Genomic DNA, 57,310 nt, shown 5'->3' with positions numbered 1-57,310 from the left:
ACAGGTCACGGGAAACATGTCCTGACCAGCCTGTTGCGGCACGCTCTTCAACCGTCATCTGACTGGCATTTGCGCTTGTAAAAGATAAAGCGAATTCTGTGCCAACTTTTTTGATGGTGCTTAAATCGCCTTGTGGTGCACCTTTTTGTCATAACGGCGCTGCACCACGATAGCTTTTCTGCACCTTATTGGTGCTTTATCCGCTCCGCGCAGCACTATTTTGGTGCATAAGACCAACTTAGTGCATTTTCTGCACCGGGAACAGCGCGAATTTGCGCCAATGCAATAAACTTTCAGTGAAAAGTGTGATCGTGTTCAGTCTTCCGCTTAATCCGTGTACAATAGCGCGCTATTTCTAATGCCTGAGGCAAAGCTGTGATCGAAAATTTGCGTAACATCGCCATCATCGCGCACGTTGACCATGGAAAGACCACCCTGGTTGACAAACTGCTGCAACAATCCGGTACCTTTGATGCCCGTACCGAAGCAACCGAGCGCGTGATGGACTCCAATGATTTGGAGAAAGAGCGTGGGATTACCATCCTCGCAAAAAACACCGCCATTAAGTGGAATGACTACCGTATCAACATCGTTGATACCCCGGGACACGCCGACTTCGGTGGTGAAGTTGAGCGCGTCATGTCCATGGTGGATTCGGTGCTGCTGGTTGTAGATGCGATGGATGGCCCTATGCCGCAAACCCGCTTCGTGACCAAAAAAGCGTTCGCGCATGGTCTGAAGCCGATTGTGGTTATCAACAAAGTAGACCGCCCTGGCGCGCGTCCGGATTGGGTTGTAGATCAGGTATTTGACCTGTTCGTTAACCTGGATGCCACCGACGAACAGCTCGACTTCCCTATCATTTTCGCCTCTGCGCTGAATGGTATCGCGGGTCTTGAGCACACCGACATGGCTGACGATATGACCCCGCTCTATCAGGCTATCGTTGACCACGTTTCACCGCCAAAGGTTGAAGTTGACGCGCCGTTGCAGATGCAGATCTCTCAGCTGGACTACAACAACTACCTGGGCGTGATCGGTATCGGCCGCATCAAACGCGGTAAAGTGAAGCCTAACCAGCAGGTTACTATTGTTGATAGCGAAGGCAAAACCCGTAACGGTAAAGTCGGTAAAGTCCTGACTCACCTGGGTCTTGAGCGTATCGACAGCGACCTGGCAGAAGCGGGCGATATTATCGCGATTACCGGTCTGGGCGAGCTGAACATCTCTGACACCATCTGTGATCCACAGAACGTGCAGGCGCTGCCAGCACTGAGCGTCGATGAGCCAACCGTTACCATGTTCTTTAACGTCAACACCTCACCGTTCTGCGGTAAAGAAGGTAAGTACGTGACTTCACGTCAGATCCTTGAGCGTCTGAATAAAGAACTGGTTCACAACGTGGCCCTGCGTGTTGAAGAAACCGAAGATGCTGATGCGTTCCGCGTATCAGGTCGTGGTGAACTGCACCTCTCTGTTCTGATCGAAAACATGCGTCGTGAAGGTTTCGAACTGGCGGTTTCCCGTCCGAAAGTTATCTTCCGCGAAATCGATGGCCGTAAGCAGGAGCCATTCGAGAACGTTACGCTGGATATTGAAGAGAACAACCAGGGTTCAGTCATGCAGGCCATGGGTGAGCGTAAGGGCGATCTGAAAAACATGGATCCAGATGGCAAAGGCCGCGTACGTCTCGACTACGTGATCCCAAGCCGTGGCCTGATCGGCTTCCGTAACGAATTCATGACCATGACTTCCGGTACCGGTCTGCTTTACTCCACCTTCAGCCACTACGACGACATTCGTCCGGGCGATGTGGGCCAGCGTCAGAACGGCGTACTGATCTCCAACGGTCAGGGTAAAGCGGTTGCGTTTGCACTGTTCAGCCTTCAGGACCGCGGTAAGCTGTTCCTGGGTCACGGTGCAGAAGTCTATGAAGGCCAGATCATCGGTATTCACAGCCGTTCTAACGACCTGACCGTTAACTGTCTGACCGGTAAAAAACTGACCAACATGCGTGCTTCAGGTACTGATGAAGCCACGACGCTGGTTCCGCCAATCAAGATGACCCTTGAGCAGGCGATCGAGTTTATCGATGATGATGAACTGGTTGAAGTAACACCACAGTCAGTGCGTATCCGTAAACGCCACCTGACTGAAAACGACCGTAAACGTGCTTCACGTGGTCCTAAAGACGCTTAATCGCGCCTTTAAATGAGAAAAAGCCCCGCCTGCGGGGCTTTTTTTTTGCCTGCAATTAGAGTCGCCCGCATCGGGCCAGCGGTTATCAGGGCAATAAGCTTCACTTTTTACCCTCTGGCTACCGTTTGCGCTTTTCTCGCCCGCGTTGTCTGTTCAGTCTGCACTTTTGCCGCTAGAGTGAATACTCCAAGAGGGAAGGAGGCGCACCATGCTGTATATCTTTGATTTAGGCAATGTGATTATCGATATCGACTTTAACCGCGTACTGGGCGTCTGGAGTGACCTGAGTCGTGTGCCGCTGGCCTCGCTGCAAAGCCAGTTCCAGATGGATGAGGCGTTTGAACAGCATGAACGTGGCGAGATCAGCGATGAAGCGTTCGCGCTGGCGCTGTGTGAAAAGCTGGAAATCGCCCTGAGCTATGAGCAGTTTACGGCGGGATGGCAGGCGGTATTTGTTGATGTGCGCCCGGAAACGCTGGCGCTGATGAACCGGTTACGGCTGGAAGGGCACCGTGTGGTGATCCTCTCCAATACCAACAAGCTGCATTGCGCCTTCTGGCCAACGCAGTACCCGGAGGTGCAGCAGGCGGCAGATAAGATCTATCTTTCGCAGGATCTCGGGATGCGTAAACCGGAAGCCCGTATCTATCAGCATGTGCTGGAAGCTGAAGGCGTCACGGCCGATCAGGCGGTGTTTTTTGACGATAATCCGCAGAATATCGAGGCGGCGCGTGCGCTCGGCATTAAAAGCGTGCTGGTCACGGATAACAAAACCGTACCTGACTGGTTTGCAGGTCAGCAGTAACTCATGATGTCACGTAACTTTCGTCCCGGCCTGCATGCGTTCTGGCTGTGGCTCAAACTGTTATGGAAACGCATCGATGAGGATGGCATGACGACCCAGGCCGGTAATCTGGCTTATGTCTCCCTGCTGGCGCTGGTGCCGCTGATTGCGGTGGTGTTTGCCCTGTTTGCGGCGTTTCCGGTGTTTTCAGATATTAGCGTGCAGTTAAAGCACTTTGTCTTTACCAACCTGATGCCCGCCGCCGGCAATACGCTGCAACGCTACCTTGAGCAGTTTGTCGCTAACGTCAACCGGATGACCGCGGTCGGCGCGGTCGGGCTGATCGTCACCGCCCTGCTGCTGATGCATTCGGTCGATACCGCGCTGAACACCATCTGGCGCAGCAACAAAAAGCGGCCGCTGGTCTACTCCTTCGCGGTTTACTGGATGATCCTGACGCTGGGACCGCTACTGGCGGGTGCCAGCCTGGCCATCAGCTCCTATCTGCTGTCGCTGCGCTGGATTAACGCCACCGGCGTCACCAGCCTGGTCGATCAGATGCTGCGCATCTTCCCGCTGCTGCTCTCCTGGTTTGCCTTCTGGCTGCTCTACAGTATTGTTCCCACCCAGCGGGTGCCGCCGCGCGATGCGCTGATTGGGGCGCTGGTGGCCGGGGCGCTGTTTGAGCTGGGTAAAAAGGGCTTTGCGCTCTATGTTACGATGTTCCCTTCTTATCAGTTGATCTACGGCGTACTGGCCGTGATCCCCATTCTGTTTCTCTGGGTCTACTGGACCTGGTGTATTGTGTTGTTAGGCGCTGAAATTACCGTCGCGTTAGACGACTATCGGCAGCTCAAGCAGCAGCACAGAGAAGAACAACGCGAGGAAACATGATTGCATTGATTCAGCGCGTGCAGCGCGCCAGCGTCAGCGTCGATCAGCAGGTAACCGGTGAAATCGGCGCTGGCTTACTGGTTTTACTGGGGGTGGAAAAGGGCGATGACGCACAACGTGCGGAACGCCTCGCAGAACGGGTGCTGGGGTATCGCATCTTTAGTGATGAGCAGGGCAAAATGAACCTGAGCGTCCGGCAGGCTGGCGGCAGCGTGCTGGTGGTTTCGCAGTTTACGCTGGCGGCGGACACCCAAAAGGGAATGCGCCCCTCATTTTCCGGTGGCGCAGAGCCCGCTGAGGCGGAACGGCTGTATGACTATTTCAGCGACTGCTGTCGGCGGCAGGGAATAACCACGGCCAATGGCCGTTTTGCGGCGGATATGCAGGTTTCGCTGGTGAATGATGGTCCTGTGACCTTCTGGTTGCAGGTGTGAGATCGCAAGCGGAGCGGCAGGGAACTGGCCACCCATCCGAGCGGGAGAAACATTTTATGTATCACCTTCGCGTGCCACAGACGGCGGAAGAGCTGGATATCTATTATCAGTTCCGCTGGGAGATGCTACGAAAACCGCTGCGTCAGCCGCAGGGTTCTGAACGAGACGCCTGGGATGCCTTAGCCCATCACCAGATGGTGGTGGATGAGCAGGGCAACCCGGTTGCGGTTGGACGCCTCTACATCAATGCCGATAACGAGGCGGCTATCCGCTTTATGGCCGTGCATCCCTCGGTGCAGGGCAAAGGGCTCGGCACGCTGATGGCGATGACGCTGGAGTCGGTGGCGCGTCAGGAAGGGGCGAAACGGGTCACCTGTAGCGCCCGCGAAGATGCTGTCGCCTTCTTCGCGAAACTCGGCTACGTCAACCAGGGTGAGATTACCGCGCCGCAGACCACGCCGGTGCGTCACTTTCTGATGATCAAACCGGTGGTGACGCTTGACGATATTCTGCATCGCGCTGACTGGTGCGGTCAGCTGCAACAGGCCTGGTATGATCACATCCCGCTCAGCGAAAAGATGGGGGTGCGGATTCTGCAATTTACCGGGCAGAAATTTATCACCACCATGCCGGAGGCGGGCAATCAGAACCCGCATCAGACGCTGTTTGCCGGCAGCCTGTTTTCGCTGGCGACCCTGACCGGCTGGGGCTTGATCTGGCTGCTGCTGCGTGAGCGTCATCTGGGCGGCACCATTATTCTGGCGGATGCACACATCCGCTACAGCCACCCGATCAGCGGACGGCCTGGCGCGATTGCCGACATCGGCTCGCTCAGTGGCGACCTCGATCGTCTGGCGCGTGGACGTAAAGCCAGGGTGCAGCTGGAAGTGGAGCTGTTTGGCGATGATGAGTGTGGCGCGGTGTTTGAGGGAGTCTATATCGTCCTGCCTGCCGATCCTGACGGGCCGCTGGAAGAGGGTGGCTCGGGGGCGCGCATCAATTAATCTCAGGGCCGTCACCACGGCCCTGATGCTCTTATCTTACCTCACCAGCCTGCATCCTCTGCTGGAGCTGCTGGCTGTCGGTGGTCACTGACAAACTGCCGTTCACCGTCGGACGCAGCGGCGCATCCGCCTTTAACGATCCCTTCAGTTGCAGCTGCATATTGCTGTCACCGGTTAACGGCAGTGCTGGCCAGCCCCAGTTCTGCAAGACATTGACCGGCACTGCCCGGCCGCTCAGTTGCAGCGTCAGCGGACGGGCGGGCTGTTGTCCCACCGTCGCGGTGCCCTCCAGCAGACCCTGGCCGCTGAACGCGCTCAGCTCCGTTACCTGAATCTGCTGCTCGTCAGCATTGAGTGTCATCGACGGGTGACGCAAATCGGTGCGGTTAAAGGTCGACTCCGCGGCGTTGAGGCTCAGCTTCCCGGACCAGATCCCCCATTGATGCTGACGTGCCAGCACCAGGTTTTCGCCACTGCCATCCAGTGAAGTCAGCTGGAAGGGAAAAGCCGGATTGATGTCGATAATCAGGTTACGGTTCGAGGTAAAACGAGTCACCGCCACGCTCTCCAGCCACGCCGGCAGTGTTGCCTGCCAGCGGTCACGCCAGTCCTGTGGCAGCGTATATTCCAGTCCGGCCACCGCCAGATTTTTCAGCGTCAGACGTTTATCGCTGCGTGACCAGTCACCATCTGCCCGGATTACGCCATTGGCCCAGCGTGAACTGAACTGCGTCAGCGCTACACCCTGTGAGGAGAAATCCAGGTTAACAATCGGGTCGTTAAGCTCAAAACCGCCGTTGATAAAATTGCTGGCATTGAGCGACAGCGAACCATCATTGCTCTGCCAGTCGTCGCCCTGCCAGTTAAGATTTCTCAGCGTCAGATCCAGGTCGGTCACGGCCCAGTCCGGGCCCTGCAAACGGGCATCGGTAATATCCAGGCGCGTCACGGCGATCGACGGCACCGCCTGTAAGCTATGCAGGAAATCTTTCAGGTTACTGGCGGTCTGCAAACGAATATCGTTCAGCCGCAGCTGATTAATTTTCCAGTTGCCCTGAGCATCGCGTTCGCCGTTGCCGGTCATGGAGCCTCGTGCCAGGTCCGCGCCAATATTGTCAAAGCGCATCCGGCCCTGGGAAACGCTTCCCTGGATCAGAACGTTTTCGCCCGGCACCTGATTCAGTGTCATGCTGCCAGCGCTCATCTGGAAACGGGCATCCTGCCCCAGCATATCCAGGGAAACCGGTTTCCACGGCACAATGCCGCCATTAACCTGCTGCGCAAACAGCGGCAGGGTGCTATTGGGGCTGTCGATACGCATGTTGTTGAGTTGCAGACGCTGCGCCTGAATCGGCAGCGCGCTGTCAGGCGTCAGATTGGCCAGATTGACTTCGCCATCGCGCAGCTCAACGCTGCTGAAATGCAGCGGATCGCTGAACTGCACCAGCGCCAGGCCGAGATCGACCCGCTTTGCCACCAGCACCGCGGGCTGCCCATCGTGACCAAAACTGAAATCATCCAGAATGATATGCGAGGGTGAAGAGAAGTTGTGTTCAATTTTACTCAGGGAGAGATGCCAGGCAGTTTTATCGCTTACCCAGCGGCTGAACCAGCCTGCACCCCACTGTGTCTGCAACAGCACATAGATCACCACCAGGATGAAAAGCAGCAGCAAAAGTAAGGTGAGGAAAAACTTTCCAATAAATTTCATAGCATCCTTCCCGAGAGTAATCCGGTGAGAGGTTGTTATGCCTGAATTACCGTTACAGCTCAACAGCCTGGATGTAAATCCGAATAATTAGCAGACAGGCCGAAGCCTGTCTTCAGAATTACTTCTCTGGCGGAAAAATCAGGTTAAGCACGATAGCGGTAATACCGCCCGCCGCAATGCCGGATGAGAGCAGGGTTTTCAGCCAGTCCGGCGCAAATTGCAGGATCAGCGGCTGCTGGGAAACGCCCAGCCCTGCCGCCAGCGACAGCGCAATAATCATGATGGCGCGGCGGTTGAGTGGCTCGCGTGAAACGATACGCACACCCGAAGCGGCGATGGTGCCAAACATCACGATGGTCGCTCCGCCGAGTACCGGCTCCGGGATTAGCTGCACCAGTCCACTCACGGCCGGCAGCAGCCCCAGCACGATCAGCATCAGCGCCACGACAAACCCGACGTAGCGGCTGGCGACGCCGGTTAACTGGATCACGCCATTATTCTGCCCGAAGCAGGAGTTCGGGAAGGTGTTGAACAGGGCGGAAACAAAGGAGTTCAGGCCGTTTGCCAGCACGCCACCTTTCAGGCGCTTCATATAGAGCGGTCCGCTGACCGGCTGCTCCGAGACATCCGAGGTGGCGGTAATATCGCCAATGGTCTCCAGCGAAGTCACCATAAACACCAGCATCAGCGGGATCAGCAGATTCCAGTCAAAGCCCAGTCCGTAATAGAGCGGCGTCGGCACCGCAATCAGCGGCTGGTCTGCGGCGGGGGTGGCCGCCGGCAGCATGTTCATCGCCCAGGCGAGCAGATAACCCACTGCCATCGCAATCACCAGCGAGGCGACACGTAGGTAGGGATTTTTCTGCCGGTTAAGCAGTACGATCACCAGCAGCACGGCACCCGCCAGCAGCAGGTTTTTCGGCGCACCAAAAGTATGGTCGTTAAGCGCGCTAAAGCCCCCGCCAATCGAGGTCAGCCCCACCTGAATCAGTGACAGGCCGATAATCATCACCACAATACCGGAAACCAGCGGCGTAATAATGCGGCGCGCCAGGTGCAGGACGCGGGACAGCACCATTTCAGTACAGGAAGCCACCATCAGCGTACCAAACAGGGCCGCCATCATGGTGGGTACATCCGCGCCGCCATTTTTCAGCGCCATGCCGCCCATGATTAACGGCGTGACGAAGTTGAAGCTGGTGCCCTGAATCGACAGCAGACCCGATCCGACCGGCCCCCAGGTTTTGATTTGCAACAGCGACGCCACGCCCGAGGCAAACAGCGACATGCTGATAATGTGTCGGGTATCCTGCGCCGGCAGTCCCAGCGCCTGACAAATCAGCAGCGCCGGGGTGATCACCGCGACAAACATCGCGAGCAGATGCTGACCGGCGGCAAACAGGGTCTGCGGCAAGGGAGGACGATCTTCAAGACGGTAAATCAGTTCGCTGTGGCTGACGGAGGGCTGGTCTGGCTGCGGAGTGGTGGACATCTTCTGCTCTTCCCGAAAAATAGTGTGGCGATTGTAATCATCCGCCGGCTAAAAGCAATCGTTTGCCCGGCGGAGATAAAAAAGGCCGATCAGACGTTGGTGTAACGGGTGTTCTCCGGCAGCCAGCGTTCGATCAGGGCGCTGGCCTGCTCGGGATAGTGCTGGTGGATATGCCGCGCCACGCGCTGTACTTCGGGCACCATCGCCTGATCCCGCAGCAGGTCGGCGACCTTGAATTCCGCGTTGCCGGTCTGGCGCGTACCCAGCAGTTCGCCCGGTCCGCGGATCTCCAGGTCAAACTGGGCAATCACAAAGCCGTCATTGCTGTCACGCAGCACCTGCAACCGCTTCTGCGCCGTCTTGCTCAGCGGCGCTTTATAGAGCAGGACGCAGTGCGACGCCACCGCCCCGCGTCCGACCCGGCCGCGCAGCTGATGCAGCTGCGCCAGCCCTAAACGTTCCGGGTTTTCAATAATCATCAGGCTGGCATTGGGCACATCGACGCCCACCTCAATCACCGTGGTCGCCACCAGCAGTTGCAGTTCGTTGGCTTTAAACGCCTGCATCACCGCCTGTTTCTCGGCGGGCTTCATCCGGCCATGCACCAGGCCAATGTTCAGGCCGGGCAGCGCTGTTTTCAGGGCTTCCCAGCTCGCCTCGGCCGCCTGCGCTTCCAGCAGATCGGACTCTTCAATCAGGGTACAGACCCAGTAGGCCTGACGCCCTTCGCGGCAGGCGTTTTCCACCCGCGCCATAATCTCATCACGACGGGTATCGGGGATCGCCACGGTGGTCACCGGAGTACGACCTGGCGGCAGCTCATCGATGGTCGAGGTATCCAGATCGGCATAGGCGGTCATCGCCAGGGTGCGCGGAATGGGCGTGGCCGTCATGATCAGCTGATGCGGATGGAAACCCTGCTCCTCGCCTTTCTCCCACAATGCCAGCCGCTGGTGCACGCCGAACCGGTGCTGCTCATCAATGATGACCAGCGCCAGGCCGTTAAACTGTACCTGCTCCTGAAACAGCGCATGGGTGCCGACAACCATCGCCACCTGACCACTGGCAATCGCCTCCTGCTGCGCCTGACGCGCTTTGCCTTTCTGTTTCCCGGCCAGCCAGCCCACTTCAATACCCAGCGGCGCAAACCACTGGCGGAAGTTCGTGGCGTGCTGTTCAGCCAGCAGTTCCGTCGGGGCCATCAGCGCCACCTGTTTGCCGTGGGCAATAACATTCAGCGCAGAGAGTGCGGCCACCAGCGTCTTGCCCGAACCCACATCGCCCTGCACCAGCCGCATCATCGGAAAATCATTCCCCAGATCTTTTTCAATCTCCGCGACCACCCGCTTTTGCGCATTGGTCGGTGAAAAGGGCAGCGCGGCCAGCAACTGGTCACTCAGATTGTGTCGCGGAGGCATCGGCAAGGCGTAATAGCGCTGCGCACCGGCACGCACCGCCAGCATGCTGAGGTTATGCGCCAGCAGCTCTTCCAGAATCAGGCGGCGCTGGGCCGGATGACGGCCACTCTCCAGCTCGCTGAGCCGGAGATCGGGTGGCGGACGGTGCAGCGTGCGCAGGGCGTCGGGCAGGCTGATTAAGCCGCCGCTCAGTTCCTGCGGCAGCAGTTCGGCAATCGGGCAACTCTCCAGCAGCGTCAGCGCCTGGTCGGTGAGATTACGCAGCGTGGCCTGACGAATGCCTTCGGTGGTGGGATAGACCGGCGTTAAGGTCTCTTCCAGCGTCACATTGCTCTGCTCGCCCTGAATGCGATATTCAGGATGGATAATCTCCGCGCCGCGCTGGCCGCGCTTGATCTCACCATAGGCGGTGACGCGACGGCCGGGCGACAGGTTGTTTTTCATGCCGGCATTGAAGTTAAAGAAGCGCATGGTCAGCACACCGCTGCCATCACCAATCTGGCACACCATCATCCGGCGGCGACCAAAGGTGATTTCCGAGTGCAGCACTTCGCCCTCTACCGTGGCCCAGATACCGGGCAGCAGATCATTAATGGCGTAGAGCTGGGTGCGATCTTCGTAGCGTAGCGGGAGGTGGAGCAGGAGATCCTGAATGGTGTGCAGGCCAATTTTAGCCAGCTTCGCCGCCTGGCTGGCACCGACGCCGGTCAGGGTACTGAGCGGGATGGCATCCAGCAGACGGCCTTTCATCTTTTCTTACCGGTCGATTGCATGGTGGCCCACCAGCTGGGGTCCGCCTCGACTTCACCCTGCGCGTTAATACGCGGGTAAGGTAAACCTTTCTGTTTCGCGACCCGCGCCAGCACCGGAAATCCGCCTTCGAACAGCAGACGCTGCTGCTCATCTTCATCCAGCAGGCTGTAATCGCGCAGGTAAAGACCGGCATTCTGTCGTTGCCGCTGGGCTTCATAGAGGATCAGCGCGCAGGCGACCGAGACATTCAGCGACTGCACCATGCCCACCATCGGGATCACAATCTGCCGGTCAGCCAGTGCCAGCGCTTCCTCGGTGATGCCGGTTTTTTCCTGGCCCATCAGAATGCAGGTCGGCAGGGTGTAATCGATCTCACGGAAATCGACCGCATCGGCGGAAAGATGAGTGGCCAGCACCTGCATCTTCTGCTGTTTCAGCTGCTTAACGGCGTCGCCGATAGTGGGATGGGTGACCACCTTCACCCAGCTGTTGCTGCCGGCGGAGGCGGAAGCCTGGGTGCGCATGCGCTGGCTCGGCCAGACCGCATGCACTTCATGGATGCCGACGGCGTCAGCGGTACGGATCACCGCCGAGACGTTATGCGGCTTATGCACCTGCTCCATGCAGACCGTCAGGTCGTGCTGGCGCAGCGCCAGCATCGCCTGAATCCGGGCAAAACGTTGATCGTTCATGCACTAATTACGGTTACGGTGAACTTTGATCACATCCGGCATCACGCGAATTTTGCGCATGATATTAGCCAGATGGACACGATCACGCGCGGTCAGGCGGATAAAGGCACTGTAGACGCGACCGTCGCGCTCTTCGGTGTTCAGGCTCTGAATGTTGGAACCGGCGGTGTTGATAGCGGCCGTCAGGTTCGCCAGTGCGCCCTGATGGTTAAACATATCGACCTTAATCTCCGCCACGAACTCCTGCTCCGTCACTTTATCCCATTCGACCGGCATGAATTTCTCCGGCTCTTTCTGGTAGCCACGGATGTTGCGGCAGGATTCGTGATGCACCACCAGCCCTTTACCTGGACTGACATGGGCAACAATCGGGTCGCCGGGAATCGGACGGCAGCATTTGGCGAAGGTAATCAGCACGCCATCTGCGCCCTTGATCGGCAGCTTACCGCGCTTGCTGTTACTGCTGATGGCGTTGCTGTCAGCCTGAAGCAGGTTTTTCGCCACCACCACGCTCATCGCGTTGCCCAGACCGATCTCCGCCAGCAGGTCGTCAAGCGAGGTCAGCTTCATCCGATCCAGCTCCTGCCTGATATTCGCAGGCGGGATCTCAGCCAGTTTACGGCTGCCACCCAGCGCGTGGCTGAGCAGGCGGCGACCCAGGTTTACCGAGTCTTCACGCTTGAGGTTCTTCAGCAGCTGACGAATTTTGGCGCGGGCTTTGGAGCTGACGACAAAATTAAGCCAGGCGGCGTTGGGACGGGCACCTGGCGCGGTGATGATCTCAATGGTCTGACCGCTGGAGAGGGTCTGCGACAGCGGATAGGGCTGACGGTCCACGCGCGCGCCTACGCAGGCATGACCAATGTCGGTGTGCACCGCATAGGCAAAGTCCACCGGCGTCGATCCGGTCGGCAGCTCAACGATACGGCCTTCAGGTGTAAAGACGTAGATCTCATCCGGGAAGAGATCGGACTTCACGCTTTCAATAAATTCAAACGAACTGCCCGCACTCTGTTGCAGCTCCAGCAGGCTTTGCAGCCAGCGCTGTGCGCGAATCTGTGCGGTGGTGCCACTTTCGCCCGCCTGTTTATACGCCCAGTGCGCAGCGACCCCCATTTCCGCCATCTGGTCCATATCTTCAGTACGGATCTGTACTTCAACCGGCACGCCGTGCGGACCGATCATTGAGGTATGGAGGGATTGATAGCCGTTGGCTTTGGGGATGGCGATGTAATCTTTGACGCGGCCCGGACGCGGCTTATACAGGCTGTGCATCTGGCCCAGCACGCGATAACAGGTATCCAGATCTTTCACGATGACGCGAAAGGCGTAAATATCCATGATCGAGTGAAAACGCTGCTCTTTCAGCGTCATTTTTCGGTAGATCGAGTAAAGATGCTTTTCGCGACCGCTGACGCGGCAGGGAATGCCCGCTTCCTGCAACCGGCCATCGATCTCAGAAAGAATCTTCTGGATCATCTCTTTACGATTACCGCGCGCCGCTTTCACCACCTCTTTAATCACCCGATACCGGTTCGGATAAAGGGCTTCAAAACCGAGCTCTTCCAGCTCCGTTTTCAGGTGATGTATACCCAGACGGTGCGCCAGCGGACTGTAAATCTCTAACGTTTCCAGCGCGATGCGGCGACGTTTGTCCGGGCGAAGCGCGCCGAGGGTGCGCATATTGTGGGTGCGGTCAGCCAGCTTGATGAGAATGACGCGGATGTCCTGCACCATTGCCATAATCATCTTGCGGAAGTTCTCTGCCTGCGCCTCTTTCTTGTCGCGGAATTTCAGCTTATCCAGCTTGGAAACGCCTTCGACCAGCTCCGCCACGCTCTTACCGAACAGCTGTTCCATATCCTGGTAAGTGGCGGGCGTATCTTCGATCACGTCATGCAGCAGCGCGGCCATGAGTGTCTCATGGTCGAGCTTCATTTCCGCCAGAATACAGGCCACGGCTACCGGATGGGTGATATAAGGTTCACCGCTGGAGCGTGTCTGTCCCTCGTGGGCATCACGTGCGACAAGATAGGCTTGCTGGAGGCGCTTGATCTGCTCCTCTGGCAAGTATTTTTCAATCAGTTGATTGAGGCTCTCAAACAGATACAAGGGTGACCTGCTGGTGGCTGTTAACGACGACCTTCAGCGATAGCGGTAACGGCCTGCAATTCAGCGGCTTCCTGCTCTTGCTGCTCCTGACGATCACGCACATCTAAAATCTGATTGGTGACCAGACCTTCTTCGATTTCGCGCAGGGCGATAACGGTAGGTTTATCGTTCTCTTCGGGAACCAGCGGATCTTTACCGCCTACCTGCATCTGACGTGCACGACGTGCAGCGACCAACACCAGGTCAAAACGATTACCAACTTTTTCTACTGCGTCCTGAACGGTTACGCGTGCCATAGGTGTGCTACTCCACAGATGAAGAAATGACTGGGCATCATACTGAAACTGTATTCAGACTGCCAACAGTTTGCTGATTAAAGCATCGTGACGCGCCTTCTGGCGCGCCATACGCAGACGTTCTGCACGAATAATGGTTTTCAGATCGGACAGCGCCAGATCAAAATCATCATTCACAATTAAATAGTCATACTCGGCATAGTGACTCATCTCGGCGACCGCCTGGGCCATGCGGCGGGTGATCACCTCTTCACTATCCTGACCCCGACCGCGCAGACGGCGATCAAGCTCCTCTTTCGACGGCGGCAGCACGAAGATGCTGCGCGCGCCGGGCATTCTGGCGCGGATTTGCTGCGCACCCTGCCAGTCGATGTCGAGAAACACATCCACGCCGGTCGCCAGCACCTGCTCAATAGCATGACGCGACGTGCCGTAGTAGTTGTCGAACACTCTGGCATGTTCGAGGAAGGCATCTTCCGCGATCATTTTCTCAAATTCATGTTTTTCAACAAAAAAGTAGTGTTCGCCGTGGGTTTCACCCGGCCGCATACCGCGCGTGGTATGCGAAACAGAGACCTGCGTATCGTACAACGGCTGGGTCTTTAACAGGGCCTGAATCAGGCTGGATTTACCTGCGCCGCTGGGAGCAGAAACAATATAGAGCGTGCCTTGAGCCATGATTTTCTTGAATTGATTAAATGCGGAGTCGATTTCCTGCCCAGTATACACAGCTTCCCGTCGCCACGCAGCGTTTGCGCAGCGGCAGCCGCCAACTTTTGCGTTACGCCACGCAAATGCCCGTCGTATAGCTGCAATAGCCGTCTGTTTGCCGCGCTATTCCTTCCAGATCTCAACATCTCCTCTGGCTGATGGCAAAGCGTCAGTATGGAATGCCAGAAAACCTCAGGAGAGAGACGATGAAAGGATTCGGCTGGCGACTGTTGATGATCGCTTTATGGCTCGCCACGGGGTCAGCCCGGAGCGCGATCTGTCCCGCCTGGACACCGGCAAGGGCCGCGACGGAAATCGATCATCTGCAACAGCAACTTCAGCACTGGGATGACGCCTATTATCGACAGGGGCAAAGCCTGGTGGCTGATGCAGATTATGACAGCCTGCTACAGCGTCTGAATCAGTGGCGACGCTGCTTCAGTTCCGCGCAACCCGCCTATAAACCGCAGCTGCCGGACCAGGGTGAACAGGTGCATCCCGTGGCTCACACCGGTGTAAAAAAGATGCGCGACAAGCTGGCCGTGGCTTACTGGATGCAGGGACGGCGTGATTTGTGGGTGCAGCCAAAAGTGGATGGGATTGCCGTTTCACTGATTTATCGCCACGGTCAGCTGGTTTCGCTACTGAGCCGCGGCGACGGGCTGCGGGGTGAAGAGTGGCTGGAGAAAGCCGCACATATTCCGGCTATTCCCCGCCATATCGCCACCGATCTCGACAGCGTCGTCTTGCAGGGCGAACTCTTTCTGACGATGACCGGTCATCGCCAGTCGGTGGATGGCGGCAGAAATGCGCGCGCGCAGGTGGCCGGTGCCATGATGAGCCGGCAGCCGACGCCACTGCTGAGTTCGCTTAATATTTTTATCTGGGCCTGGCCCGATGGACCGTCCACGATGCCGGAACGCCTCAGCCAGCTCAGCCGTTGGGGACTGGGGATTGCCGAAAAGTGGAGTCACCGCGTCAGAGATGAAGAGGAGGTCGCCAGCTGGCGGGAGCACTGGTTTAACGCTGCTCTGCCCTTTGTGACCGACGGCGTGGTTATTCATCAGACCTCACGCCCGGCGGGTAAAAACTGGCGACCGGGGGAAGGTGAATGGGCCGTGGCGTGGAAATATCAGCCACCGGCGGTCAGCACCGAGGTGCTATCCGTCGATTTTCCCATCGGCCGGACCGGCAAAGTGGCGGCAGTGCTTAACCTGCAACCGGTCCAGCTGGATGATAAAACGGTCAGGCGGGTCAATGTGGGATCGCTGCGTCGCTGGCGGGAGAGTGACATCATTGCCGGCGATCAGGTTACGCTGAGTCTGGCGGGTCAGGGCATTCCGCGGCTGGAAAGCGTCATCTGGCGCGTGGCGGAGCGCCACTATCCTGAGCCGCCTGATGCCTCACGTTATACGCCGCTCAGTTGTTACACCTTCAGCCCGGATTGCCAGAAGCAGCTGCTGGCAAAGTTACACTGGCTCAGCCAGAAATCGGTACTCAATATTGCTGGCGTGGAGCGCCGTACCTGGCTGCGTTTGCTGGAAACCGGCAGCATGACGCATCTGTTCGGCTGGCTGAGCCTGACACCTGAACAGATTGCAGCGGCTACCGGGCTCTCTGCGCAGCGGGCGGGTCAGCTCTGGCATCGCTTTAATCTCACCCGCCAGCAGCCACTGCGTCGCTGGGTCAGCGCCCTGGGGATATCGCTGCCGCGCAAGGCTTTACAGGCGCTGCCCGACCAACAGTGGGAGAGCTTAACGCAGCGCGATGTTAACGCCTGGCAAACTCTGCCAGGTATCGGAGCCACGCTGGCAAAGCGCCTTGTTGCCCAATTTCAGGATGCCAGACTTCAGTCGCTGATCGCTTTTTTGCAGCAGCAGGGCATTCCCGCTGCCTCAATGCTCGGGATGGGGATAGTTGAAGATCGGCAAACCAAGCCGGAAGCGCAGCGCCAGCAGTCGGGCAAAGAATCCGAACAGCAGGGTGATGATAATCACCGCCTCATGCGCCAGCGAGGTCTTAAGCAGCAGGATATAGATCCAGCCTGAGGCGAAAGCGATACCGGCATAAAGCTCTTTCTGAAACACCAGCGGGATGCGATTACAGAACATGTCACGCAGTACGCCGCCAAAGACGCCGGTGATCACCGCGCTAATCGCAGCAATAATCATGGCGTGACCTGAATCCAGCGCCACCTGCGCACCGATGATGGAGAACACCACCAGACCTAACGCATCCAGCACCAGAAACACTTTGCGCAGGTGCGTCATTAAAGGCGCAACGAAGGTAGTGACGACGGCCGCTGCCGCAACAATCATCACATATTCCGGGTGCTTCACCCAGCCCAGCGGGTAATGTCCCAGCAGAATATCGCGCACTGAGCCCCCGCCGATGGCGGTCACGGACGCGATAATAATGACGCCGAACAGATCCATCCTGCGCCGGCCAGCCGCCAGTGCGCCAGTCATGGCCTCGGCGGTAATACCGATGATGTAGAGAACAGTAAGTAACATAGCGGACTCCAGTGTAGACGGCGGCAAGGCTACGCCATTGCCTGTAAGCCAGCGAGGGAAATTTTCTGGCGGTCGGCGCTCAGGATTAGCGCTGTTTATACCAGCCAGCCACCGCATCCGTATAGCGAAGCCTCAGCGTAACGCGCCGGTGAAAGCTGGCGTGATAATTTAATAAGCGAGGCGCATCGCTGACTATTTTATTTAAGAGAACGGCGAGAAGCGGCGAATAGTTCGCGGGTCAGATAACAGGGAGAGGGACGGCGTGAAAATCAGCGAGGCGTTAATGAAGAGATGGGTATTAAGTTACGCGCAACAGGAAAAAGAAAAGGCGTGCTGGTTCACAGCACGCCAATGCATCGTTTCGGATGCCCAGAGCCCACCATACAGACTTATTATATTATCTGTTTCTTGCACGAATCTTTGAAAAGGTTTTCAGGCTGAAATGGTATTCCGGCTGGAACCATGAACGGCCATAGTAGCAGTAAATCAGCATACGGATGGACGCCATCGCCAGATAACCCCATATCGCACACAGTACTGAAGGCGTCAGCCAGACGGTAAATAAGGTGATACCAAGTCCGGCTAATACCGAAAAGGTTTCAGCAAAGGCAATACGGGTATACTGCTTTTCACGCTGTAATATTGCACGGTAATGCTGGCCCTGGGGAATAATAATAAACACCACGGAGACCATTTGCAGCATTAAAGCCAGTTCAGGCTGATCAAACATGCTGTTCAGCAGGTGGCTGCCCGCAAATAACAGCGCGAATACTGCTAAACCCATCAGCATGTTGCCCCAGTAAAGGGTCGACAGATCGTTGATGGAGAGGATGCAGCGGCGGATCAGCGTATTGGAAAAACCGCGGTCGGTCAGGGTATCGATAGCCAGTAAAGCAATGACGGCAATCGCCAGCAGGTTCAGTTCATTTGCCTGTAGGATTTGCGCCAGCAGCGAAAGCTGTAGCACCCCGATACCAATAATCTTAATTGAAGAGAGAAGGGACCACTTTGCGCTATTAAGACTGCTTTCACGTATTGCCATAATAAGCTCGTTAGAATCGACAGATTCTGTGAGAATTAAATCATTGTGTAACAACAGCAGCAGATAGCTGTTACACCGTTATTGAGTGCAATTTTCTGGCCTGAGTCCTGAATGCGTTCTCCAGTTCCGCCATGTTATTATGGGTTGAATAACATCATGCCCGGATAAAAAGTTATCCCTGGTAATCTTTTTTTTCGGGTTGTATGACGGTAGCCCCGGTAACGCTAAGTGCTCCGCCAGATCATCAATGATCCCGTTATTATTTTATATAATAAAGCCGGCATCCCTGCGGCAATCTCAACACTTTCTTTTCCGCGAAAAAAGGAAAGGTTGAGCGGTCCCTGACTTTTTTTACTGCTTTATCATTATGGGTATTGCTGTGTGTGGAATGATTTATACATTGTTTTATTTAATTTAACACCATAAGAAAAGTCTGATAACGCTACCGCAGAAATAAATGGTTTCACTTTATGCATGATAAATATTAAATCCCCAGACGAGCCATTCCTGATGATTGTTAAGGATTAATGTATGCGTCTGAGAGAAATCGTTCAGGCGGCCTGCAAAGTCGATGGAAATCAGCGCTTGTCGCCTGACGGTCGCCGGTATTGCCAGGAATTTTCCTGATAGCAATGCTTAAGCAGGATTGGTGGTAAAGAACCAAAGGCGACAGAAAAGCAGCTAAGCGCTTTATGCTTTTTCCTCTGATGTTTTTATGTTTTTTTTCATTAACGACCAGTGTTAACTACAGAGATAAACTGAAGCTAAGTGGTTGATTTACTGAGTCAGTAGCTGATTCAGTTTTTCCAGATCGTTGCTAACCCCTTCAATATCCTGCTTAAATTTATCCTCTGAAGTAAATGGCTGTCGGTAGACCGTGACCATCACCTCCGCCCCCTGCTCGTTGGCGATCACCCGCATCGGCACGTAGATCTCTTTACCCGAGCCGCTATCGACCCAGTGATCCATGACGCCAAATGGATTATGCGGCGTGAACCGAATCTTCACATTGCCTTGCGGCCCTTTTGCGCGCCAGCGATTGCCATCGGGCTCTAACGCGCTCTGCGTCAGTCCGGCAGCCCACTTTGGAAAAAATTCTGGCTTCCAGATGGTTTCATAAAGATCTAACCAGTGACGGGGAATCGTCAGACTCAGCGTGCGGGATGAGAGCATGTTACCTCCGGGAGGTGGGGTCAGAGAGGCATTAAAGCATGGCGAGGGATCGGGCAGAACAGTGCAATAACAGAAGTGTGGGGTTAACAGGGATTCGTACAAAAGGCAGGCAACCTTGCCTGCCACTGGTTCAGATGAATTTTCCGCGAGCATCAACCACATGCTCTTCGCTCTGGCCATCAGCGTGACGCAGAACAAAACTGTCCGACTGTGCCATCACCGCACAGCTGTGATTAGGAAAGAGACGCAACAGCGAGCCAACTGCCGGATGGTGATGCTGATAAAGCAGAAAACCGTGCTCTTCCGATAATTTCGTCACTTCATAAGTCTGACCTGCTTCATCGGCCGCCACGCCGAAACCACTGGCGTTGGTGCCATGCGGGCCCTTATCTGAACTCAGCATTTTTGAGCCGGCATCAATAATGACGTAATGGTCGTTTACCGCCACGACGCGGGTAATCACGCTCATGGCTAACTGATCCGGGCGGCTTAAACCAAGACGGCAGGCGGTCAGATCGAGCAGCGCATAGTTGCCAGGCCGGATTTCCGTGACAGAAGGCGCAATCTCCGCGGCGAGGGCGGTAGGCGTGGAACCGACCGAGAGCGGCACATCGGGAAAACCGGCCGCCTGAAGTTTTTTCTGTAGCTGCTGCATCAGTGCCGCTTCCTGGCGGGCGATCTCCGCAATTGCTGCGGCGTGACCCGCACCATAGGCGTGACCGGCATGTGACACCAGTCCGGCAAAACGCAGTCCGTTAGCCCGCAGCGCGTCGGCAATTTGCACTGCGTCATCGGTTTCGGGGTTAACGCCGATCCGATGCAGGCCAACATCCACTTTAATGGCAACCGCCAGTTCGCACGCCGGTTGCCGCTGGCTGGCTTCAGCGATCGCCGCTACGCCCTGTAACGTATCGGCAATCAGGGTGATTTTCGCCTGATGCAGTGCGGCGAGGCGCAGCAGTTCCGCCACGCTTTGCGGACGAATAACCGGATAGGCTAACAGCAGATCGCGGACACCGCCGGCGATAAAGCTGATGCCTTCGCTGGGTTTAGAAACCGTTACGCCCCGCGCCCCGGATTCGAGCTGGCGCTGCGCAATCCAGACGCTTTTGTGAGTTTTGATGTGGGGACGCAGCGCAACACCGGCGGCATTGGCTTTGAGCTGCATCTGTTGCAGATTCCGTTCCAGCCGTGCGGCGTCTACTTCAATATAGGGTGTCAGGCGATCATCAATTAGCGGGCGCTGCCACTGCTGTTTATCGTTGCTATCCATAAGAGAGTCCGGCATTGACCTGAAAGAAGGGTCCATCATTCCTTAAATAGCGTCCTGGTGCCAGCCTGCCAAACAAGGCACGTCACCGGAAAAAGCGGGAAAGGGGTGTAAGGCGGGATTTTGTCGGAAAAGGGAAATAAAAAAGCAGGCGCGTGGCCTGCTCTGTTGACTGTCTTAAACGTAAAGCGACGCTTCACCGGGTGGCCGGGTTTTAAAGCGACGATGCAGCCAGAGATACTGTTCAGGCGCGCGCAGTATCTGGTTTTCGATCACTTTGTTCATATAGGCCGCCGCGGCCGCTTCATCGGTATGAGGATAGTTTTCCAGCAGCGGTTCAATGATCAGGTGGTAGCCATTATTGCCCGGATTACGGATCAGCATAATCGGCACCATCGCTGGCTTGGCCAGACGCGACAGAACAAAGGTCCCGTTGGTGGTAGCGGCTTTTTCCACCGCAAACAGCGGCGCGAAGGTGCTGCCTTTGGGGCCGTAATCCTGGTCCGGTGCAAACCAGACCGATTCACCTTGTTTCAGTGCATGGACCATGCCGCGCAGGTCGCGACGATCAATCATCGCTTTATTTGAGCGCATCCGGCCCTTGGTCTGCACATATTCCATCGCCAGGTTATTGTGCGGACGGTACATCGCCATCATCGGCTGACAGAGACCACTGATGCGACCCCCCAGCTCCAGCGACATAAAATGTACGCCGATCAGCATTACGCCGCGCTTTTCGTTCTGGGCGGCATGCAGGTTCGCCATTCCCGACACTTTAAATAGCCGTTTTACCGCGCGATCGGACCAGAACCAGGCGATGCCGGTCTCAGCCAGCGCCATGCCTAACGAGGCGAAGTTACCGGCAATCATCTGCTCGGTTTTCTCTTCACTGATGCCAGGGAAGCAGAGTTCGATGTTACGACGGGTGATACGTTCACGACGCTGTAAAAAATGGCGGGAGATTTTGCCAGCACCGGCACCGAGACGCATAAGAACAGGGTAGGGAAGCTGGACCAGAAGCCAGAGTATGCCAAGGCCAAACCAGGTGAACCAATAACGCGGATGGAGCAGCGAGCTGCTGAATTTTCCGGTGTTTTTCATTAACAACCTTCTGAGATAAATGGATGTAACGCATAAAGAGCACTTCCATAAGTCTCCAGGCGGTACAGCTGTACTGATTTCGACCAGCACTTTATCAAAAAGTGCCTCCAAAGAAAGGTAAAGACAGGCGTCGACAGGATTGACCTGTTTCATCGACGCGCTATTCGTAGCCCTGAAAAAGGGGGGTTGACTGATAAAATACCAAAAATTCAGTATGTTAAGGAGATGAGTTACGAGGAGGGTAGCGTAACAAACGCGGTTTCAGGAACTTTCTGGAAATGATTATTTATCTATCTTTACATGACGCTAACACCCGCAGCCCGGCAAAAGGGTGAAGCGATTCAGTGAGAAGCTGACCGAAAGGCAGAGTGAATCAGATAGCAACAAGGCTTCAGCCTGACCTGAAGAATTTACGTAACCAGGCTCACATTTTTATCCAGCGGCGATTGAAGTATCCCAGGACTCTTTGGAGAATACGCCGAAATAACCCATTTTTATGATGGCGTGCTACTGCGAAAGCAGGCAAGACCAAAATAGGAATGCTCTCCCGGCAAGGGGAGCGTCTCTGTTTTGGTCTTTTTTTTTGCTCCAACACCAGGGAACACTATGAACTATAACCAAACAGCAGACAAAATCCTCCAGGCAGTGGGAGGTGCGGAGAATATCCGTATGCTCACCCATTGCGCGACACGGCTGCGCATGGAGTTCAGCGACCGCGCAAAAGTTAATGAGGTGCAGATTAGCGCCATCCCCGGCGTGATCAGCGTGGTGGAAAAGGGCGGGCAGTTCCAGATTGTTATCGGCAATGAGGTACAGCAGGTTTATCGCCTGCTTAAGAAGGCGTTGCCGGAGAAGAATAGCCCGGCTGACAGCAATCACAACGCGAAACCGACCAGTATCATCGCACGCATTATCAGCGTCATTTCGACCACTTTCACCCCGGTGATCCCGGCGATAACCGGCGCGGGGATGATTAAAGCGCTGTTGGCCATTCTCAGGCTAACGGGAGTGATTAGCGAAACCAGCTCCACCTATCAGCTGCTCAACATTATTGCTGACGCCGCCTTCTTCTTCCTGCCGGTGCTGCTGGCTTACGGGGCGTCGCTGAAGTTTGAATGCAACCCGATTCTGGCAATGACCCTTGCGGGGGTGCTGTTACATCCGGGCATCGGACAGATGCTGGCGACGGGCAAAGCGGTCGATTTTATCGGTATCAACGTCCTGCTTTCCGATTACGCCGGATCGGTGCTGCCTATTATTCTGACCGTGTGGCTGATGTCCTGGGTGGAGCGCTTTGCCGAAAAAGTGTCGCCCTCCATTATCAAGTTTTTCATCAAGCCGATGCTGATTCTGCTGATTACCGCGCCGCTGGCGCTGGTGATTGTCGGCCCGGCGGGCATTTTGCTTAACGATCTGGTGGCCGCAGGGGCAGGGGCTATCGACCGCCACGCCAGCTGGTTAATCCCGATGCTGATGGGCACCCTTCAGCCCTTCCTGATCATTACCGGCACTGCCTGGGCAATGACGCCGATCGCGACCGGCCAGCTGAGTAAAAGCGGTTACGAGATGATTAACGGGCCGGGGATGCTGGCGTCAAATGTGGCGATGGGTGCCGCGACGCTGTGTGTGGCGCTGAAAACCAAAAATAGCAACCTGCGCCAGCTGGCCTCTTCATCGGGCTTTACTGCGTTACTGGGGATTACCGAGCCTGCGCTGTATGGTGTGCTGCTTAAGTTCCGCCGCGTGCTGATTGCCGCCATGATCGGCGGCGGCTGCGCCGGAGTATACGCTGGGGTTAGCGGGCTGGTGCGCTACGCATTTGTTTCGCCAGGCCTGGCGGCGCTGCCAGCCTTTATCGGTGAAAACCCGATGAACATCGTTCATGCGCTGGTGACCTGTGTGATTTCTATCGTGGTGACCTTTGCTCTGACGTGGTTTATCGCTTTCGAAGACACTGCCGGAGATCAACAGGAGGTGAGCGAGGCGCCGCAGCCCGTGGTCAGCCCGAAAAGCGAGGGCGAGATAGCCGTGTTAAGCCCGCTGCGTGGCCAGGTAGTGGCGCTCGACAACGTAAATGATGACGTTTTTTCCGGCGGCCTGCTGGGCAAGGGCCTGGCAATCTATCCGCAGGAAGGAATACTTCTTGCGCCGTTTAGCGGTACGGTGATGATGTTTCTTCCCTCCTGCCACGCCGTTGGCCTCCAGAGCGACACGGGTCTTGAGCTGCTGATCCATATCGGTATCGACACCGTTAATCTTAACGGCCAGCACTTCAGCTCGGCGCTCAAGGTTGGCGATAAGGTTGAAGCCGGACAGGAGCTGATCCGCTTTGATATTTCCGCTATCGAGCAGGCCGGGTATGACCTGATTACCCCGGTGATCGTGATCAGCGGGGATGAGCAGCACTCTCTGCGTCTCACCGACGCCGCGCAGGTAGATTATGGCGAGCCGCTGATGGTGCAATCTTCTGAGGAGAAGCAGGCATGATCTATCAACAGCAGGCCCGATTCCCGGACGGTTTTCTGTGGGGCGCGTCCACCTCGGCCTATCAGGTTGAGGGCGCATGGGATGAAGATGGTAAAGGGCCCTCGGTGGTCGATATGCTCCGCCATCCGCCAGGAACGGCGGATTTCTGTGTCGCCAGCGACCACTATCATCGGGTGGAGGAGGATGTTGCGCTGATGGCGCAGATGGGGCTAAAGGCCTACCGCTTTTCGGTCGCCTGGTCGCGGGTGATCCCCGACGGTGACGGCCCGGTGAATCCGGGCGGGCTGGCCTTTTATCACCGCCTGATCGATACCCTCACGCACTACGGGATAACGCCAATCGTTACGCTATACCACTTCGACCTGCCGTGGGCGCTGGAGCTGAAAGGCGGCTGGCTGAACCGCCAAACCGGAGAGGCGTTTGTAAACTATGCCCGACTGCTGTTCAGCGAGTTTGCTGATAAAGTCCCGCTATGGCTGACGATTAACGAACAGAACACGATGATCCTGCATCCCGGCGCGATTGGGGTACCCGCAGATCGCGAACTACCGGACAAGAAGGCGCTGTACCAGCAGAATCACCATATGATGCTGGCCCAGGCGCAGATCTTTGCCCTGTGCCACCGCGAGTTTCCCGGACTGCGTATCGGCCCGGCAATAAATACCACCTCGATGTATGCCGAAAGCTGTAAACCGGAGGATGCGATTGCCGCGCATAACTGGGAAACGCTGCGCTGCTGGAGCTTTCTGGATGTTGCGGTGCACGGTCGCTATAACGCCCTGGCGTGGGCCTACATGCAGGATCGCGGTCTCGCGCCGGAATGTCAGCCAGAGGATGCTCTGATTTTGCAGCAGGGTCGACCGGACTTTATCGCCATTAACTACTACTCGACCGCCACCATTGCCGCCAGTCGGGGCGACGCAGGGGATGTTGCGCCCCGCGCTGGCGACCAGCAAATTATGCTGGGCGAAGAGGGCGTTTATCGCCCGGCAGATAACCCGTGGGTCGGCAAAACGCCCTACGGCTGGGTGGTCGACCCGGTGGGGCTGCGCCTGACGCTGCGTAAAGTGTGCGAACGCTACGGTCTGCCGATTCTGATTAGCGAAAACGGCATGGGCGCACCGGATAAGCTCGAGTCTGACGGGACGGTGAACGATGATTACCGTATCGCCTTCCTGCTGGCGCACATTGAGCAAATGCGGCTGGCGATTGCCGACGGCGTAACACTGATGGGCTACTGCCCGTGGGCGGCGATTGATGTGGTCAGCACGCATCAGGGATATGCCAAGCGCTACGGCTTTATTTATGTTGATCGCGGTGAGGATGACCTGAAGAGCCTGCAAAGGATCCGCAAACGTAGCTTCTGGTGGTACAGGGATCTCATCGCGCAAAACGGCAACCACGACGAGTCTCAGAGATGATTGTTCAGAAGGTGCTCAATAATAGTCTGGTGCTCTCCCGGGATGGCGATAACAGAGAGGTTATCGTCATGGGAAAAGGCATTGGCTTTAACAGCAGGCCAGGGGATGAGATTGACCCGGAAAAGATTGAGAAGCTGTTTGTGACCCAGGTGCCCGGTGAACGTCGCGGCTATCTCGACGCGCTCTCGGCCATTTCGGACGAGGTGATCGAAATGGCCGCAATGATTATTTCCCGCGCCAATATGCAGCTTGCCAGCAAGGTTCGCGAGCAGATTTTCTTTACTCTCGCTGACCACCTGACCTTTGCCATCGAACGCAGCCGCAAAGGGATCGCCATTCAAAACCGCCTGCTGCCGGAAGTCAGACGTTTTTATCCGCAGCAGTTCCGCGTCGCCAGCGAGATAGTGACAATTATTCGTCAGCAGTACGGGATTGAATTACCGGAAGAGGAAGCCGGGAATATCGCTTTTCATCTGGTGAATGGCCAGAGTGAGGGCGATGATGTGGCGCAGACAATGCAGTCGGTAAAAATGCTGAAGGATATTTTTAATCTGGTGCAGTACCACTTCAGGCAGCCGATAGACACCGAATCGATTAACTACTCGCGCTTTCTGGTTCATATGCAGTTTTTCCTCCAGCGTTTACAGGAGGGAGAACTGGACGGCGCACGGGACAGTTTTTTGCTGGCGCAGGTGATCAGAGAGTATCCCGATGCCTATCGCTGCGCGCTGCTGATCCGCGATTACGTCAGGGGCCAGCTTGACATCACCCTGGGCGGGAACGAGCTGCTGTGGCTGACCGTCCATCTGGTAAGAATTGCCGGCCTCGATGGGTAGGTCGCTCTGTCGGCCAGCGCCCTTAAGTGAACTGTGGTGACGTAGTCCAGCCAGAGTGTCTTCTGCTACTTTCTTTGTACTTAATTAGTGATGTATTTATTTACATCAATCCAGGGCTGATACCATCGTTTACATCAACAAGGAGGTGTTCTTATGCCCGCTATTGAGTTGATGAACCGACGCATCCAGATAGCAGACAATGCTTTCGCCACTATCCGCATTTACAGGTCGCTCCGGCAATACCGGGAAGTAACCATACCTAGCTTACATCGTGGAAGGTGTCTGCGTGATGCGTTATGACAATGAGCGCGGTAAAGGAGACCACAAACACATTGGCGATCGGGAATATCCGGTTGTGTTCACCAGCATTGAAAACCTGATAGCCAGTTTCCAGAACGATATTAGCCTGCTGAGGAGGTAGCACCATGCGAGTATGAACAGTCAGAGTTATGGCCGCTGACGATGCTTTCCGAGCGGCAATGCGCGATGCCTCACGCGCGATGAAGGGGGAGGTTATCGGCTCAGAGTGGGTACTTCCCAGCGTAGAGCAACTGGCAAAAACGATGCTTGCACCTAATCGCTGGCAAATCATCAAGGCGATGGAAGGCGCAGAAGCCGTGTCTATCCGGGAACTTTCGCGGATGGTCGGGCGTGATTTTCGCGGCGTTTATAACGATGTCCAGTCATTACTCAATGGCGGTGTGCTGTATAAGCAAGGCGATAAAATCGTGCTGCCCTATGACCGGATTCACATCGAGTTCAACTCAGACGATGCGGTGGCATAAGCGCTAAATCCGGTACGACGTGCCAGTTGCTGGCGTTTGAACGCTGATATTGATTCGCTGTTAACCCGCGTTACCGGACCATTATGCTATTTCTGATAACAAAAAAGCCCGACAAAAGCGGGCTTTAAAGCAGTTGGGCTACTGGATAAAACGTAATGCGCTACTACTCGATATTTTGAATCTAAACTAAATAAGCAATATAATTTATTGTTTTAATTGGTTTTAATCTTTACCTATGCAATTTTGGTACTTTTTTTGGCACATGCAAAAGTATGTGAACTCTTCTGCATGACTTTATTTAGATTGCAAGGTAATAATTATCTAAATTAGACTGGCTACTAATTAATGTATTTCATATCTGACGGAAAAATTTATGGCTAAAATACCATTTACTTTCAGAGAGTTGAAAAGGTCATGGTCGGAATCTACCCAAGTGTCGATTGCAGAACCAAGAAAAAACCCTCATAGGTTGCTGCTTTTTTATGCGGTGGAGTGCGGTTTGAAAGCAGTTTATCTGAAGCAGCAAAGTAAGGACATTATTGATTCGAGTATTGCTGGCGACTTTCTACATGATATCAACAAGATGTGCCTTACAATGAAAATGGGCCGGGAATATCAACTTCCATCAAATTTGAAACTTGGTTCTTACAGAATAAACAATCAGGCAATTCCAAGAGGGTGTGGTCCTGGAGAGCTTAATCAGGTATGGAGGTATGGCGGAACCCTTGAGGGTGAGTCAGACAATTTAGCTCTTGAAAAAACGCTTACAAAAATTAACGATTGGGTGACCAAGGAGTTGTCATGAAAAACAAATTATTAACATGGATTGATGTTGAAAGAGAAATTAAAAAATTTAACTTATCACACCCTGAACTTAAAGAGTATATCGTTAAAGTAGACTGTTACTCTGATGCTGTTGAAGTTCAGTATCGTGGTGATGTCGCAAATGTAAAACTTTGGATAGGAAATATATTTGGTGACAATTATAACAAAGAGAGGGATTTTATAAGCGTTGGGCCAAATGATGCCGAATACGAAGTATTGCTTATAGAGGGTGAAGATTCAGTAGCTAACGTAGATACTCTTTATCCTTTATGGAAAGAGCATGCTTATAATTCTAAGAGTACCGCTTACCCCACTCCCTGGAGTGGCGGGGCTAAAGTCGTAGCTTTTCATTCCTTTAAAGGTGGCGTTGGTCGAACAACCTCTTTAATGACTTATGTTTCTGCTGTAGTTAACGAGAATGAAAATACTAAAATCCTTCTAATTGATGCTGACCTCGAGGCTCCTGGAATAAGTTTTTGGTTGAATAATGAATTGTCTCCAACTGTATCGTTTCTCAAGTTTATTGAAGCATTACATTATAGGTTTGGTGCTTCAGAACAGGAAGTTATAAAATATTTTGGCGATGAGCTATTCAAAAAATCTATTGTTATTGATGGTGGAAAGAAAGAAGTATTTACACTTCCGTCAGCTTTGGATATAACAAATATTATGGATATGCCAGTAACGCCAGAGCATATATCAAAAAATCTCGAAAACCCTTGGATTCTTAGCGACTATATCAAAAAGTTAGCAGACTACCTTGAGGTGGATGTTGCTTTTGTTGATCTCCGTGCTGGGCTAAGTGAACTTTCAAGCCCTCTGATATTTGATCCAAGGATTGAGCATTTTTTTGTTACTACAATAGCTCCTCAGTCAATTCTAGGAATGAAGGAAATACTGTCAAAAGTTTATGCATCGCATAGCAATTTAAAGGATGAACTGCCCTTTAATACTAAGCCATCAATTGTGCTTAGTCTGTTAACAGACAACTTAAAAAAATTAAAAGATTACTCAAACGCTAATGAGATATTAAATTCTGCTTACCCTGGTAGTGAAAATGACGTAGTTAGTCCTGGCGTTGAATGGCTCGAATTTGAACATAATGAAAGCCTCATGAGTATAGGTTCTATAAAAGATGCTCTTGACAAACTAAAGCAGGCTAGTTTGTACTCATCGGCTAAAGAGTGGGCTGTCTCTATTCGATCAGATTCTGCTATTGGAAAAATTTCGAATGCTTCAGATACTCAGTCAAAACTATCTGATGCAGCCAAATTACATGAAACATGCAAAAAGTTTCAATTTGCTGAAGATATTGAAAGCAATGATCTTTTAATTACTGACCCATTAAGGAATTTGGCGAAGCATTATTATAATGAATTGCCAGTGGTTGTATCAATTGGTGCTAAGGGTGCTGGTAAAACATTTACTTATATTCAGTTATGTTTGTCAGAGGATTGGGATAGTTTTGTACGGGTTATTACTCCAAAAAATGCATCTCAAGTGAATGCAAAAATTTATCCACTACTGTCATCTTTGAATATAAACCAAAAGGTGATGGGGAAGTTAACAACCATTAGAGATGACATTGCTAAAAGCTACTTTTTCGATGGAGAGATAAAGCTGAGTTCTGCTTTTTTAAGTGTACGTTCTGCACTTGAAAAAGATACTGATTGGGAATCTTTTTGGATTAAACTCATTTTATCTCAGTTCGGTAAGGAAGAGTTGAGTCTCCAGCAATTCAATGATTTCCTTGTAGAAAATGATAAATCTATTGTGTTCGTCATTGATGGGATTGAGGATATCATTGATGATCCTGTAAAAGATGACAATCATAGGAATGCTTTAAAGGCTCTTCTTTATTTGCCAAATGTTTTAACTGAGTTGACTAATAGACGTATTGGGTTGGTTAGTTTTGTTCGAGCTGATTATGTTCAGGCAGTTATTAAGCAAAATCATTCCCAATATGTATCAAGATTTCAGCAGTTCCGTCTTGAGTGGACACCTGAGACATTCTTACGTTTGGCTTATTGGATTTGCGGTAAAGCGGGTATAATCGATGCTAATATAGAACATGCTGAAACGAAAAATCTTGATTCGCTTTTAAGTGAACTTGAGAAGTTATGGGGTAAAAAATTAGGGAGAGATACTTCAAAAGAGGCTCACAGTGCCAGATGGGTTTTTGCTGCCTTATGTGACTTGAATGGTAAGTTGCAAGCACGAGACTTAGTAAGATTTTTGAAATTTTCAGCAGAATTGATGTCGCGAGCCTCATCAATCAACATTAAACCTGAACTTTGGGTTGATCGTGTTTTAGCACCTGAGGCTATAAGACGCTCCTTAGAAGCCTGCTCAAAAGAGAAGGTTGATGAGGCCATTGCTGAAATACGCTCCTTAAGAGAGTGGGCTGAGATTCTTAGTGAAGTTAGACCTGAGAGTAAAAAAGTTCCTTTCAATCCTATTGATGTTGGACTGACCCTTGTTTTGATTAGTTCGCTGAGGGAGTTAGGTATCGTATATGAAGATACAGATCATAATTTAGTAGAGGAAAGATATTATTTGCCCGAAATTTATCGCTGGGGATTAAATTTCTCTTCAGCTCAAGGGGGTAGGCCAAGAGTACAAGCTCTTCTGAAAAGAAACCTAGGTGGTATGCCTTTTTAAGTTATGGGCGCGCTCGTAGCCCCGCCACGCCTGCCCGCTTTATGCAGCGGTTTTCATGCACCTGCATGATTAGCGCTGAGCCGCGCCGCTGCTGGCCTTACCTGCCGTTCCGGGATGCCTGGAACTCATGCGTTTTCATGCAGCATAGACATGCACTCACGCAGCGGACGTAAAAAAGCCCGGCGCGGGCCGGGCTTCGGTGAGTTTCTGAGTTTCGGCTCAGAAAAGTTTACGCTTGCGGCGGTCGGTTCTGGCTCCCCGGAAAGGATGCACACCGCTGACGCTCAGCACGTCATCACGGAACATCAGCGGCTGATTTACACCCGTCCGCTGCTTGATAAGGCTCATAACATATCTGCGGTACAGCGTGTCGGCATCGTTCGCGCCTTCGATAACGCCCGGTGCATGGGTTGAGCCATTCCGTTCAAACTGGCTGTACTTCATTCTGAGCAGGCTGCCCAGCTCGGCGCCGTGAATGATAAAGAAGTCATCAATAAGCGTATCAATGCGCTCATCCGTGATGCCCTTATGACAGAACACGTAAGCGTTAGCCTTGTGCCCGGTCACGTCTGCCAGTACGGGCAGCTGCTTTTCCTTTTCGGCAATCAGCCCGGCAAGGTCAGATACCGTTTCCTGCTGCTCCAGATACTCCGCGCGCAGCGTCTTCATCTCCGGCGTGACGTTGCCGCCATTCTGTCCCATTAGTTCACGGAAGCGTGCCCGGTTGTCCCGGCTTGTCTGCTCCATTTCAGCCTTACGCTGGCGCAGCTCGCTGAGATTCTGGCCATTTGGATGCACTCCACCGCCAGGCTTTGGCGATAAATTCTTGCCGATAGCTCTTTGGCCCATTCATGAGCTTTTGCTAAGGATAGATCCCCAAACCAACCAATCCACATCGCACGCGCTTTGCCTTTGTAGCTGTAGCGAAAACGCCATTTGGGTATTGAGAACTCTTTGCGGTAGCAAAGTTATAATCCGTTCCCGTCAGAGTGTCCTTCAAAGCGTTCCTGAGACTTGAATCAGGCTTTTATCTGTATGTCTGTTAGCCTTCCTATTCTGCCTGTTTGTGCCAAACCGATAACGGTCAAAAGGTTAATTGGTACATTAGTTGAAAAATTAAAAGCGGGAGGTTTTGCGAGAAATGATGATTCTTGATGAGATAATAAAACCCGTAATTTACGGGTTTTATTAGTAATGTGACATTATTCGAAAGTGGGTGAGAACTTACTCAATATTCTGAATCTGCTCGCGCATCTGCTCAATCAGTACTTTCAGCTCAATGGCAGATGTCGTGATTTCGGCGTTGATCGACTTTGACGCCAGCGTGTTCGACTCACGGTTGAACTCCTGCATCATAAAGTCCAGACGACGGCCAACCGCCTCTTTCTTTTTCAGGATGTTGTAAGTCTCTTTGACGTGCGCATCCAGGCGGTCCAGCTCTTCGGCGACGTCAACACGCTGCGCCATCATCACCAGTTCCTGCTCAAGGCGATTATTTTCCAGCTGCACTTCCGCATCTTCCAGTTTGGCGACCAGGCGCTCACGCTGCCATTTGATCACTTCCGGCATCTGCGCGCGCACTTTGCTCACTTCCTGCGAGACACCTTCCAGACGCTGCTCAATCATCGCTTTCAGCGCGGTGCCTTCGCTTTCGCGCGCCGCAATGAAATCATCCAGCGCACCGTCCAGTGCCTGTAACAGCTGGGTGTTGATCGCATCCAGATCCTGCTCTGCCGCCGACATCACGCCCGGCCAGCGCAGAATATCCAGCGGATTAATCGCGCCTTCGTCGCTCTGCATCTTCACCCAGTTGGCGGCCTGCACCAGCTGCTTCGCCAGGGTTTCGTTCAGCATCAGCTCGCCCTGAGCACTGGGATCGGCATCAAAACGCAGGTTGCACTCAATTTTACCGCGCGTCAGTCGCTGGCGAATGCGCTCGCGGATAACCGGCTCCAGCCCACGAAACTGTTCCGGCAGGCGGATGTAGGTTTCCAGATAACGCTGGTTCACGGAACGTAGCTCCCAGGCGGCGCTGCCCCATTCGCCTTTGGCTTCGCGGCGGGCATAAGCAGTCATACTGCGGATCATAAGCGGTACTCATTTTCGGAAAGATGGGGGAAGTATAGCGAGGCGCGCCACCGCATAACAGGCATAAGCGTCTCACAATGAGATAACGAACCATTTCCGCTTTGCGCGACAGCCACCTATGATGACCACTGACCCGTTATGTGAGGATTATCGATCTATGTCTCGCGTTATTGCTCTTTCTGTTGCGCTGGCCTTGCTGCTGGCCGGTTGCCAGGCGAGACACTCGCCGCCGACGAAACCGCATCCTGTTTGTGCCGGGGGTGAAATGATGATGCAGACCACGCTGTGGTTTGGACTGAGCAAGCCCCAGGGCGGCACGGTCAGTTCGCTGGACTGGATGAACTTCGTGGACAACGAAGTGACGCCGCGCTTTAAAGCCGGGCTGTCGGTCTATGACGCCAGAGGTCAATGGCTGGGCGAAAAAGGTCAGCTGGCCCGCGAAAACAGCAAAGCCTTAATGTTGATCCACGACATCGATCCGGCGACCAACGATAACATCGAGGCGTTACGCAACCTCTATAAAAAACGCTTTGGTCAGGAGTCGGTGATGCGGGTGGATGCGCCCGTCTGCGTCGGATTCTAGCAGGAGTGACGGCGGCAGAAGTGCCGCCGTCGAATCAGATAAAGAGTCCGGCAAAGGTCGCCGACAGCAGGCTCACCAGCGTGGAGCCATAGACCAGCTTCCAGCCAAACCGGGAAATCACATTTCCCTGTTTCTCATTCAGGCCTTTAATCGCTCCCGCCACGATGCCGATCGAGGCGAAGTTAGCGAAAGAGACCAGAAATACTGACAGAATGCCCAGCCCACGCGCGCTCATGCCCGCCGCGACTTTCTGAAGCTCAATCATCGCCACAAACTCATTCGCCACCAGCTTGGTCGCCATGATGCTGGCCGCCTGCAACGCATCCGCCTTAGGAATCCCAATCAGCCAGGCGAAGGGATAGAACAGATAGCCGAGCAGCTGCTGAAAGCTATAGCCAAAAATCGTGGCAAACAGCGCGTTCACCGCGGCAATCAGCGCGATAAAACCGATCAGCATCGCCAGAATGATCATCGCGACTTTAAAGCCCGCCAGAATATATTCGCCGAGCATCTCGAAGAAACTTTGCTCTTCATGCAATTTATCCAGCGCCACAGGCTGCTCATCCTGGCTGTTCATCGGATTGATAATCGACAGGATAATAAAGGTGCTGAACATGTTAAGCAGCAGCGCCGCCACCACATACTTTGCTTCAATCATCGACATGTAGGCGCCAACAATCGACAGCGAAACGGTCGACATCGCGGTCGCGGCCATGGTGTAAAGCCGGCGAGGCGCTATATCGCCCAGAATCCCTTTATAGGCGATAAAGTTTTCTGACTGACCGAGGATCAGCGTGCTGACCGCGTTAAACGACTCCAGCTTGCCCATGCCATTCACCTTCGACAGCAGCGTACCCACCACCCGAATCAGCAGCGGCAGGATGCGCCAGTGCTGTAAGATGCCGATCAGCGCCGAAATAAAGACAATCGGGCAGAGCACGCCAAGGAAAATAAACGCCAGTCCCTGTTTGCTCATGCCGCCAAACACGAACTCTGTACCCTGTGCGGCAAAGCCCAGCAGCGTCTCGAAGAAGCCGCCCACCGAGCCGACCAGCGCCAGACCACTGGCAGAGTGAAGGAAGAACCAGCCCAGCGCGGCTTCCACCACCATCAGCTGAACAATAAAACGCAGGCGAATCTGTTTGCGGTCATGACTGACCAGCAGCGCAAGGGTGAAAATCACCGCCAGCGCGAGCAGGAAATGAAGAATAGCGGCCATATCTCTTTTTTATCAGCAGGAAAGGAGCGCGCATTTAGCCACAGTCAGCCGCAAATTTCACCTGATGAGGTCGCGGCAGGGAGCAGAGACAGCGGGCACGTAAGTCCGTATAATGCGCAGCCAATCATTAGCAAGCCGGAGATTACCCATGCGTCCAGCAGGCCGTAGCGCACAGCAGGTGCGTCCAGTCACATTGACCCGCAATTACACCAAACACGCAGAGGGTTCCGTTCTGGTGGAATTCGGCGAAACCAAAGTGCTCTGCACTGCCTCGGTAGACGAAGGGGTTCCGCGTTTCCTTAAAGGCCAGGGCCAGGGGTGGATCACCGCCGAATATGGCATGCTGCCGCGTTCGACTCACAGCCGTATGGCGCGCGAAGCCGCAAAAGGCAAGCAGGGCGGCCGCACGCTGGAGATTCAGCGTCTGATCGCCCGCTCACTGCGCGCGGCGGTGGATCTGAAAGCGCTGGGCGAGTTCACCATCACCCTCGACTGCGACGTGATTCAGGCCGACGGCGGCACCCGCACCGCATCGATCACCGGAGCCTGTGTGGCGCTGGCCGATGCGCTGAACAAGCTGGTGGCCAGCGGTAAGCTGAAAGCCAACCCGATGAAAGGCATGGTGGCGGCGATTTCTGTCGGCATCGTCAATGGTGAGGCCCTGTGCGATCTGGAGTATGTTGAAGATTCCGCCGCAGAAACCGACATGAACGTGGTGATGCTGGAAGATGGCCGCATGATCGAGGTGCAGGGCACCGCTGAAGGCGAGCCATTCAGCCACGAAGAGTTGCTGACGCTGCTGGCGCTGGCACGCGGTGGCATTGAGGAATTAATTCAGGCGCAGAAAGCCGCACTGGAAAATTGATGTAACAGGCGACCACTGAGTCGCCTTTTCTTTATTTGAGGAGTGAGAAATGAAAGCCTGGCAGCGTCAGTTTATTGAATTCGCCCTGAACAAGCAGGTGCTGAAGTTCGGTGAGTTCACTTTAAAGTCCGGGCGTAAAAGCCCCTATTTCTTTAACGCCGGTCTGTTTAACAGCGGACGGGATTTAGCGCTGCTGGGACGCTTCTACGCGCAGGCGCTGGTGGATGGCGCTGTCGATTTCGATCTGCTGTTCGGCCCGGCCTACAAAGGTATTCCGATTGCCACCACCACGGCGGTGGCGCTGGCGGATCACCATGACCGCGATGTGCCTTACTGCTTTAACCGTAAAGAAGCGAAAGATCACGGCGAAGGTGGCCTGCTGGTCGGCAGCCCGCTACAGGGCAAAGTGATGCTGGTGGACGATGTGATCACCGCTGGCACCGCGATTCGTGAGTCGATGGATATTATCGGTGCCCACAACGCGACCCTGGCGGGCGTGCTGGTCTCGCTTGATCGTCAGGAGCGTGGACGTGGAGAGATGTCGGCGATTCAGGAAGTGGAACGTGATTACGGCTGCAAAGTGACCGCGATTATTACGCTGGCAGACCTGATTACCTGGCTGGAAGAGAAACCTGCAATGGCCGATCATCTGGCGCAGGTGCGTGCCTATCAGAGCGCCTACGGAATTTAACCCGCAGGCGGGCGCGATGCCCGCCTGACGGTTATACCAGCTGAGCCGCCATCAGCGGCCAGCGTGCCTCAAAGTCGGCGGTCGGGCTGAAACGAAACTCTGACCTGACATAGCGCGACAGTAAGCCCTCACAGAAGGCCAGCAGCTGGCTCGCCAGCAGCGCCTCATCCGCCTGGAAAGCGTCGCCCTCACGCATTTTCCGTTCGCGCATCACCTGACGCAGCTGCACTTCAATCCGCTCAAACAGCTGATTGATTCGCCCCTGCAAACGGTCCTGCTCAAACATCAACGCATGGCCGGTCAGAATACGGGTCAGTCCCGGATTACGCTCACCAAATCCCAGAATTAATTGCACGATCAGACGCAGACGCGTCATGGTCTCTTTTTCATCTTTGAGGATCAGATTGATGCGGGTAATCAGACTGTCTTCGATAAACTCAATCAGGCTATCGAACATCCGTGTCTTACTGGGAAAGTGGCGGTAGAGCGCCGCTTCAGATACGCCCACCGTGGCCGCCAGTTTGGCCGTGGTAATGCGCTGACTGCCATCACCCGACTCCAGCATTTGCGCCAGCGCCTGCAAAATCTCTTCGCGACGATTTCGCTTCGCGACTTTTTTTTCTGCCATGACCTTAAAAACCCCTGAAATTCACCTAAAACAGGCAACACCTACGCATCTGCCACAGGAGCGCGTCCTGAGGCGATGAGGAAAAATAACGGGCGTAAGTGAAAGTCGGTAATGCGGGTTACTGGCGACCTGAGTGGCCGAAGCCGCCTTCGCCGCGCAAGCTGGCGTCGAAGTCTTCCACCAGGTTGAATTCCGCCTGCACCACGGGTACGAAGACCAGCTGTGCCATGCGATCGCCAGGTTGCAGTGAGAAACTCTCCTGACCGCGATTCCAGACCGAGACCATCAGCTGACCCTGATAGTCGGAGTCAATCAGTCCGACCAGGTTGCCCAGCACGATGCCATGTTTATGACCCAGGCCTGAGCGTGGCAGGATCACTGCGGCGAGATCGGGATCGGCGATATGAATCGCAAGGCCGGTGGGAACCAGCGTGGTGGTGCCTGGTGCGATGTCGACAACATCGTCAATACAGGCGCGTAAATCTAACCCAGCGGAACCTGATGTGGCGTAGGTCGGCAGCGGAAACTCTTTGCCGACCCGCGCATCCAGGATTTTAACGTCTATTTTTTTCATCATAACGGCTGACAATCTCGTCTAATAATTGTTGGCCAAGGAGAGACTTATCGCTGAGCGGTAAGCGCTTTTCTCCATCCTGCCAAAAAAGGTGAAGAGCATTGGTGTCGCTATTGAAACCCTGTCCGGCTTTAGCGACGTCGTTAGCGCAGATCAGGTCCAGATTCTTGCGCACCCGTTTTTGCCGGGCGTATTCTTCCACATTCTGTGTTTCAGCGGCAAATCCAACCACGAATGGCCGGTGCTGCTGTAACGCGGCGACGCCAGCGACAATATCGGGATTCTTTATCAGTTGCAGCGTGAGTTCATCATCGCCGCTCTGTTTCTTGATTTTTTCGGCCGCAATTCCGGCTGCCCGGTAGTCTGCCACGGCTGCGCTTGCAATGAAAATATGTTGTTTGTCTATCTCGCCCATAACGGCCGCCTCCATCTCCAGCGCGCTAGTCACATCAATGCGCCTTACCCCCGCTGGCGCTGGCAGCGTGACAGGTCCGCTGACCAGCGTGACGCGCGCGCCGCGGCGGGCGGCGGCGGCGGCAATCGCAAAGCCCATTTTGCCTGAGCTGTGATTGGAGATGTAGCGCACCGGGTCGAGCGCCTCACGGGTCGGACCGGCGGTGATCATAATGTTGAGATGTTGCAGATCGTTGACGGGAGAGGCCCACTGCACCGCGTGGTCAACAATCGCCAGCGGGTCGAGCATCCGGCCAGGACCAACATCGCCACAGGCCTGGCTGCCGCTGTCCGGCCCCCAGATCAGGACGCCACGCTCCTCCAGCCTTTGCAGGTTCTGCTGGGTGACAGCGGCACGATACATCTGTTGATTCATGGCGGGCACGATCGCCACCGGCGAGGCGGTCGCTAAAACGGCGGTGGTCACCAGATCGTTCGCCATACCGGCGGTGACGCGGGCGATCAGGTCGGCCGTCGCCGGTGCCAGCACGATAAGATCGGCCCATTTCGCCAGTTCAATATGGCCCATCGCCGCTTCCGCCGCCGGGTCGAGCAGATCGTCAAACACCGGGTAGCCGGAGACCGCCTGTAGGCTGAGTGGCGTAATAAACGCTTTTGCGCCCTGCGTCATCATCACCCGCACATCGGCCCCGCGATCGCGCAGGCGACGCACCAGCTCAGGTGCTTTGTAAGCCGCAATACCGCCGCTGACCCCAAGAAGAATTTTTTTGCCGGCTAATCCCATCATGATGTTGGCCTCACTAAGCTCTCTGCCGCTCGCGGCGGCGAATGCACGGACTTTATCACAAAAGTGCTGACGCGCCTTTTCACTGACTGCGTTTGCGAGCCGCCTCGAAGGTTGCCGCACTGCCGATGGAGTAATCCTCCCGGATGGGGCACGCTGTGACACATCTCAGGGAGAGCGACGATGAAAATTAAGGGACCGCGGGAAAAACTTCAGAGGCTGGGAGCGCATTCGCTCAGTGATACCGAATTGCTGGCGCTGTTTCTCCGCACCGGCTCACCGGGCCAGAATGTGCTCGACCTGGCCGGGCAGATGTTGCAGGACTTTGGCTCGCTTTATCAGCTTATGACCGCCAGCAAAGCGGCATTCACGGATGTTAAGGGTGTGGGCGAGGCGAAGCTGGCGCAGCTCTATGCGGTCGCTGAACTGGCGAAGCGCTTTTTCGCCAGCAAACTGGCTCGCGAAAGCGTGATGGAAAACCCGCAGGTCACGCGCCAGTATCTGCAAAGTATGCTGGCGCATCAGGAGCGTGAGATCTTTATGGCGCTGTTTCTGGATAATCAGCACCGGGTACTGCGGGCACAGCAGATGTTCTCCGGCTCTATTAACAGCGTGGAGGTTCATCCCAGGGAGATCGTCCGGGAGGCGTTAAAGCTCAACGCCGCGGCGTTAATCCTCGCGCACAATCACCCTTCCGGCAGGTCGGAACCGAGCCGGGCGGACCGGGAAGTCACCTGCAAAGTCAGCGAAGCCTGCCAGCTACTCGACATCCGCCTGCTCGATCATCTGGTGATAGGTCATGGCGAATATGTCTCTTTTGCGGAGCGGGGATGGCTCTGACCCTGCGAAATTTCGCGCCAGGTGGCGGCTTTTTGCCCGATCATTCGGGATCTTTATCTGTTCGGGACTTGAGCACTTGGGCTGAGCGGCGTATACTACGCCACCTTTGAGAATCTCGGGTTTGGCGGTTAGGCCAGCTTAGCGGGTTCCATGGAACTCGCCTGGCGGGCTGCAAGCCTGACGAGGCGGCCAAAACCTAATTTTTAAAGCTCGAGCTGATTTGATTTTTGGAGAATAGACATGTCACGAGTCTGCCAGGTAACTGGAAAGCGTCCGGTGACCGGTAACAACCGTTCCCACGCAATGAACGCGACGAAACGCCGTTTCCTTCCGAACCTGCACTCACACCGTTTTTGGGTTGAGAGCGAGAAGCGCTTCGTTACTCTGCGTGTATCTGTAAAAGGTATGCGTATTATTGATAAAAAGGGCATTGATACGGTGTTAGCCGACATGCGTGCCCGTGGTGAGAAGTACTAAGGTACTAAGGAACTGAATCATGGCTAAAGGTATTCGTGAGAAGATCAAGCTGGTTTCCTCTGCTGGTACAGGTCACTTCTATACCACCACGAAGAACAAACGTACTAAACCAGAGAAGCTGGAACTGAAAAAGTTCGATCCGGTTGTACGTCAGCATGTGATCTACAAAGAAGCTAAAATTAAGTAATTTTAGTGTTCTGCTAAAAACCCGGCTCCGGCCGGGTTTTTTGTTTGTGTAATTCGCTGAGGAGAAGGGTATGCCAGAGTTGCCAGAGGTTGAAACCAGCCGCCGCGGTATCGAGCCGCATTTGGTCGGTGAAACCATTCTTCACGCCGTGGTGCGTAATGCGCGTTTGCGCTGGCCTGTTTCGCAGGAGATCCAGGCGCTGAGCGATCAGCCGGTGCTGAGCGTGCAGCGCCGGGCAAAATATCTGCTGCTGGAGCTGCCGCATGGCTGGATTATCATTCACCTCGGCATGTCCGGCAGCCTGCGCGTGCTGACAGAAGAGCTGCCCGCGGCGAAGCATGACCATGTTGATCTGGTGATGAGCAACGGCAAAGTGCTGCGCTATACCGATCCTCGCCGCTTTGGTGCCTGGCTCTGGAGCAGCGATCTGGCGGGCAGCAGCGTACTGGCCCATCTGGGACCCGAGCCGCTCAGCGACCAGTTTGACGGCGCCTATCTGTTTGAGAAATCCCGCGGCAAGCGGACGCTTATCAAGCAGTGGCTGATGGATAATAAAGTGGTGGTCGGCGTGGGTAACATTTACGCCAGTGAGTCACTGTTTACCGCCGGGATCGTTCCCGATCGTCCGGCCGGGGAGCTGTCGCAGGCCGAAGCAGAGCTGCTGGTCAACACCATCAAAGCGGTACTGCTGCGTTCGATTGAGCAGGGCGGCACCACGCTGCGTGACTTCTTACAGAGTGACGGTAAACCGGGCTATTTTGCCCAGCAGTTGCAGGTTTATGGTCGGGCGGGTGAACCCTGTCGCGCCTGCGGAACGCCGATAGCCAGCGGCAGGCATGGACAGCGCAGCACTTACTGGTGCCCGAACTGCCAGCACTAAGCTAATTTAGCCAGCAGCGCCTGATGCACCGGCGCGGGCAGAAAGGCGGTGACGTCGCCGCCGTGACGCGCCACCTCTTTGACCAGCGACGAAGAGATAAACGAAAAGCCCTCTGACGGCATCAGGAACACGCTCTCCAGCGTCGGCAGCAGGTGACGGTTCATCTGCGCCAGCTGCATCTCATATTCAAAGTCTGACACCGCGCGCAATCCCCGCACCAGCACATTCGCCTGCTGGTCGCGGGCGAAATTGGCCATCAGGTCACTGAATCCCACCACTTCAACGTTAGAGAGATGGGCAACCGTCTCGCCTGCCAGCGCCACCCGCTCATCCAGAGTGAACATCGGTTTTTTGCCGGGGCTGGCGGCCACCGCCAGAATAACCTGATCAAACATCTGCGCAGCCCGTGTCACGATGTCGAGATGACCAAGCGTTACAGGATCAAAGGTTCCGGGATAGATAGCTTTGGTGCTCATACTCGCCCTTTTGCCGCAGCATGATTCAGCGCCCAGAGGGCCGAATATTTATTGAAGGTATATTGCGCGTTAACCACCGCCAGAATCCAGCCCTGCTTACCGTCGAGAAAACCGGCACGCAGCAGCAGGGTTTTCACAAACGCGCCCAGCGTATGGCTGAAGACAGAAAAGAGGCCGCAACGCTTACCGCGCTGATGGCGCTCGGTAGCCCAGGCCTCGGCATAGGCGAGCTGTTTGCGTTGAAACGCGATCAGATCACGACAGGTCAGATGTTGCAGATCGCCGGGTAAGTGCACGATCGGTGCGCCGTCACTCTGTAGCGACTCATGCACCAGATTGTCATTGTAGCGGAAGGTGCGCGGATAGAGACGCATCACGCGGTCGGGATACCAGCCGCTGTGGCGCATAAAACGACCGAGAAACAGATTACTGCGCCCCAGGCTGTAGATGGTGCGGCTGGGTGGGGCGACCAGCACCTGCTCAATGGCGGCACGCAGTTCAGGGGTGACGCGCTCATCCGCATCGATCATCAGAATCATGTCGCCAGTGGCATAGTGCTGGGCGCGCTGGCGCTGGATGCCATAGCCCTGCCACTCATCATTACGGTAGACCTGTGCCCCGGCCCGCGTGGCGATCTCAACACTGTTGTCACTGCTGCCAGAATCCAGCACGATAATTTCATCGGCCCAGCTGACCGAGGCCAGGCAGTCGGGCAGCAGTTCCGCTTCATTTTTGGCGATCATCACCACCGAAAGGCGTTGGCGTGCTGACATTAGTGGGCCCGTGGGGGTAGATGCGGTTCGAGTAACTGTAGCAGACGCTGCAACGCACCCTGGTTCTGGTGCAGAACGTCCACCGCGTGGCGTCCGTAATAACGACGGTAATCATCATCCTGTAACAGATTGGTGACCTCTTTCTCCAGCGACACCACATCGGTAACGGTAATCAGTCCCTGGCCTTGCTGCAACTTGCCGCAAATGTCCTTGAAGTTCCAGGTATGTGGCCCCATCAGCACCGGAATCGCATGGGCTGCGGGTTCCAGCGGGTTATGCCCGCCCCGTTCCACCAGGCTGCCGCCGACCAGCGCGAGATCGGCGATGCCATACAGCAGCATCAGCTCGCCCATGGAGTCGCCAATCACCACCTGGGTCGAGCCAGAAGGAATCTCACCGCTGCTGCGCAGGATGTAACTGAAGCCGCGTTGCTGCGTCAGCTCCCGCGCATCGTTAAAGCGCTCAGGATGACGGGGCACCAGAATCAGCAGCAGATCCGGGAACGACTGTAGCAACCGGCGATGAGCATCAAGCACAATCGCCTCTTCGCCTTCGTGGGTGCTGGTGGCAATCCACACCGGGCGACGCGGTGCCCACTGGCGACGCAGCGTGACCGCTCTGGCCGCCAGTTCCGGCGTAACGGAAATATCGAACTTCAGGCTGCCGGTAATCGCCAGCTGGGACCGTTTCAGGCCCAGCTCAAGGAAACGGTCGCCATCTTCCGCGTTCTGCGCCGCAATCAGCGTGATGCTCTGTAACAGCCGGCGCATGAATTTACCCAGCTTACGATACCCTTTGGCCGATCGTGCCGAGAGACGGGCATTGGCGATCACCAGCGGAATGTTGCGCTGATGCAGGATGCGGATGATATTTGGCCACAGCTCGGTTTCCATGATGATCACCAGCCTGGGATTGACCGTATCGAGAAAACGGTTGATGGAGCCGGGCAGGTCGTAGGGCAGATAGACGTGATGAACATCTTTGCCAAACGCCGACTGCGCCCGTTCAGAACCGGTCGGCGTCATGGTGGTGACGGTGATGGGCAGCGTGGGATAGCGATGACGCAGCGCGCGCACCAGCGGAACCGCCGCCAGCGTTTCACCCACCGACACCGAATGCAGCACAATACCGTCGGGTTTCACTTTGCCGACACAATAGCCGTAGCGTTCTGCCCAGCGTTTACGGTAGGCGGGCGCTTTACGACCGCGCAGCCACAGGCGCAGCCAAATCAGTGGCTGGATTAAGTAGAGCAGAGCGGTGTAAATAGTCGTCATAGTTACCGTTACGACAGGTTCGCGTCTAAAAACAGATTAAAGTCAGATGGCGGCATGTTATCAGAAAGCCCGCATGCACTCATCCCACATTGTCAGTTGCCTTTCAGTACCTGTTGATAAAGCGAAGTCAGCGCGTGCGCCAGTCGTTGCGGCCCGTAAGGTTCAATTCTGCGCCGTGCCGCGTCACCCATGCGCGAATCGACGGAAAGTGCCGGTATCGCGCGAATGGCCTGGTTTAACTCTTTGATATTCAGGGCATCACAGACAAACCCTTCCTGACCGGCGGTAATAAATTCTGCCCCGCCGCAGCCGGTGCTGGTGATCACCGGCAGGCCGCACGCCATCGCCTCCAGCACCACGTTCGGAAACGGATCGTAGAGCGTGGGCAGCAGCAGGCCATCCGCCGCGTGATAAAACGGCTGCACATCCTGCTGGACACCCACAAAGCGCAGGCGATCCAGGCAGTTAAGCTGATTCGCCAGCTGCTGATAGCGCGACAACTGCTTATCCTGACCCACCACAATCAGATACCGGTCGCTGGCGGCCAGCGCCTCTATCGCCGCCTTCAGCCCTTTGCGTTCAAAGCCGGAGCCGACATAAATCAGTACGGTGGCGCTGTCGGGCAGTGCCAGCTGCTGGCGTGTCGCGTGGCGCGACGCTTCCGTGGCGGGCTGGAACCGGCTGGCGTCGATGGCGTTATGGATCACATGGATCTTCTCAGCCTCCAGCGGGAAACAGCGCAGAATATCGCGCTTCACCATCTCTGAATTACAGATCACCGCTTTCAGCGTCGGGGAGGTAAACATCTCCGCTTCCGCCTGTAAAACATAGCGATGATAAGGGCTGATCGCGGCACTCAGGCGCTGCCAGGGTGAAACGAGACGGGCGCGCTGCTCCAGCCAGACGCGATGCACGCCATCGCCGGCGCGGAAAATGTCACATCCGGCGATACGCTCATGACTCTGCACAATATCAAACGCTTCCCGCTGCCAGCAGGCGCGGGCGGCACGGGCAAAGCCGCGTTCGCGGGAGATGCGCCCCAGCTTTGGCGGATTGCAGATATGCAGATGCCAGTCGGGATTAGGCGTGCCCTGCCAGCTGCGGGTAATGATATTGAGATCGAGCTGTTCGCTGCCCAGTGCCTCCAGCGCACGCGAGATAAAGCGTTCAGCGCCGCCGTCCGGGCGATATTTCTGCCGGACAATCGCCAGCCGTAACTTACTCATTCAGATAGCCCCTTGCCGCCGCGACCACAGCCTCAACCGGAATGGCGGAGAGATAACGCTGGTCTGTTTTGGTGTCGATAGAGTCGGGTGAGGGCAGCGGACCGTAATCGCCCGCCCAGATGACCTGATTATTGTCGCCCCACGGCCGCCAGTGTTGCAGCTTGGTCGGGCCAAACAGCGCAATGCAGGGGGTTTCCAGCGCGGCGGCCATATGCATTGGCGCGGAGTCGACGCCGATAAACAGCCGGGCGTGATCGATCAGCGCCGCCAGCTGCGGCAGGGTGAACTGACCCGCCATCGACACCACATCCGGGGAGTTGCACAGCGCGCGAATGCGGTTGATCATCGCCAGCTCGTTTTTGTCCGGCCCGGCGGTCAGCACCACTTTGCGGTCCGGCTGCGCCAGCTGATCGAGCGTGGCGGCCACGCTCTCCTCTTCCCAGCATTTGAACCCCCAGCGCGAGGTGGGCTGTACCACAATATAGGGCGCGGCAACCTGGTTTTCCGCCAGCCGGGTCAGCACGATCTGCCGATCCGCGTCGCTGTAGTGCATCGATACGCGCGCGTTGCTGCTGCTGATACCCAGCGGCGCCAGCGCTGACATATTCTGCTCCACCGTATGCAGTTTGCTGTGGTTGTGCGTCGGCACCAGCCGGTTATGGCAGAAGCGCCACAGGGCGTTGTCGCGTTTTTTAAAGGCGAAACCGATGCGCAGCGGCGCGGCGGAGAGCCGGGTGATTACGGCGGCGCGCCACTGGTCAGCCAGATTGATCACCAGGTCGTAGTGGGCGGCACGAACGGTGCGGATTAAGGCGCGCTCATGGCCCAGTTTGCGCCAGCTGCCCTCCTGCTTCCACTTACGGTCGATCACATGCAAATGACGGATGGCCGGATGGGCTTCCAGCATCGGGCGCGTCTCCTGGTAGAGCAGCACATCGATGCTGGCCTGCGGATAACGCTGATGCAGCGCGTTGATAGCCGGGGTGGTGAGCAGCATGTCGCCATGATGGCGCAGCTTAATAAGCAATATGTTTTTTGGAGAGATGTTTGCTGGAGTCAGGCTGGCCATAAACAAGGGTTCTCAGATTTCAGTGAACCGATTGTAGGGCAAACGCATTTTAGGATAAAGCCAGCCTCAGGGGTTATTTATTCCGCCAGCGATAGAGCCGGCTCAGCCATAACAGTAACTGATACCACTGCTTGATCCCGCGGGCGTTGCGCAACATACGATAGTGCGTCCGGGTCGCGAACAGATCGGCGATGATCGCCCGTCGCGCGCTGGCGTCAGGTTCACGGCGTACGCTATGGCAGACGCTGAGCGCTTCATGCGTGATCTGATAGTGGAACGAAGGGTAGATTTTCACGTTGTCACGGTAGCGGGTGTTGAGCTCCTCCAGCAGACGCGCAATCTTCAGGTAGTGGCGCTGATATTCAACGTTGCGCTCGCCTGTTCGCTTGCGATTGCTGATTGAGGCGTCGTGCATGTAATAGCGATAGAGCACCGCGTCGGTATAGCGCACCCGCTTTGCCAGCAGCATAAACTCGGTGGTCCAGGGAATATCCTGGTGATGCAGGCCCGGTTCAAACAGCAACTGATGTTGTTCAATCAGCGCCCGGCGATAAATGCCCAGCCAGACCACATGCATATAGCGCCGGGTTTTCAGCGCGGTATTGAGCCAGTCAGGCCCGCTCAGTACCGGGGTGCTGCGCAGCCGATCCTGAGGGATCAGCGGTTTAACCCGCTGACTGTGTTTGAAAAACCACTCGGCGTTACACTGCGCGGCATCCAGATCGTCGGTTTCCGCCAGCGTCACCAGCGTCTGGTACATCGCGGCATCCATGGTGTCATCCGCATCCGGGAAGGTGACATATTTGCCCTGCGCAATCGCCAGACCAGCATTGCGCGCACGCGACACCCCGCCATTTGGCTGGTGGATCACGCGAATATGGGCGTGCTGTTGCGCATACCAGTCGGCGCGCTCGCCTGAACCGTCGGTGGAACCATCATCGACGATGATGATCTCCAGTGAGGTCAGCGTCTGTGCCAGCAGCGACTCCATGAACAGGTCGAACATGCTGCCGGCATTAAACATCGGCGTAATGATGCTCAGCAGAGGGGAAGTACTCATGACAATGTCTGCACCGGCGTGAGATTAGCTACGGAAGGGTGTTGCCTCGTCATAAATTAAATCCAGATCAGCAGAATAGTTGAGAATTCATGATTATAAGATGGTGTGGCTGACATGCTTAAGTAAAAACCGTACCCGACGCCGATAATCTCTCCTCTGCGGTTTTTTTACTCACCCTGGCGCTTTTGCAGACCTTGTGATTAACAGCCGCCACGCCTGAAGCGGAGACGCAATAGCAGGGTCAGACGTTAACCCGCTGCGCCTGTGGCATGAGGTCCGGCGAATAAAGCGCTCGCGTGGCTAATTAAAAAACTTGAGCCTGACATAACTCATCATCCAGTTCACGCTTTCCGCATACTGTTTCTGATGCCACTTAATCCGTGCAAACCGCTTCATCTCTTTGTAATGCTTCGGTAAATCCAGCGGCTGTGACGCCCAGGGGGAACGCTGGTAATAGTCGTAATAGAGCAGAGAGAGATCGCTGCCGCCCCAGGCATGCCAGGGTTTGCATTTACCGGTGTAGTGGATCATCACGGTATCCGCTGGCACACGGAAGCGATGCCAGACTTTATTCGCGATGATGTCATAAATATGGTTATAGCGGTCCGGCAGGATCAGTACCTCATCCTCCAGCACAATATTCAGCGCATCCTGATCGGGAAAACCAAACTCTGCGCCGCGTGTCACTAACACTTCTGTAATACGCGCCGTGGTCTGGCTGGCGATCCAGCGCGGAATATTAATCAGCATAAAACCGGAGTTGAAATAGTTATGACGCTTCAGCCCCAGTTTTGCGCACTGATTCTGCCGCGCGCGCGGCGTGTCATTACAGGCGCACAGGGTGTAATCCGCAATATCCAGGCTGAACAGGGGAGAGTAATCCCCGACCACCAGCGTATCGGCGTCAATATAGATCACTCTGTCGCTGTAGTGCGCCACGGTTTCAGGGATCAGAAAGCGGTAGTGAATACTCTTTGGATAGCGTCCGACCGCAGGCAGTTGATCAACCCACGCGCTGTTGAAGATATGCAGTGTGATCGCCAGACGATGACCCGCGGCCAGCGAACGCAGCCTTTCCACATCCTCCTGGTGAAGCGAATCGGAAAAGATATGGGCGTGGAAAGCGGTGGCCGGATGGTGCGTAAGCAGTGAAAACAACGTAATGCCCAGACCACGCGCATAGGCGTGGTTGATGCCAAACGCAACGTGGACCGGATTATCATCCGTATCGGCAAGCGTGTTGACCAGGAGCTGACTCTGCTGAACGGCATCAGCAACAGGGGTAATTGCCATTACGCTTCACTATTCCAGGTTATGAGTAATAAACTTTTGTATTCTAGTCAGTTTATCGTGATCCAGCCCAAATAATATTTCAGCTGGCTGATCAAACTGAAAGCGCGTGGCGAAAACAAATGTCGACGCAGGAATATTATCCGGTCCGATAAACAAAACGTTATTGACCGGACGCTGCTCTCTGACTTCACAGGGCCCATAAAGCATAATCACCGGCACCTGCTGTGCGTCGGCAATATAGGCGTTGCCGGAGTCGGATGAGATATAGCAATCCATCTGCGCGATAGCCCAGGGCACCTCTTCCAGTTTAAGCTCACCAATCAGGCTGACGATATTTTCTTTTGGGCCGGTCAGCTTCAGTAACTCATCCAGCCACGCCTGCTCTGCCGGCGGACCAAAAACATAAAAGGTGCAGGGCAGATCGGCCAGCGCCGCCATCAGCTGCTGCCAGACGCTGGCCGGAATGGTTTTTGCCCGGTTACCGGCTGAAATACTGATGCCTATTTTGATGCCGCTGCGCGGGTTTAGCAGGGCGGCGGGTGGCGCAGGCGGCACCCAGAGTGGCGAAGTGGCGTGTTTGGGAAAATCGGTGTAACGATAGTCGCGATTGATCAGCTTCAGATAGCTGTCGAGGGTCAAATCCGTTTTGGCGTGATCGACAATACCGCTGGCCCGGCGATAAAAGGTCGCGTGATAGGATTTGCGCACATAGGTGCGCAGAAACGCTCTGTTCGGGGCGTTGCATAGCGCGGCAAAGAACAGGTTTACGCTGTTCGGCTGCACCAGATAGACGTTGTCATAGCGGTTCATCAGGGTGAAGGCGAGTCTGATTTTGGCGAAGAAGCTGCGCTTCGCCTCTTCAATCAGGAAATAGCGGCTGACCGTGTCATCATGACGCACCAGCGGCTCGACCGCTTTACTGATTAGCAGTTCGCTCTGGCCCAGCGCGCGCAGCATCGGGGTGATATTGATGAAATCCCCAATTTTCGCCGTCTGGATCACCAGATTGCGGCCGGTCGGCCGGTAAAACAGCCGCATCAGGGCCCGGAACGGCACCAGCAGCAGGTAGATCAACACATAATTCATGGTGTCTGTTCCGTAATAACGGCCCGCAATTTTTCTGCCACCTGGTCGGCAGTGAGTTCCGCCAGATTATGATTCGGTGCGCTCAGCGCCTGCTGATTCTGCCCGTAACCCCCAATCAGGCCGGGGTCGGTCGGGCCATAGAGGGTGATATTGGGGCGATCCAGCGCCGCGGTCAGATGACTTAACCCGGTATCCACCGACACCACCGCCCGCGCTCCGGCCAGCTGCTGCGCTATCGCCTCCAGCGACAGCTTAGGCAGCACCTCGACATGCTCAAAGCCTTCAGCAAGTCGTCGGGCGCGTTGATGTTCATGCTCCGCTCCCCAGGGCAGCTTGACCCGCAGGCCGGTGGGCTGCACCCACGCGATCAGCTGCCGCCAGTGCGACTCTGGCCAGTGCTTATTATCCCGCGTGGTAGCGTGGAGAAACACCAGATAGCGCTGAGCGTCGTCAGAGAGATGATGCAGGAAATGGCCGGCAATGGCGTAGTCGCCCTGGGTCTGCGGCTTTTCATAGCCCAGGCTTTTGGCGAACAGCTCGCGCGTCCGCTCCACCGCGTGCTGCTGCTTGCTGACTTCATGGCGGACGTCATACCACCAGCTGGCAAACGGCTCGCGCGCGCTGCGGCTATCCTGACCATGCTTCACCCCTTTCGACAGGCGTGTCACCAGCGCGGCACTTTTGATCAGTCCCTGCGCATCAATCACCACATCGTACTCACGCGACTGTAACGCGCGCTTAAACAGCACGCGCTCTTCACGCTGTTTGCTGCCAAACCAGTGCTTACGCCAGCGGCGGATCGCCACCGGCAGCACCTTATCGACGGCGGGATGCCAGCCAGGGATCTGCGCGAAATTCTCTTCAACCACCCAGTCGAAACGGATGCCGGGAATAGCCTGCATCGCATCGGTCAGGGCGGGGAGCGCGTGCAGCACATCGCCCATTGAGGAGGTTTTAACAATCAGGACGTGCATGGCACCTCCTGTGACGCCAGCAGTTCGCTCAGCGCCTGCCGGACCTGTTCAGGCTGAATGTCGATCAGACTCTGGTGATAGCCCTGTTCCGCATCGCCTTTACGGACTTTGTGATAGCCGGTAATCAGACGAATAATCCGCACCTGTCGCGCCAGCGGCGGCGTGAAGTCAGGACTGCTCGGGCCATAGAGCGCGACCAGCGGGCGATCCAGCGCGGCGGCAATGTGCATCAGGCCGGAGTCGTTGCTGACCACGGCACGGCATTGCGCCAGCAGGATCACCGCCTGTTCCAGCTGGGTTTCACCGGCCAGATTACGGCAGTAACCACGGGCCTCTTCCGGCAGCGCGGCGATAATCTCTTCGCCGGTGGGACGATCTTTGGCGGAGCCAAACAACACAATCTGGAAGCCGTCGGCAATCAGCTGACCGGCCAGCGTCGCATAATGATAGTGCGGCCAGCGTTTGGCCGGGCCAAATTCAGCTCCCGGACAAAAGCCGACGATCGGACGGGTCGCCGTGAGCTGAAACTGTGCCGCTGTTTCAATCTTCTCCTGCTCTTCAACCTGCAATTCTGGCCAGAGCAGCGGCTGGGGAAGCTGCGCCGCTGAGGCAACCGGCGTGTCGTAGCCCAGCGCCACGTAACGTTCCACCATCAGCGGAAACGCGGCTTTATCCAGCACCCGCAGATCGTTGAGCAGGCCATAGCGCATCTCACCACGCCAGCCGACGCGGCGTTTGATCCCGGCAAAGAAAGGCACCAGCGCTGACTTAAACGAGTTAGGCAGCACATAAGCCCGGTCATAGTGGCTGGCGCGCAGCGCTTTACCCAACCGGCGACGCTCGCCGATTGCCAGCGCGCCGTGACCCAGCGGCATCGCCAGCGCCTGATTCACCTCCGGCATGCGGGAGAGCAGCGGACGGCACCATGCGGGTGCCATCACATCGATCACCGCATCGGGATGCTCCGCCCTGAGCGTGCGATAGAGACTTTGCGACATCATCATATCGCCGACCCACGACGGGCCGATTACCAGAATTTTCATCGCCGGAGCAGCTTCCTTTATGCGTTACGGTTCAGCCAGGCCATATATTCAGCAACGCCCTGCGCCACGGTTTTAAACGGCTTGTCGTAGCCTGCGGCGCGTAACCGGGTGAGATCGGCCTGGGTGTAAGCCTGATAGCGGCCTTTGAGTTTTTCCGGGAACGGGATGTACTCAATCTGCCCCTTCTGATGGAACTTCAGCACCGCGTCGGCCACTTCCTGGAAAGATTCGGCGCGGCCGGTACCGCAGTTATAGATGCCGGAGACGCCATTTTCCCAGCACCAGAGGTTCACCGCGGCCACATCATCGACGTGGATGAAATCACGTTTAAAGCCATCGCTGCCTTCAAACAGTTTTGGATTCTCATCGTTGCTGATCTGCGTGTTCAGATGGAAGGCAACGCTGGCCATGCTGCCTTTGTGGCCTTCACGCGGTCCATAGACGTTGAAGTAGCGGAAACCGCACACTGGCGAGTTCGCTTCCGGCAGCATCTGGCGGACATAGTGGTCAAACAGCATCTTGGAGTAGCCATAGACGTTAAGCGGCTGCTCATACTGACGCTCTTCAATAAAGTTCTCGTTGCGTCCACCGTAGGTGGCAGCGGAAGAGGCGTAGAGGAACGGAATTTCGCGTTCAAGACAGAAGTGCAGCAGCTCTTTGGAGTACTGATAGTTGTTCTCCATCATGTACTTGCCATCCCACTCGGTGGTGGAGGAGCACGCGCCCTGATGGAACACCGCTTCGATCGGGCCCAGATCATCGCCCGCCATCACGCTCATCATGAACTCTTCTTTGTCCATGTAATCGACAATATCCAGGTCGGCTAAATTGGCGAATTTGGTGCCATCCTTCAGATTATCCACCACCAGTATGTCGGTGTGACCGCGATCGTTCAGCGCTTTGACGATGTTGCTGCCAATCATTCCTGCGCCGCCAGTTACGATAATCATGTTGTTACCTTCAAGGTTGTGGGGTGAAACAGGAGGTTTCACACACGAATACCTCACATCATAACATTTCAGCCGGGTGCAGACAGCCAGATGACTCTGTAACCCTGCACGCGAAAAGCGGCATGGCGTGAACTATGCTGCAAAAATGACATTCTGTTGGGCGATTTATCGTGATGAGGCGGTCTGTTCAGTAAGATATGCCAGATTTCTGCCATCTGAGGAGAGCAATGATGCCTGCGCAATTTTATCAACAACTTCGTCAGCAACTCGACACCGCGCGTCAGGAAGGACTGTTTAAACAGGAGCGGGTGATCACCTCTGCTCAGCAGACGGAGATTGCGGTCGGCAGTGATCCGGTCGTCATCAACTTTTGCGCCAATAACTACTTAGGCTTAGCCAATCACCCGGCCCTGATTGCGGCGGCGAAAGCGGGCATGGATTCGCATGGTTTTGGCATGGCGTCGGTGCGTTTTATCTGCGGCACCCAGGATAGCCATAAGCAGCTGGAACAGCGGCTGGCGGACTTTCTCGGCATGGAAGATGCCATTCTTTACTCCTCCTGTTACGACGCCAATGGCGGCCTGTTTGAAACACTGCTGGATGCGCAGGATGCCATTATCTCTGATGCGCTGAACCACGCCTCGATCATCGATGGCGTCCGGCTGTGCAAAGCGCAGCGCTATCGCTACGCCAATAACGATATGGATCAGCTGCGGGCCTGTTTGCAGGAAGCGCGGGACAAGGGCGCGCGTCATATTCTGATCGCGACGGATGGCGTCTTCTCAATGGATGGCGTGATCGCCAACCTGCCGGCTATCTGCGATCTGGCCGATGAGTTCTCGGCGCTGGTGATGGTGGATGATTCCCATGCGGTGGGATTTGTCGGTCACACCGGACGCGGAACCCATGAATATTGCGACGTGATGGGTCGGGTCGACATTATCACCGGCACGCTGGGCAAAGCGCTGGGCGGCGCCTCGGGTGGCTACACCGCGGCAAAAGCCGAAGTGGTGGAGTGGCTGCGCCAGCGTTCCCGTCCCTATCTGTTCTCCAACTCGCTGGCCCCGGCGATTGTGGCCGCCTCGCTGCGGGTGCTGGATCTGCTCAGCGAAGGCGACGGGCTGCGTCAGCGTCTGTGGGACAACGCCCGTTACTTTCGTGAGCAGATGACGGCGGCCGGCTTTACGCTGGCCGGTGCCGATCACGCGATTATTCCGGTGATGCTGGGTGAAGCCAGCGTCGCCCAGGAGTTTGCCCGGCTGCTGCAACAGGAAGGTATCTACGTCACCGGCTTCTTCTATCCGGTGGTGCCAAAAGGCCAGGCGCGCATTCGTACCCAGATCTCCGCGGCGCACACCCAGCAACAGCTGGAGCGCGCGGTGGCGGCCTTTACCCGTATCGGCAAACAGCTGGGCGTCATCGCCTGAGGAGCCTGTCATGAAAGCACTCGCCAAACTGAAGAAGGAAGCGGGCATCTGGATGGTGACCGATGCCCCGGTTCCTGAGCCGGGTCACAACGATCTGCTGATTAAGATCCGCAAAACCGCCATCTGCGGCACCGATGTCCATATCTATAACTGGGATGACTGGTCGCGCAAAACCATTCCGGTGCCGATGATTGTCGGACATGAGTATGTGGGGGAGGTGGTCGCGATAGGGCAGGAAGTAAAAGGTTTTAGTATTGGTGATCGGGTGTCGGGCGAAGGCCACATCACCTGCGGCCATTGCCGCAACTGCCGCGCCGGACGAACGCATCTGTGCCGTAACAGCGTCGGGGTCGGCGTTAATCGTCAGGGCTGCTTTGCGGAGTATCTGGTGATCCCGGCCTTCAATGCCTTCAAAATCCCTGACAACATTTCTGACGAGCTGGCGGCGATTTTTGATCCCTTCGGTAATGCGGTGCACACCGCGCTCTCGTTCGATCTGGTGGGCGAAGATGTGCTGATCTCCGGCGCCGGTCCGATAGGGATAATGGCCGCCGCGGTCTGCCGTCACGTTGGTGCGCGTAACGTGGTGATCACCGACATCAACGACTACCGGCTGGCACTGGCGCGAAAAATGGGCGTCACCCGGGCGGTCAATGTGGCGAATGAGGATCTGCGGCAGGTGATGCAGTCGCTGGGAATGACGGAAGGATTTGATGTCGGGCTGGAGATGTCCGGTGCGCCGCCTGCTTTCCGCGCGTTGCTGGAGGTGATGAATCATGGCGGGCGCATCGCGCTGCTGGGCATCCCGCCCGGTGAAATGGCGATCGACTGGAATCTGGTGATCTTCAAAGGGCTGTTTATTAAAGGGATCTATGGCCGGGAGATGTTTGAAACCTGGTACAAAATGGCGGCGCTGATCCAGTCCGGCCTCGACTTAACGCCGGTGATTACCCATCGCTTCGGGATTGATGATTTCCAGCAGGGCTTTGATGAGATGCGTTCAGGACGGTCGGGGAAAGTGATACTGAGCTGGGATTGAAAAACCGGCCGCCGGGGCGGCCGCGTGCTTATCCCTGCTTCTTCTCTTCATCGGTCAGATAGCGCACCTTGCGGGTGTAATCCTGACCTTTGAAGTTCAGCGGCTGCTGCGGGTCGGCCAGATATTTCTGCCACTCCGACAGGGGAAAGCCGCCATGCGCGCCCACCACCTCCGGCGGGATCACTGCCGACTGGCCGCCTATTTTCTTCGAGACCGGCCAGTTGGCCCATTCGCCAAGGTTGACGGTTTTAAGATCCAGCATGTCGAGCAGCACCGCGAGCGGCAGCTGATCGGTAGGCGGCTGGCTGTCGTTCATTAAATGCCAGGTGTCATTAAACAGCGTCAGCCACAGCGGCGAAATACGCTGCCAGACCTGGCGGGTCGCGGCCAGGTAAGCACCATTAACATGATCCACCAGCCGGGGCCGGATGCTGTGCGGGTAGTAGGCGGGGATCGCCTCTTCCGGCGCACCCTCCAGCTTGGCAATCATTTTTCCCTGACGAAAGCTGGAGTAGAGATGGCCCGGCTTCATCATGATCTCAGGCATCTTAAGCAGATTGAGATCGGAATCGATCATCAGAATGCCGTCACCTTGCGCCTGTAACGGAGCCTGCAATTTGATCAAACGACTGCGATAAATTTGTTTGTAGCGATAATTCCCGTCGCGCTGCGGCACATCCAGCGTGGCAACGCGGGTTCTGGCTGGCAGGCTGCCAAAGGCGGCGGCAGGCTGATCGCTGACAATCACAATCTCCTCGACCTGTGTTGCAAAGCGGGCCGCAAAATCGGCGCTGAGCGTCGCTTCTTCAATGTAGTCCGCCCCGGTGCAGGGGATAACCACAGAGGTCACCGGCACGCTGCCCTGAACCTCTTTCTGCGTGTAGGGCAGGTTATGGCGCGCACGGATGTGGCGATAGCGGGGATTCAAAAAATTAAGCATGGGGTTTTTCTCTGACGGCGCGCTGTAAAATATTCTCGACGCCGCTGACATAGTTTTCAATCGCGTAGTGCTCACGCACGCGCTTTGCTGCCGCATTGATCAGTCGCTGACGTAAACCCGCATCCTGCCACAGCGCGGTCAGCTGCTGGGTCAGCTGCACCACATTGCCGTAATCAAACAGCAATCCGGTTTCATTATGACTGATCAATTCGGCAGTCCCGACTACCCGTGACCCCACGACGGCGGTGTTTACCAGCATCGCCTCAAGCACCACCCGTGGCAGACCTTCACTGCGCGAGGCGAGAATAAAGGTATCAAAGGCGGTGAGGTAATCGAGCGCGTTGTTCTGGAAGCCGGTAAAGACCACATGATTCTGAATATCTTCGGCGCTGGCGAGATGCAGCAGATGCTGGAGTTCCGGTCCCGCGCCAACAATCACCAGCTTCCAGTCTGCGTCGGGATTGGCGCGTTTAAAGCGGCCCAGCGCCTGCAAGATATGGTGATTAGATTTACGCAGGATCAGTGAGCCGATAGAGCCAAACACAAAGGTGGTGGGAGCCAGTTTAAAGCGCTGGCGCACCTCATTACGGTCAGGCAGCGGCTGGTTAATATCAATCGCATTGGCGACCGTGAAGCAGCGATCCGCATCAACACCATGATGGAGTAGGGTGGCATTCACCCCCTGCGACACCGCGATGACCGCCTGGCAATCCTGATTCACCATCTTTACCAGCCGCGGCTCCAGCAAGGGATCGATACGGCAGTGCTGCACCACCGCGACCCCAAGGCCACGCGCAGCCAGATACCCTTCAACATTGGTGCTGGGCTGATTATTCATGTAGAGCGTGTCAAATTTACCTAATTGCAGCAGTGAGTTGATTTTGCTGGCGTTGGGCATGACCCGCCAGCGCACATCAATCAGGTCAATAACGCGCTTTTTGAGCTTTTTATTGAAAAACAGCAGGGCACGCGCCACTTCTTTCACTATCTTCGCCCGGCGCGGCGGTTTGATCTGCGGAATAAAAAAGACCGGAATAGCCAGCGTGTCCAGCATGGATTCAATGGTTTCGCCGTTGCCCCGGCTGTAGTTGTGGTAGAAGCAGCAGGTGATATCAAATTTCTGACGATCAATTCGCTTCAGCAGTTCCAGCATGCTGTTGGTGCCGCCGCCCCACTCTCTGCCGTTGTCCAGCAGCAGGATTTTTTGTTTATCAATCGTCATCCGTCTCACTATTCCTGCACAGCACCCATGGCCCGACCGGGGATTATAGTAATTTCTGAGCATAATTGAACGCTAAGCTGAATACTTAGCATTCCAGGCAAATTCAGAACAAGCTCTTCAGCGTTATAAACAGCGGACTTTGGCTCACGCTGTCACTCACCACCGTCAGGGCGCGTGTGGCAGGAACCGGCGTCAGCGGCCGCTGAGGCTTACAGAGACCGGGCGGCTGGAAGTGCGGCGTCACCGGTTTTGCCGGAGCGACCGGCGTCCGGGTTCCACCGCGTAGCGATTCATTCAGCAGCTGACTGGGACGGACCAGCGTGATGTCGGCCGGAAGTGAGGGGAGCATCTGTTGCAGCACCCGCACGGTATTAGGATGGGGATGACCAATCGCGATGGCGTAACCATCACGCTGCGCCAGCTTCACCGCCCGGCTGAACTGCTGGCGGATGGCGTTAATATCCTGGCTGTCATCAAGAAACACGCGACGTTTTAACACTCTGACCTGGGTACCCTGCGCCGCCGGAACCGCCTGGCTGTTCGCGATGGTCATGCTATCAAGAAAGTAAAGATGGTAGTGATTCAGCGCCTGCATCACCTTCTGCATTCCCGGC

53 protein-coding genes and 2 pseudogenes (1 of these 55 only partly in view) are annotated in these 57,310 nt (G+C 55.4%); 22 read left to right on the top strand and 33 right to left on the bottom strand.

Going from position 1 to position 57,310, the window contains the following annotated elements:
* Positions 1 to 375 precede the first annotated feature (375 nt).
* From typA to fabY, 5 genes are all read left to right on the top strand, one after another.
* Positions 376 to 2,199 carry a ribosome-dependent GTPase TypA gene (gene typA / locus ACCW71_RS15755; RefSeq protein ID WP_436372990.1) on the top strand — a complete coding sequence of 608 codons (1,824 nt, stop codon included), beginning with the start codon at positions 376 to 378 and terminating at the stop codon, positions 2,197 to 2,199.
* A 208-nt stretch (positions 2,200 to 2,407) separates the two neighbouring features.
* On the top strand, positions 2,408 to 3,004 hold the full coding sequence (yihX, locus tag ACCW71_RS15750) for a glucose-1-phosphatase (protein WP_436372987.1): 597 nt from the start codon (positions 2,408 to 2,410) through the stop codon (positions 3,002 to 3,004).
* Positions 3,005 to 3,007: 3 nt separating this feature from the next.
* A complete protein-coding gene (locus tag ACCW71_RS15745; RefSeq protein ID WP_436372984.1) occupies positions 3,008 to 3,877 on the top strand; it encodes a virulence factor BrkB family protein in 870 nt (289 codons plus the stop codon).
* Entirely contained in the window at positions 3,874 to 4,311 is a 438-nt protein-coding gene (gene dtd / locus ACCW71_RS15740) for a D-aminoacyl-tRNA deacylase (RefSeq protein ID WP_436372982.1), read from the top strand. The genes ACCW71_RS15745 and dtd overlap by 4 nt, the downstream gene beginning before the upstream one ends.
* A 56-nt stretch (positions 4,312 to 4,367) precedes the next feature.
* Entirely contained in the window at positions 4,368 to 5,315 is a 948-nt protein-coding gene (fabY, locus tag ACCW71_RS15735) for a fatty acid biosynthesis protein FabY (RefSeq protein ID WP_436372980.1), read from the top strand.
* Between the two features lie 31 nt (positions 5,316 to 5,346).
* Here fabY and ACCW71_RS15730 read toward each other — a convergent pair whose 3' ends face one another.
* The 7 genes from ACCW71_RS15730 to gmk all read right to left on the bottom strand — a co-directional run bounded on the left by ACCW71_RS15730 (position 5,347) and on the right by gmk (position 14,467).
* Positions 5,347 to 7,026, bottom strand: a complete 1,680-nt coding sequence (locus ACCW71_RS15730; RefSeq protein ID WP_436372977.1) for an AsmA family protein — start codon at positions 7,024 to 7,026, stop codon at positions 5,347 to 5,349.
* Positions 7,027 to 7,144: 118 nt separating this feature from the next.
* Entirely contained in the window at positions 7,145 to 8,518 is a 1,374-nt protein-coding gene (locus ACCW71_RS15725) for a nucleobase:cation symporter-2 family protein (RefSeq protein WP_436372975.1), read from the bottom strand.
* An 89-nt stretch (positions 8,519 to 8,607) separates the two neighbouring features.
* The gene (gene recG, locus ACCW71_RS15720) at positions 8,608 to 10,686 is read right to left on the bottom strand and encodes an ATP-dependent DNA helicase RecG (RefSeq protein WP_436372972.1); all 2,079 of its coding nucleotides are present in this window, start codon (positions 10,684 to 10,686) and stop codon (positions 8,608 to 8,610) included.
* Positions 10,683 to 11,381: a tRNA (guanosine(18)-2'-O)-methyltransferase TrmH gene (gene trmH, locus ACCW71_RS15715; protein ID WP_436372969.1), complete on the bottom strand. Its 699-nt coding sequence runs from the start codon at positions 11,379 to 11,381 to the stop codon at positions 10,683 to 10,685. Before trmH ends, recG begins: the two co-directional genes overlap by 4 nt.
* Positions 11,382 to 11,384: 3 nt before the next feature.
* Complete coding sequence (gene spoT, locus ACCW71_RS15710) at positions 11,385 to 13,493, bottom strand: bifunctional GTP diphosphokinase/guanosine-3',5'-bis pyrophosphate 3'-pyrophosphohydrolase (protein ID WP_436372967.1); 2,109 nt, start codon at positions 13,491 to 13,493, stop codon at positions 11,385 to 11,387.
* 20 nt (positions 13,494 to 13,513) lie between these two features.
* Positions 13,514 to 13,789 (bottom strand): DNA-directed RNA polymerase subunit omega, encoded by a 276-nt coding sequence (gene rpoZ / locus ACCW71_RS15705; protein ID WP_003851346.1) that lies wholly within the window; start codon positions 13,787 to 13,789, stop codon positions 13,514 to 13,516.
* A gap of 54 nt (positions 13,790 to 13,843) precedes the next feature.
* Positions 13,844 to 14,467, bottom strand: coding sequence for a guanylate kinase (gene gmk, locus ACCW71_RS15700; protein WP_436372963.1), 624 nt, complete (start codon positions 14,465 to 14,467; stop codon positions 13,844 to 13,846).
* Positions 14,468 to 14,706: 239 nt separating this feature from the next.
* Between gmk and ligB the strand changes: the two are divergent.
* Positions 14,707 to 16,455: pseudogene (gene ligB / locus ACCW71_RS15695) on the top strand (NAD-dependent DNA ligase LigB); the annotation flags it as partial.
* On the opposite strand, the gene ACCW71_RS15690 reads toward ligB, so the two are convergent.
* The 5 genes from ACCW71_RS15690 to lpxP form a co-directional block, all read right to left on the bottom strand.
* Complete coding sequence (locus ACCW71_RS15690; protein WP_436372960.1) at positions 16,396 to 17,013, bottom strand: trimeric intracellular cation channel family protein; 618 nt, start codon at positions 17,011 to 17,013, stop codon at positions 16,396 to 16,398. The pseudogene ligB and the gene ACCW71_RS15690 sit on opposite strands and share 60 nt — an antisense overlap.
* 397 nt (positions 17,014 to 17,410) lie before the next feature.
* Positions 17,411 to 18,055: an oligosaccharide flippase family protein gene (locus ACCW71_RS15685; protein WP_436372957.1), complete on the bottom strand. Its 645-nt coding sequence runs from the start codon at positions 18,053 to 18,055 to the stop codon at positions 17,411 to 17,413.
* A gap of 777 nt (positions 18,056 to 18,832) precedes the next feature.
* Positions 18,833 to 19,228 (bottom strand): polyketide cyclase, encoded by a 396-nt coding sequence (locus ACCW71_RS15680; RefSeq protein ID WP_436372955.1) that lies wholly within the window; start codon positions 19,226 to 19,228, stop codon positions 18,833 to 18,835.
* 130 nt (positions 19,229 to 19,358) lie between these two features.
* Positions 19,359 to 20,501 (bottom strand): alanine racemase, encoded by a 1,143-nt coding sequence (locus tag ACCW71_RS15675; RefSeq protein WP_436372952.1) that lies wholly within the window; start codon positions 20,499 to 20,501, stop codon positions 19,359 to 19,361.
* Between the two features lie 174 nt (positions 20,502 to 20,675).
* Positions 20,676 to 21,599 (bottom strand): kdo(2)-lipid IV(A) palmitoleoyltransferase, encoded by a 924-nt coding sequence (lpxP, locus tag ACCW71_RS15670; RefSeq protein ID WP_436372950.1) that lies wholly within the window; start codon positions 21,597 to 21,599, stop codon positions 20,676 to 20,678.
* A 606-nt stretch (positions 21,600 to 22,205) separates the two neighbouring features.
* On the opposite strand from lpxP, the gene ACCW71_RS15665 reads away from it, so the two are divergent.
* The 7 genes from ACCW71_RS15665 (at position 22,206) to ACCW71_RS15635 (ending at position 30,614) form a co-directional block, all read left to right on the top strand.
* Positions 22,206 to 24,086 (top strand): beta-glucoside-specific PTS transporter subunit IIABC, encoded by a 1,881-nt coding sequence (locus ACCW71_RS15665; protein WP_436372947.1) that lies wholly within the window; start codon positions 22,206 to 22,208, stop codon positions 24,084 to 24,086.
* Entirely contained in the window at positions 24,083 to 25,507 is a 1,425-nt protein-coding gene (locus ACCW71_RS15660; protein ID WP_436372944.1) for a glycoside hydrolase family 1 protein, read from the top strand. Before ACCW71_RS15665 ends, ACCW71_RS15660 begins: the two co-directional genes overlap by 4 nt.
* Positions 25,504 to 26,343: a PRD domain-containing protein gene (locus tag ACCW71_RS15655; protein ID WP_436372941.1), complete on the top strand. Its 840-nt coding sequence runs from the start codon at positions 25,504 to 25,506 to the stop codon at positions 26,341 to 26,343. Before ACCW71_RS15660 ends, ACCW71_RS15655 begins: the two co-directional genes overlap by 4 nt.
* A gap of 289 nt (positions 26,344 to 26,632) precedes the next feature.
* On the top strand, positions 26,633 to 26,764 hold the full coding sequence (locus ACCW71_RS15650; RefSeq protein ID WP_436372939.1) for a toxin-antitoxin system TumE family protein: 132 nt from the start codon (positions 26,633 to 26,635) through the stop codon (positions 26,762 to 26,764).
* A gap of 28 nt (positions 26,765 to 26,792) precedes the next feature.
* Complete coding sequence (locus ACCW71_RS15645; RefSeq protein ID WP_436372936.1) at positions 26,793 to 27,128, top strand: transcriptional regulator; 336 nt, start codon at positions 26,793 to 26,795, stop codon at positions 27,126 to 27,128.
* Positions 27,129 to 27,501: 373 nt separating this feature from the next.
* Complete coding sequence (locus tag ACCW71_RS15640; protein ID WP_436372933.1) at positions 27,502 to 27,933, top strand: hypothetical protein; 432 nt, start codon at positions 27,502 to 27,504, stop codon at positions 27,931 to 27,933.
* A complete protein-coding gene (locus tag ACCW71_RS15635; protein ID WP_436372930.1) occupies positions 27,930 to 30,614 on the top strand; it encodes a KGGVGR-motif variant AAA ATPase in 2,685 nt (894 codons plus the stop codon). The genes ACCW71_RS15640 and ACCW71_RS15635 overlap by 4 nt, the downstream gene beginning before the upstream one ends.
* Before the next feature lie 219 nt (positions 30,615 to 30,833).
* Here ACCW71_RS15635 and ACCW71_RS15630 read toward each other — a convergent pair whose 3' ends face one another.
* The 3 genes and pseudogenes from ACCW71_RS15630 to ACCW71_RS15620 all read right to left on the bottom strand — a co-directional run bounded on the left by ACCW71_RS15630 (position 30,834) and on the right by ACCW71_RS15620 (position 32,702).
* Positions 30,834 to 31,412 carry a hypothetical protein gene (locus tag ACCW71_RS15630; protein ID WP_436373023.1) on the bottom strand — a complete coding sequence of 193 codons (579 nt, stop codon included), beginning with the start codon at positions 31,410 to 31,412 and terminating at the stop codon, positions 30,834 to 30,836.
* Positions 31,413 to 31,435: 23 nt separating this feature from the next.
* Positions 31,436 to 31,669: pseudogene (locus ACCW71_RS15625) on the bottom strand (Arm DNA-binding domain-containing protein); the annotation flags it as partial.
* Positions 31,670 to 31,838: 169 nt separating this feature from the next.
* On the bottom strand, positions 31,839 to 32,702 hold the full coding sequence (locus ACCW71_RS15620; RefSeq protein ID WP_436372929.1) for a YicC/YloC family endoribonuclease: 864 nt from the start codon (positions 32,700 to 32,702) through the stop codon (positions 31,839 to 31,841).
* Between the two features lie 157 nt (positions 32,703 to 32,859).
* Here ACCW71_RS15620 and ACCW71_RS15615 point away from each other — a divergent pair, with 157 nt between their 5' ends.
* Positions 32,860 to 33,285: a DUF3574 domain-containing protein gene (locus ACCW71_RS15615; RefSeq protein WP_436372926.1), complete on the top strand. Its 426-nt coding sequence runs from the start codon at positions 32,860 to 32,862 to the stop codon at positions 33,283 to 33,285.
* Between the two features lie 34 nt (positions 33,286 to 33,319).
* Here the strand turns inward: ACCW71_RS15615 and ACCW71_RS15610 are convergent, their stop codons facing one another.
* Positions 33,320 to 34,504 carry a NupC/NupG family nucleoside CNT transporter gene (locus tag ACCW71_RS15610; RefSeq protein WP_436372924.1) on the bottom strand — a complete coding sequence of 395 codons (1,185 nt, stop codon included), beginning with the start codon at positions 34,502 to 34,504 and terminating at the stop codon, positions 33,320 to 33,322.
* Positions 34,505 to 34,652: 148 nt separating this feature from the next.
* On the opposite strand from ACCW71_RS15610, the gene rph reads away from it, so the two are divergent.
* Both rph and pyrE read left to right on the top strand, forming a co-directional pair.
* On the top strand, positions 34,653 to 35,369 hold the full coding sequence (gene rph / locus ACCW71_RS15605) for a ribonuclease PH (RefSeq protein ID WP_436372921.1): 717 nt from the start codon (positions 34,653 to 34,655) through the stop codon (positions 35,367 to 35,369).
* Between the two features lie 49 nt (positions 35,370 to 35,418).
* Positions 35,419 to 36,060 (top strand): orotate phosphoribosyltransferase, encoded by a 642-nt coding sequence (pyrE, locus tag ACCW71_RS15600; RefSeq protein ID WP_436372918.1) that lies wholly within the window; start codon positions 35,419 to 35,421, stop codon positions 36,058 to 36,060.
* A 31-nt stretch (positions 36,061 to 36,091) separates the two neighbouring features.
* Here the strand turns inward: pyrE and slmA are convergent, their stop codons facing one another.
* From slmA to coaBC, 3 genes are all read right to left on the bottom strand, one after another.
* Positions 36,092 to 36,688 carry a nucleoid occlusion factor SlmA gene (slmA, locus tag ACCW71_RS15595; RefSeq protein ID WP_436372915.1) on the bottom strand — a complete coding sequence of 199 codons (597 nt, stop codon included), beginning with the start codon at positions 36,686 to 36,688 and terminating at the stop codon, positions 36,092 to 36,094.
* Between the two features lie 118 nt (positions 36,689 to 36,806).
* Complete coding sequence (gene dut / locus ACCW71_RS15590; protein ID WP_436372913.1) at positions 36,807 to 37,265, bottom strand: dUTP diphosphatase; 459 nt, start codon at positions 37,263 to 37,265, stop codon at positions 36,807 to 36,809.
* Positions 37,243 to 38,463 (bottom strand): bifunctional phosphopantothenoylcysteine decarboxylase/phosphopantothenate--cysteine ligase CoaBC, encoded by a 1,221-nt coding sequence (gene coaBC / locus ACCW71_RS15585; RefSeq protein WP_436372910.1) that lies wholly within the window; start codon positions 38,461 to 38,463, stop codon positions 37,243 to 37,245. Before coaBC ends, dut begins: the two co-directional genes overlap by 23 nt.
* Before the next feature lie 180 nt (positions 38,464 to 38,643).
* Between coaBC and radC the strand changes: the two genes are divergently transcribed.
* The 4 genes from radC (at position 38,644) to mutM (ending at position 40,844) form a co-directional block, all read left to right on the top strand.
* Positions 38,644 to 39,300 (top strand): RadC family protein, encoded by a 657-nt coding sequence (gene radC, locus ACCW71_RS15580; RefSeq protein WP_436372908.1) that lies wholly within the window; start codon positions 38,644 to 38,646, stop codon positions 39,298 to 39,300.
* Positions 39,301 to 39,540: 240 nt separating this feature from the next.
* Complete coding sequence (gene rpmB, locus ACCW71_RS15575; RefSeq protein WP_006121249.1) at positions 39,541 to 39,777, top strand: 50S ribosomal protein L28; 237 nt, start codon at positions 39,541 to 39,543, stop codon at positions 39,775 to 39,777.
* Between the two features lie 19 nt (positions 39,778 to 39,796).
* Positions 39,797 to 39,964, top strand: a complete 168-nt coding sequence (rpmG, locus tag ACCW71_RS15570; protein WP_001051798.1) for a 50S ribosomal protein L33 — start codon at positions 39,797 to 39,799, stop codon at positions 39,962 to 39,964.
* 70 nt (positions 39,965 to 40,034) lie between these two features.
* Entirely contained in the window at positions 40,035 to 40,844 is an 810-nt protein-coding gene (mutM, locus tag ACCW71_RS15565; RefSeq protein ID WP_436372905.1) for a bifunctional DNA-formamidopyrimidine glycosylase/DNA-(apurinic or apyrimidinic site) lyase, read from the top strand.
* On the opposite strand, the gene coaD is transcribed toward mutM, so the two are convergent.
* The 11 genes from coaD to rfaD form a co-directional block, all read right to left on the bottom strand.
* Positions 40,841 to 41,320, bottom strand: a complete 480-nt coding sequence (gene coaD / locus ACCW71_RS15560) for a pantetheine-phosphate adenylyltransferase (protein ID WP_436372902.1) — start codon at positions 41,318 to 41,320, stop codon at positions 40,841 to 40,843. The two genes, mutM and coaD, sit on opposite strands and share 4 nt — an antisense overlap.
* Entirely contained in the window at positions 41,317 to 42,093 is a 777-nt protein-coding gene (locus tag ACCW71_RS15555) for a glycosyltransferase family 2 protein (RefSeq protein WP_436372899.1), read from the bottom strand. The genes coaD and ACCW71_RS15555 overlap by 4 nt, the downstream gene beginning before the upstream one ends.
* A complete protein-coding gene (gene waaA, locus ACCW71_RS15550) occupies positions 42,093 to 43,367 on the bottom strand; it encodes a lipid IV(A) 3-deoxy-D-manno-octulosonic acid transferase (protein WP_436372896.1) in 1,275 nt (424 codons plus the stop codon). The genes ACCW71_RS15555 and waaA overlap by 1 nt, the downstream gene beginning before the upstream one ends.
* A 92-nt stretch (positions 43,368 to 43,459) precedes the next feature.
* Entirely contained in the window at positions 43,460 to 44,593 is a 1,134-nt protein-coding gene (locus ACCW71_RS15545; protein ID WP_436372894.1) for a glycosyltransferase family 4 protein, read from the bottom strand.
* The gene (rfaQ, locus tag ACCW71_RS15540; protein WP_436372891.1) at positions 44,586 to 45,662 is read right to left on the bottom strand and encodes a putative lipopolysaccharide heptosyltransferase III; all 1,077 of its coding nucleotides are present in this window, start codon (positions 45,660 to 45,662) and stop codon (positions 44,586 to 44,588) included. The genes ACCW71_RS15545 and rfaQ overlap by 8 nt, the downstream gene beginning before the upstream one ends.
* 73 nt (positions 45,663 to 45,735) lie before the next feature.
* A complete protein-coding gene (locus ACCW71_RS15535; protein ID WP_436372889.1) occupies positions 45,736 to 46,722 on the bottom strand; it encodes a glycosyltransferase in 987 nt (328 codons plus the stop codon).
* A 300-nt stretch (positions 46,723 to 47,022) separates the two neighbouring features.
* Positions 47,023 to 48,015, bottom strand: coding sequence for a glycosyltransferase family 8 protein (locus ACCW71_RS15530; protein ID WP_436372887.1), 993 nt, complete (start codon positions 48,013 to 48,015; stop codon positions 47,023 to 47,025).
* Between the two features lie 9 nt (positions 48,016 to 48,024).
* Positions 48,025 to 49,101: a glycosyltransferase family 9 protein gene (locus tag ACCW71_RS15525; RefSeq protein ID WP_436372884.1), complete on the bottom strand. Its 1,077-nt coding sequence runs from the start codon at positions 49,099 to 49,101 to the stop codon at positions 48,025 to 48,027.
* Positions 49,098 to 50,075, bottom strand: coding sequence for a lipopolysaccharide heptosyltransferase RfaC (rfaC, locus tag ACCW71_RS15520; RefSeq protein ID WP_436372882.1), 978 nt, complete (start codon positions 50,073 to 50,075; stop codon positions 49,098 to 49,100). Before rfaC ends, ACCW71_RS15525 begins: the two co-directional genes overlap by 4 nt.
* A complete protein-coding gene (gene rfaF / locus ACCW71_RS15515; protein WP_436372879.1) occupies positions 50,063 to 51,118 on the bottom strand; it encodes an ADP-heptose--LPS heptosyltransferase RfaF in 1,056 nt (351 codons plus the stop codon). Before rfaF ends, rfaC begins: the two co-directional genes overlap by 13 nt.
* Positions 51,119 to 51,135: 17 nt before the next feature.
* Entirely contained in the window at positions 51,136 to 52,068 is a 933-nt protein-coding gene (gene rfaD / locus ACCW71_RS15510; RefSeq protein WP_436372878.1) for an ADP-glyceromanno-heptose 6-epimerase, read from the bottom strand.
* Between the two features lie 230 nt (positions 52,069 to 52,298).
* On the opposite strand from rfaD, the gene ACCW71_RS15505 reads away from it, so the two are divergent.
* A complete protein-coding gene (locus ACCW71_RS15505; RefSeq protein ID WP_436373019.1) occupies positions 52,299 to 53,495 on the top strand; it encodes a glycine C-acetyltransferase in 1,197 nt (398 codons plus the stop codon).
* 10 nt (positions 53,496 to 53,505) lie between these two features.
* Positions 53,506 to 54,534 (top strand): L-threonine 3-dehydrogenase, encoded by a 1,029-nt coding sequence (tdh, locus tag ACCW71_RS15500; protein ID WP_436372875.1) that lies wholly within the window; start codon positions 53,506 to 53,508, stop codon positions 54,532 to 54,534.
* A gap of 28 nt (positions 54,535 to 54,562) precedes the next feature.
* Here tdh and ACCW71_RS15495 read toward each other — a convergent pair whose 3' ends face one another.
* The 3 genes from ACCW71_RS15495 to ACCW71_RS15485 all read right to left on the bottom strand — a co-directional run.
* Positions 54,563 to 55,474 carry a hypothetical protein gene (locus ACCW71_RS15495; protein ID WP_436372872.1) on the bottom strand — a complete coding sequence of 304 codons (912 nt, stop codon included), beginning with the start codon at positions 55,472 to 55,474 and terminating at the stop codon, positions 54,563 to 54,565.
* Positions 55,467 to 56,696 (bottom strand): glycosyltransferase, encoded by a 1,230-nt coding sequence (locus ACCW71_RS15490; protein ID WP_436372871.1) that lies wholly within the window; start codon positions 56,694 to 56,696, stop codon positions 55,467 to 55,469. Before ACCW71_RS15490 ends, ACCW71_RS15495 begins: the two co-directional genes overlap by 8 nt.
* Before the next feature lie 103 nt (positions 56,697 to 56,799).
* On the bottom strand, positions 56,800 to 57,310 hold the 3' portion of the coding sequence (locus ACCW71_RS15485; RefSeq protein ID WP_436373016.1) for a divergent polysaccharide deacetylase family protein. 392 nt of this gene lie beyond the right edge of the window; only the last 511 of its 903 coding nucleotides appear in the window; its start codon lies off the right edge, out of view; the stop codon is at positions 56,800 to 56,802.

Source organism: Pantoea sp. C2G6 (assembly GCF_051336815.1).
Lineage (GTDB): Bacteria > Pseudomonadota > Gammaproteobacteria > Enterobacterales > Enterobacteriaceae > Pantoea.
The sequence above is the reverse complement of the archived record's forward strand: the minus strand, read 5'-3'. Positions and strand labels throughout refer to the sequence as shown.

Coding starts and splice junctions, on each gene's coding strand:
- yihX (WP_436372987.1), top strand. CDS start 2,408: ATGCTGTATATCTTTGATTTAGGCAATGTGATTATCGATATCGACTTT.
- ACCW71_RS15745 (WP_436372984.1), top strand. CDS start 3,008: ATGATGTCACGTAACTTTCGTCCCGGCCTGCATGCGTTCTGGCTGTGG.
- dtd (WP_436372982.1), top strand. CDS start 3,874: ATGATTGCATTGATTCAGCGCGTGCAGCGCGCCAGCGTCAGCGTCGAT.
- fabY (WP_436372980.1), top strand. CDS start 4,368: ATGTATCACCTTCGCGTGCCACAGACGGCGGAAGAGCTGGATATCTAT.
- ACCW71_RS15730 (WP_436372977.1), bottom strand. CDS start 7,026: ATGAAATTTATTGGAAAGTTTTTCCTCACCTTACTTTTGCTGCTGCTT.
- ACCW71_RS15725 (WP_436372975.1), bottom strand. CDS start 8,518: ATGTCCACCACTCCGCAGCCAGACCAGCCCTCCGTCAGCCACAGCGAA.
- recG (WP_436372972.1), bottom strand. CDS start 10,686: ATGAAAGGCCGTCTGCTGGATGCCATCCCGCTCAGTACCCTGACCGGC.
- trmH (WP_436372969.1), bottom strand. CDS start 11,381: ATGAACGATCAACGTTTTGCCCGGATTCAGGCGATGCTGGCGCTGCGC.
- rpoZ (WP_003851346.1), bottom strand. CDS start 13,789: ATGGCACGCGTAACCGTTCAGGACGCAGTAGAAAAAGTTGGTAATCGT.
- gmk (WP_436372963.1), bottom strand. CDS start 14,467: ATGGCTCAAGGCACGCTCTATATTGTTTCTGCTCCCAGCGGCGCAGGT.
- ACCW71_RS15690 (WP_436372960.1), bottom strand. CDS start 17,013: ATGTTACTTACTGTTCTCTACATCATCGGTATTACCGCCGAGGCCATG.
- ACCW71_RS15685 (WP_436372957.1), bottom strand. CDS start 18,055: ATGGCAATACGTGAAAGCAGTCTTAATAGCGCAAAGTGGTCCCTTCTC.
- ACCW71_RS15680 (WP_436372955.1), bottom strand. CDS start 19,228: ATGCTCTCATCCCGCACGCTGAGTCTGACGATTCCCCGTCACTGGTTA.
- ACCW71_RS15675 (WP_436372952.1), bottom strand. CDS start 20,501: ATGGATAGCAACGATAAACAGCAGTGGCAGCGCCCGCTAATTGATGAT.
- lpxP (WP_436372950.1), bottom strand. CDS start 21,599: ATGAAAAACACCGGAAAATTCAGCAGCTCGCTGCTCCATCCGCGTTAT.
- ACCW71_RS15665 (WP_436372947.1), top strand. CDS start 22,206: ATGAACTATAACCAAACAGCAGACAAAATCCTCCAGGCAGTGGGAGGT.
- ACCW71_RS15660 (WP_436372944.1), top strand. CDS start 24,083: ATGATCTATCAACAGCAGGCCCGATTCCCGGACGGTTTTCTGTGGGGC.
- ACCW71_RS15655 (WP_436372941.1), top strand. CDS start 25,504: ATGATTGTTCAGAAGGTGCTCAATAATAGTCTGGTGCTCTCCCGGGAT.
- ACCW71_RS15650 (WP_436372939.1), top strand. CDS start 26,633: ATGCGTTATGACAATGAGCGCGGTAAAGGAGACCACAAACACATTGGC.
- ACCW71_RS15645 (WP_436372936.1), top strand. CDS start 26,793: ATGGCCGCTGACGATGCTTTCCGAGCGGCAATGCGCGATGCCTCACGC.
- ACCW71_RS15640 (WP_436372933.1), top strand. CDS start 27,502: ATGGCTAAAATACCATTTACTTTCAGAGAGTTGAAAAGGTCATGGTCG.
- ACCW71_RS15635 (WP_436372930.1), top strand. CDS start 27,930: ATGAAAAACAAATTATTAACATGGATTGATGTTGAAAGAGAAATTAAA.
- ACCW71_RS15620 (WP_436372929.1), bottom strand. CDS start 32,702: ATGATCCGCAGTATGACTGCTTATGCCCGCCGCGAAGCCAAAGGCGAA.
- ACCW71_RS15615 (WP_436372926.1), top strand. CDS start 32,860: ATGTCTCGCGTTATTGCTCTTTCTGTTGCGCTGGCCTTGCTGCTGGCC.
- ACCW71_RS15610 (WP_436372924.1), bottom strand. CDS start 34,504: ATGGCCGCTATTCTTCATTTCCTGCTCGCGCTGGCGGTGATTTTCACC.
- rph (WP_436372921.1), top strand. CDS start 34,653: ATGCGTCCAGCAGGCCGTAGCGCACAGCAGGTGCGTCCAGTCACATTG.
- pyrE (WP_436372918.1), top strand. CDS start 35,419: ATGAAAGCCTGGCAGCGTCAGTTTATTGAATTCGCCCTGAACAAGCAG.
- slmA (WP_436372915.1), bottom strand. CDS start 36,688: ATGGCAGAAAAAAAAGTCGCGAAGCGAAATCGTCGCGAAGAGATTTTG.
- dut (WP_436372913.1), bottom strand. CDS start 37,265: ATGATGAAAAAAATAGACGTTAAAATCCTGGATGCGCGGGTCGGCAAA.
- coaBC (WP_436372910.1), bottom strand. CDS start 38,463: ATGATGGGATTAGCCGGCAAAAAAATTCTTCTTGGGGTCAGCGGCGGT.
- radC (WP_436372908.1), top strand. CDS start 38,644: ATGAAAATTAAGGGACCGCGGGAAAAACTTCAGAGGCTGGGAGCGCAT.
- rpmB (WP_006121249.1), top strand. CDS start 39,541: ATGTCACGAGTCTGCCAGGTAACTGGAAAGCGTCCGGTGACCGGTAAC.
- rpmG (WP_001051798.1), top strand. CDS start 39,797: ATGGCTAAAGGTATTCGTGAGAAGATCAAGCTGGTTTCCTCTGCTGGT.
- mutM (WP_436372905.1), top strand. CDS start 40,035: ATGCCAGAGTTGCCAGAGGTTGAAACCAGCCGCCGCGGTATCGAGCCG.
- coaD (WP_436372902.1), bottom strand. CDS start 41,320: ATGAGCACCAAAGCTATCTATCCCGGAACCTTTGATCCTGTAACGCTT.
- ACCW71_RS15555 (WP_436372899.1), bottom strand. CDS start 42,093: ATGTCAGCACGCCAACGCCTTTCGGTGGTGATGATCGCCAAAAATGAA.
- waaA (WP_436372896.1), bottom strand. CDS start 43,367: ATGACGACTATTTACACCGCTCTGCTCTACTTAATCCAGCCACTGATT.
- ACCW71_RS15545 (WP_436372894.1), bottom strand. CDS start 44,593: ATGAGTAAGTTACGGCTGGCGATTGTCCGGCAGAAATATCGCCCGGAC.
- rfaQ (WP_436372891.1), bottom strand. CDS start 45,662: ATGGCCAGCCTGACTCCAGCAAACATCTCTCCAAAAAACATATTGCTT.
- ACCW71_RS15535 (WP_436372889.1), bottom strand. CDS start 46,722: ATGAGTACTTCCCCTCTGCTGAGCATCATTACGCCGATGTTTAATGCC.
- ACCW71_RS15530 (WP_436372887.1), bottom strand. CDS start 48,015: ATGGCAATTACCCCTGTTGCTGATGCCGTTCAGCAGAGTCAGCTCCTG.
- ACCW71_RS15525 (WP_436372884.1), bottom strand. CDS start 49,101: ATGAATTATGTGTTGATCTACCTGCTGCTGGTGCCGTTCCGGGCCCTG.
- rfaC (WP_436372882.1), bottom strand. CDS start 50,075: ATGCACGTCCTGATTGTTAAAACCTCCTCAATGGGCGATGTGCTGCAC.
- rfaF (WP_436372879.1), bottom strand. CDS start 51,118: ATGAAAATTCTGGTAATCGGCCCGTCGTGGGTCGGCGATATGATGATG.
- rfaD (WP_436372878.1), bottom strand. CDS start 52,068: ATGATTATCGTAACTGGCGGCGCAGGAATGATTGGCAGCAACATCGTC.
- ACCW71_RS15505 (WP_436373019.1), top strand. CDS start 52,299: ATGCCTGCGCAATTTTATCAACAACTTCGTCAGCAACTCGACACCGCG.
- tdh (WP_436372875.1), top strand. CDS start 53,506: ATGAAAGCACTCGCCAAACTGAAGAAGGAAGCGGGCATCTGGATGGTG.
- ACCW71_RS15495 (WP_436372872.1), bottom strand. CDS start 55,474: ATGCTTAATTTTTTGAATCCCCGCTATCGCCACATCCGTGCGCGCCAT.
- ACCW71_RS15490 (WP_436372871.1), bottom strand. CDS start 56,696: ATGACGATTGATAAACAAAAAATCCTGCTGCTGGACAACGGCAGAGAG.